We start from the raw sequence: 57,671 nt of genomic DNA, 5'->3' as shown, positions 1-57,671 counted from the left end.
TAAAATTTTACCAAACTGCATAAAAAAAGAAAACCACGGTGTGGTTTTCAACACTTACTAATATGTTCTCTCTTCATACCTATTTCTTATAAACCATCCATTATCTATCTTACTTTAATCTCTATACACGGTTGATGCGCTGTATTATATACACTCATATGCGTATAACTGTCTTTTGAATCCACTTGAATGTATAACCATTCATCTTTTATGATCATCTGTTTATATTTAATGTCTAACTTGCGATAAGCTTTTAATTCATGATCATGCGATGCCCCTACCTCTAATGCTTTCATTACCACAAAATCTCCAGGCATCACATCCTCTTGCCAATGAATAGGATTATAATCAGAGACTGTTTTTAAATACGTTTCAACATCATCCCACTTTATTTCTAACGGTAAAGCTTGGGCTGGTAAAGAAAATGTTTCTTGAACGTTAAGTGTTTCAGATGATGAGGACTGTTGATGAAATGTCTCTTTCATAGTAACAAACGTTGTTTCAATCTCTATCCATATATCAGCGCTATCCGTTGCGGTAACTGTCAGTAAATAACGTGATTGCTCAAAGTGTTTAAGGGCTCGTTGATCTATTAATTTAAGTTCAGCTGTATAAGTCTTTCCTTCTATTAAAGAATGATAACGATGGATACGTTTCTGTCTTAAGATAAAAGAATGTTCAGCTGATGCTTGAAAGGGTTCAAAACGATGCCAGATATCTGTTAAATAAAACGCATCTAAAGGAATAGAAGCGTATTGCGACGATAATTTCCAAGTAAATGTCTGTTTCATTTAGTGCTCTACCTTCTCAAATAAAGTTGAAATACCTAATCCGCCACCAATGCCCATTGTAGCTAATGTATGATTTCCAGGGAAATACGTAAGAATAGAAATCAGTCGTGCGACTAAATTTGCACCGCTTGCGCCATATGGATGTCCTTCAGCGAGTGCACCACCAAATGGATTCACTTGCCTTTCTTCTATACCAAGCAAGTCCATAGAAGCGAGTACTTGAGAGCTGAAAGCTTCATTAAATGCGACCCAATCTATATCTGAAATAGATAATTGATGTCTCATTAATAGTTGTTCAGTCGCAGGGACAGGTCCAATACCTAATAATTTGGGATTGACTCCTGAGACCTGTGCATCTATAAATTTCAATTGACCTTTTAACCCGAGTGCTTCTGCTTTTTCACGTGACATAACTAACGCTAACGCAGCACCGTCACTTTTAGGACAAGCATTGCCGACAGTGACTGAGCCTGCATCGAACAGCGGTTTCAATCGTGCCAAACGTTGTGCAGATATCTTTTGTTTCGGTGCTTCATCTTGTGTAACTTGTTCACCACGAATCGTTAAAGGTACGATTTCACGTTGGATTTGTGATAAATGTTCAAAGTATTTTTGATGACTACGTGCCGCAAAAGCATCTTGACGTTCACGAGCAACTTGATAAACTTGCGCTACATTCTCAGCTGCTTCTAACATGCTTGGATCTCCCATAGATTCTGGGGTAAAAGGCGCACGTTCATATATTTCTGGCGGGTGTTTCTCATACAGCGATTGCGGTTTTTGAATTTTCCAAGGTGCTCGACTTGTTGATTCCACTCCTCCTGCAAGATAAATATCTCCTGCACCAGCTTGAATCATGCGACATGCCAGGTTGATTGCTTCTAAGCCTGAGCCGCATTGGCGATCTATCGTCATACCTGGAATATCATAAGAGAGTCCGGCATGAAGTAATGATTTACGCGCGAGATTACCGCCGTTACCTACTGTATTACCAATGATGACATCTTGTATATTTGAAGCGATAGACGGATGCAGCTGTATCAATTCATCGATAAGCGGCTTGAGTAAAGCTTCAGGTTCTAAATGTTTAAAGATACCGCCATACTTGCCTATTGGTGTTCGTTTCGCTTCAATTACGACTGCTTCTTTCATTTTTCTTTCCTCCCATAGCGTTCATCCATCTCTTTACGTGCAATTTTTCCACTATTCGTCCATAACATTTCTGGCACTTCAATAAAGCGCATCGGTACTTTATAGCGTTCTAAATGTTGACGTAAATCACGTTTTATCTCTCGAATGGTTACAGGTTGTTCTGTTCGGTAATACGCAATCAACACTTCTCCTAACTCATAATGCCTTTCACCTGTCACCATAACGTGTTGGATCGGTGTCGTTTCTAAAATTACACGTTCCACTTCTTCAGGATAGACATTCATACCGCCCACAATTACTTTATTATTGACCCGTCCTTCTAATATCAGTTCTTGATCTTCTGTCATTTTTGCGTAATCACCTGTCGCAATAGTGTCTTGATTAGAGATGCTTTCTCCGTCTACATAGCCTGAAAAGACCATATCACTTTGTACATGAAGCTGTCCGATTTGAGTAGGGTCAGACAATTTCTGTCCAGTGTCATCAGTTAAAATAACTTTAACGCCTTTGAAAAGTTTCCCGACATTCTTTGGCGCATAGTCTGTCACGTGATGATATGAAATAAAACTCGCTTCACTTGTACCGAAGAATTCAATAACTTGTGATTTCGGCATCCTTTCTTTAAAGCGTTTAATCGTATGCGGTTCTAATTTCGCACCTGACGTTAGAAATGTCACAGAGATATCTCTTAACTTTTTGGTGTTTAATTGTAAAATTTGTTCTAAAACCGAAGGTACAATAAAGACGACAGCCTTTGGATGCTCGATAAGCTGATGAAATAATTGCGCAGGATGATAATCCATCTGCATATAACACGGACAATGAGAATGGTACGCATACATCATGGCATAAAGGGTCAGTGAATGCGCAATTGGACCTGGCGCAATTACGCATGAAGGCGGTGCGTTTAAGATATCGTCATTCGCATCATAACTGACTAACCAAGAGTACCTATTACGATAATATGCTTTTGGCATGCCTGTCGTACCAGAAGTAAAACCGATGTGCAATAAATCATCAGGCGGTGATGTCACCTTTTGTGAGGAAGGTGTTTCTGCTTCATTTAATTGTTCAAGACGTAGTGAATTAACACCTTCAATCTTCTTATCAGCAATCACATGTGTAATCTGATAATGATTTAAAATTTGATGTAGTTGTTCAGATGTCCACTTCGCATCTAACACTACCGGTAAATAACTGCTAGATTGTACAGCGAGATAAACACGCAAGAATTGTGCCGGATCTTGAATTAATATACCAATACTTTTTGTTTGGTTTGCCCATTGTGCAATGTAGCCACGATCTATGTTCAACACATCATTTAATTGTGCTTTTGTTAATCGGCTTGCTTCGGTTTGAATGACGATATCAGACATACAGACCACCTTTCCTTTAATAAAATTTATTTCAAAGCAGTTTAATTTTATCATAGTGCTATTGAGAAAGAATGAGTTAGCTTTATAATCTATCCACCACACAATCCAATTCATTATTCTTTTGTATGCAAAATTATTGTATACTAATTATGAACGAGGATTTTACAGTGTTTAGATTTGGACGGACGACCTTCGTAACCTCACATAAACTCGAATCTTTCCTCACTATCTACGAATTTTCATCTTGAGAACAAGGGGGCATGTTTATGGAACAAGCTCACAGAATTTTAAGTATTTATACGCGTTTGCTTCAACAAAAGGTTGTAAATAAGTATGAGCTGTCTAACGAATGGGGTGTCTCTTCAAGGACAATACAAAGAGATATCGATAATATTCGGAATTTTCTTTACGATACAGACGAATGGCATGGTTATCGTAAAGAGATTACCTACAATCATAAGATAGAATCTTATGAAATGGACAGTTCCAGTTCAAACCATGAAGTCTCACTTTACTTTTTGCTGACGTTGTTAGAAACCGTTTCACCTGATATTGATCAACATCTTTATAATTATTTAGAATTACTGATTGCGACTTTCCATACGCAACATGAAAGTGAATTACGTGCACATTTGTCTAAGTTGAAAGTTGGCAAACGTTTCGATGAACTCAATCATATTGTGACTGCTTCACGTGCAATCAATAAATCTCAAAAGCTATATACTGATAATCACCAAGAGATTACCCCTATCGGCATTCAATATTATAACTTTACATTCAACCTAATTTATAAGATGCATGATCAAATTCTTTCTACTGACTTAAAACAAAAAGTTGTCACTTTCAGTCCAAACCACTTCCATGCACAATCCGTCTATAACTCTATAGAATGGGTCACATTTGAACTCGTGCCAGAACTCTATGAATTGATTCGACATCGTTACCAACACAAAATCATTAAATTAGTTAATAAAAAGTATTATGTCATTCGTATTAAAATGTGTGTTGAAGATGCGATTAACTTCTGTTTCACTGCACGAAATCAAGCACGGCTTGTCGGACCTGAAAGTACATATCAAATTGTGATGAAAGAATTGTTGAAACTTCAAGAAACATACTTATTTACTCGACTAAGCGCAAATGAATATTAACATGAAAGCTGTATGTTCAATTTGGACATGCAGCTTTTTTGTCGAAACTTATAATGAGTTTCTTCCTATATTAATAGCCACTTTCTGTTTATTCTATCACGCTTTCACTCTTTCTTAATCATTTTAACTTTCTGTTTAAACATATAGTCATCAGATGACATAATGTGTCATACAATGTGGATAAGTCGTGTGCTTTATTTATGAAAAGCGCATTCATTTTTCTGATAAATGAAAATTTATGTCTACACCTATTATGTAAAATAAATGTATAAGCAATATATATTTTTTTCATCTTAGTAAGTCTATCAAAGTATATGCATATTTATTATTAGGAGGATTAGAAAATGAAAAAGAAACAACTATTTTCTTTACGTAAGCTATCTGTGGGGATTGCTTCAGTATCACTTGGGACATTAGTATTTTTAGGCGGAGGACAAACAGTAAGCGCTGAAACACAAGATTTAAATCAAAAAACTCAAGAAGCTTACAACACGATTAATAACTTACCGAGTTTAACAGATGCTGAGAAAGATGCGTACAATCAACAAATTTTAGAACAAAGCGGACAAAACAACTCAAACTTTGATGCGATTTTAGCTGAAGCTCAACAAGATAATACACAAGCAGCTGAGGATATTAACTATGCTTCTCAAGATGCTTACAATATTATCAACAACTTACCTAGCTTAACTGATGCACAAAAAGATGCGTATAACCAACAAATTCTTGAATCAGCTGGTGCTAACAACACTGACTTCGACAAAATTTTAGACGAAGCACAAGCTACCAATGATCAAGCAGCTCAAGATATCAATCAAGCTTCTTTAGATGCTTACAACACGATTAACAACTTGCCTAGCTTAACTGATGCGCAAAAAGACGCATATAACCAACAAATTCTTGAATCAGCTGGTGCTAACAACACAAACTTCGACGCTATCTTAGCAGAAGCTCAAAAAGTAAATGATCAAGCAGCTCAAGATATCAATCAAGCTTCTCAAGAGGCTTATAACACAATCAATAACTTACCTAACTTAACAGATGCTCAAAAAGATGCATACAATCAACGCATCTTAGAAGTTGCAGGTACAAATAGCACTGACTTCGATGCGATTTTATCAGAAGCTAAAGCTGCTGATGCTCAAGCTGCTAAAGAAACACCTGAAGCACTAGAAGCATTAAACAAAGCAACTCAAGATGCATATAACACAATTAACAACTTACCTAATTTAACAGATGCACAAAAAGATGACTTCAACCACCAAATCTTAGTTGAAAGTGGTCAAAACAGCACAGAAAAATTTGAAGCTATTTTAGCTGAAGCAAAAGCTTTAGATGCTAAACAAGCACCAGTTGAAGAAGACAAAGCTGATGATAAAGAAAAACAAGAAGATTCAAAATCAGAAGATAAAGCTACTGAAGAAGAAGCAAAACCTGAAGACAACAAGTCTGAAGAGAAAGCTGATCAAAAAGAACAACCTAAAGAAGATGCTAAAACTGAAGGTAAAGTAAAAGAAGAAAAAATACCTGAAAACAAAACAGATGAAAAAGCTGTAGAGAAAGATATTAAAAAAGCTGCGGATGAAAAAACTTCAGTAAAAGAGAGAACTAAAGCAGCTCATGATGCAGTGAACAAATTAGAAAATCTAACTCAAAAACAAAAAGACGCTTATATCGCACAAATCGATAAATCAGCTAAAGAAGATAAAGGTGCACAATTCGAAGCAATCTTAACAGAAGCTAAAGCAGAAGACGCTAAAGTTGCGAAAGAAAATGCGAAACCTAAAGCTGATGCAAAAGAATTACCAGCAACTGGTGAATCAGACGAAGTACTATTTGGTTTATTATCTAGCTCTTTATTTGCAAGCGCAGGTACTTTATTCTTATTAAACGCACGTCGTAAAGAAAGTAAGTAATATTTTTCTTCTATCTAACATTATAAAAACTCCCCTATCTCAAACAACCTGGTAGAAATATCTATCGGGTTGTTTTTTCTGATTCTAAGGAGAAACTTAAAAAGTAAGTTAAGATAGTTCTTCTAAAACTTTAATTTATACACATTAAACCATTAAATAATTTTCAAAACTCTATAAAAGACATATTATGTCATACCAAATGTAAAAGGCACGTATAAATTTACAGAAAATTTTCACACTTATTTTTTAAGTGAAGCATCATGTCTATATACGTAGTGTAAAATATATGCATATCTATAAATAATCTATCATATCGCCATCATTATTATGGTTACATCTAGGAGGAGATTACATCATGAAGAAAAAACAAAAATTTTCTTTACGTAAATTAACAGTAGGTATCGCATCTGTATCTTTAGGTTCAGTTGTACTATTAACTGGTACACAAAGTGCTCAAGCTGAAACTAATACAAACGACCCAGCAGTACAAAAACAAACTGAATTAGCTAGAAAAGCTGCCATTGAATCAGCTCAAAAAGATCATGCGCAACAAATTGCTAATGCTAAAACTGAAATTTATAAATTAGAAAATCTTTCTAATTTTACAAAAGCTAGATACAGCGCAAAAATTACTAAAGCAGCTACTGATGAAATTGCAGGATTAGTTCAAAATGCTAAAGCTGAAGATGCTAAAATTGCTACTGCTAAAAATGCAGGTAAAGAACAAGCTAAAGCTGACGCTGCTGCTAAAGATAAAGCTGTTAAAGCTTTAAACCAAAAAACTGCTGATGCTTATCAAGCAATCAATTCTTTGAAAAACATCACTGACAAACAACAATTAAGCTTCTTACATCAAGTTGAAGTAGACAGCGGTACTAACAACGGCGAACGTATCGATGCTATCGTTGCTGACGCTAAACAATTAGATGCTCAATTCGCTTACGATAAAGAACAAAAAGCTAAAGCTGAACAAAAAGCTGCAAGAGAATTAAATACTTTAACTCAAGTTGCTTATAACACAGTAAATGGCTTACACTACTTAACTGATCAACAAAAAGACGCATTTAACAAACAAATCTTACATGACAGTGGTAACAACAACGGTCAAAACATTAACAATATCGTTGCTAATGCAAAAGCTTTAGACGAACAAAATGGTAACGCTAAACATGCTCGTGAAGCAGGTGCTAGCACTGTTGAACAAAAAGACAAAGCAGTTAGAGAATTAAACACTTTAACTTCTGTTGCTTATAACACAGTTAACAATTTACCAAACTTAACAGATGCTCAAAAAGATGATTTTAACCATCAAATCTTAGTAGATAGCGGAAACAACAACGGTCAAAAAATTAATGACATTGTTGCTGCTGCTAAACAAAAAGATGCTGAAAGTGCTCAAGCTAAACACGTTCGTGAAGCAGCTGCCAACACTAACCTTCCAGCAGACGTAGCTAAAAAAGTTAAAGCAGCTCACAATACTGTTGAAGCTTTGAAAAACTTAAAACCAGAACAAAAAGCTGCTGCACATCGCAAACTTAACGAAGTAGCACGTACAGATGCTAAAGCTATTGATACTGTTGTAGCTCAAGCTAAAGAATTAAATGCTAACCAAGCACCAGGTAATAATGAAAGAGCTAAACAAAAAATTGAAACAGCTCAAAAAGCTCATGCTCAAAGAATTGCTAATGCTCAAGCTGAAGTTAATAGATTGAAAAATGTTTCTAAAAATACTAAAGCTGAATACAACGAAAAAATTTCACGAGCAGCTACTGATGAGATTCCAGCATTAGTTAAAGAAGTTAAAGCTCTAGATGCTGCTAAACAACCTGCTATTGCTAAAAAAGAAATTGCCGCTGCTCAAAAAGCACATGCTGAACAAATTAAAGAATCTCAAGCTTTAGTTAACAAATTAGAAAACCTTTCTAAAGAAGCTAAAGATGAATACAACAGCAGAATTGCTAAAGCAGCTACTAATGAAGTAGAAGCAATCGTTAATGAAGCTCAAGCTGAAGATACTCATGCTGCTACTGCTAAAAAAGAAATTACAGCAGCTAAAAATGCTCACGAAGCAGAAATCGCTCAAGCACAAGCTGTTGCTAAACAAAAAATTGAAACAGCTCAAAAAGCTCACGCTCAACTACTTGCTGATGCTCAAGCTTTAGTTAACAATTTAGAAAACCTTTCTAAAGAAGCTAAAGATGAATACAACAGCAGAATTGCTAAAGCAGCTACTGATGAAGTAGAAGCAATCGTTAATGAAGCTCAAGCTGAAGATGCTCATGCTGCTGCTGCTAAAAAAGAAATTACTACAGCTCAAAAAGCTCATGCTAAACAAATTGCTGATGCTCAAGCTTTAGTTAATAAACTTGATAAACTTTCAAAAGATGCAAAAGCTAGCTACAATCAACAAATTGCACAAGCAGCTACTGATGAAGTTGCAGCAATAGTTCAAAAAGCTCAAGCTGAAAATGCTAAACAAGCACCAGTTAATAAAGAAGTTAAACCTGCTCAAAAAGCTACAACTACTCCAGGTCAAGCTAACAAAGCTGGTCAAACTACAACTGGTCAAAACAATGGTAAAGTTGTAACTGGTCAAAAAGCTGCTCAAAAAGCTGCTCAAAAAGCTGGTCAAACTACAGCTACTACTAACAAAGCAGCTGCTCAACAAAAAGCTAAAGACGCTAAAAAACAATTACCTGCAACTGGTGAACAAGATCAAGTATTATTCGGATTATTATCTGGTTCATTATTCGCAAGTGCTGGTACATTATTCTTATTAAATGCACGTCGTCGTAAAGAAAACGAATAATTTAATCGTTATTCTTTCTAAAAATTAACACCTATACTGAAACCCGGTAGGGAAATGGTCAATGGCCGTTATCCTTACCGGGTTTCTTTGATTTTGACTTATTTCTCTCTAATGTCTGCACAATATTCTCCTTTGTTTATCTTTATGAATTAAAGTGTGTATCTGCTTGACGTTCTAAAGGTAATCCCGCTTCAAACCGCTCAATATACTGTTTGAAACTCTCTACATCCTCTGCTTTTGGTTCAAGCACTAATGCTTCGACATCACCAAATGCATGATGATCTAAGTAATCTGATAGTTTTTGACCTTGGTGGTCCACATGATAACGGGCAAGCACCGCAATACCCCATGCGCCGCCTTCACTCGCTGTCTGCATCACACTGACCGGACTTTCAAGTGCTGCAGCTAAGAAGCTTTGTGCTACGCCTTCTGTTTTAAAAATACCGCCGTGACCAATCATACTGTCGATTTCCAACGCTTCATTACGTTTCAATAAATCGATACCGATTTTCAACGTACTAAAAGCACTGAAAATATGTGTTTTCATCACATTCGCCAAATTAAACTGGCTTTCTACACTGCGAATGAACATTGGATAACCTTTTGGCACATCTGTAATAAATTCACCCGAAACATAGCCATAAGATAATAAATGACCGAGTTCTTTATCCCCTTCAAGCGCCTTTTCGAACATCCGTGTAAATAAGTCTTCCTTTGTATACGCAGCTCCCATCGTATCCAGCACTTCTGCGAATAAATCCATCCAAGCATTGATATCAGACGTGCAGTTATTCGCATGAATCATCGCGACTTCATCACCTGCAGGCGTCGTCACTAAATCAACTTCTGGATACAATTTCTCTAGTGGATGATCTAAGACAATCATAGAGAAGATACTTGTCCCTGCAGAAATATTTCCTGTTCTTGGCGCGACACTTTTCGTTGCGACCATACCTGTTGCCGCATCACCTTCAGGTACACACATCGGGCATCCAGCTTGTAACTCTTGATTTGGATCAATCAACTTCGCACCTGTTTCTGTTAAGTAGCCTGCATCTTCTCCAGCTACCAACACTTTCGGTAAAACATCATACACATCTTGCGTATAACCTTCTTTGTGATAAAGGTCATTAAATTGATTTAATAAATCTTCCCTGAAGCGATGCGTCTTCGGGTCTATTGGAAACATACCTGAAGCATCTCCAACGCCTAAAACGCGTTCACCTGTTAAATACCAATGTACATAACCAGATAATGTCGTCATATATCGGACGTTTTGCGTATGCGGTGCATCATGAATCGCCGCATCATATAACTGCGCAATACTCCACCTTTCAGGAATATTCACCCCAAAATGTTCTGTCAGCTTACGTGCTGCATCATGTGCGTTATTATTACGCCAAGTACGAAATGGTACTAATAAATCGTCTTTATCATCAAACGCTAAATAGCCGTGCATCATACCACTGATACCTAAAGACTTTAACTGTTTAATAGCTACACCATACTTGTCTTTTACTTCATCTGTCATCGATTGATAACTGATTTGAAGACCGTTCCAGACGTCATTAAGTGAATACGTCCAAAATCCATCTTTAAATGTGTTCTCCCATTCAAATGACCCTGTTGCGATTGTTTCACATTGTGCATTAACTGCGACTGTTTTGATTCGTGTAGACCCAAGTTCTATACCTACACTGATATCTCCAGCTTCAATCTGTTCCTTAATCCTTTCCACAGTTTCCACCTTCTCCTAATATTCATTCACTTTCTCTATTTATGTAACAGTTGTATATACAACCGTGTAACCGTTATCATAAATCGTAATCCACAATGAAAGCGTTGTCAATAAATATCTTAAACGTTTAAGGTTTATTCTTACACTTTAACAAGTGATTTACTAAATATTGGTAGTGTTTGGTGATTCATGTATTTTCGAGCGCAGTAAATAGTATCATGTTTATGAATATTGAAATAAGTAGACAAAAACTAAAAAAGAGACCTGTCCTTTTTGAACAGATCTCAATGTATGAATCACTCACACTTTTCTATAACGTTTTAAGCCTACAATATTCAGTATCGTAAATATTACAATAAAGAGGACTAAAATACCGATATCAAACCAGAATGTATTAATACTTTGTGCTTTAATCATAACTTTAGTCAACGCATCCCCTGCATACCGTAATGGGAACAAATAACCGATACTTGCGATAAAGCGATTCACATTATCCAACGGAATAATACCAGAGAATAATACTTGCGGTACGACTACAATCGGAATAAATTGCAGCATTTGAAACTCTGAATTCGCAAACGTGGAAACGAATAATCCCATAGTAAGTGTCGCAAAGGCAATCAGTATATTGATTAATAGTACCCACAAGATATTGCCTGCGACATCAACTTTCAATAAGTAAATTGAAAACAGTACAATAATCAACGTTTGTATCACCGCAAAGATACCGTATCCAACTAGGTAACCGAACACAATTTCACTACGCTTGATTGAAGTCGCAAGTATACGTTCTAAAGTACCTGTCGTTCTTTCTCTTAGTAACGCAATACCTGAAATTAAGAATACAAATAAAAAGACAAAGAAGCCCATTAAAATCGGAAACATTTTATCAAAATAACTGCTGTCAGCATCTCCATATAAATAATGCGCATCAAGTGAGGTTAATTCTGATGTTTGATTTGTTTTCATAGTTTTCATTTCACCCGCAAGTGCTTGCATTTTATCTTTTTGAAGGGTACCAGCTAGCATTTGTTTTACCGCTGTCGTTTTACTTGGGTTCTCATTCGTATAAGTGACCACTAATTGTTTATCATCTTTTTGAACATAGGCATCTAAATCATGTTGTTCGATTAAGGTTTTGACAGAGTCAGAGTTATGATAAGTTTCTGTCTGCACTTTATCTTTTGGCAGTGCTTTAACAAAAGATTTAGGGACATCTTCAGAGAAACCGATATTTAAGTGTTCTTCATTATCGCTATTAAACAAGAAGAACATAATTGTCAAAATGATTAAAGGGACGATAAACATTAAAGCGAGCGTACGTTTATCACGAACTAGATCAATCATGACACGTTTTAAGACTGCTTTAAATCTCATGACCCTTCGCCTCCTCTGCTTTTAAGAATACCTCTTCAATACTTGAAGCATTAAACTGTTGTTTTAATTCATTTGGTGAGCCTAACGCAAAGATATGACCGTCTACTAATAAGCCAACTTGATCACAACGTTCTGCTTCATCCATGACATGTGTTGTCATCAAAATAGTTTGTCCTTGTTCAGCTAGTTGACGCAGTTCATGCCAGATTTTTTGACGTAGACTCGGATCAATACCCACAGTCGGTTCATCTAAAATAAGCAAGTCTGGTCTCCCTAATAAAGTAATTGCTAGGGATAAACGCCGTTTCATACCGCCTGAAAATGTATGTACAATTTGCGATTGTTTATCTTCTAAATCGACCAGTTTCATATAGCGTTTAATATCCTCGTTTAATTGCTTGCCGGATAATCCTTTTAAATTGCCAAAGAATACTAAGTTCTCTTTCGCACTTAAATTCTCATACAAAGCGAGTGTTTGTCCCATATAACCGACATGGCTCAATACTTTACGATTTGGCATTGAATGATTATAAATAGATGCTTCTCCTCCATCTAACTGTTCCATACCTAGCCAACATTTAATGGCTGTTGTTTTGCCTGAACCACTCGGTCCGATTAATCCCATAATTTGACCTTGTTGAAGCGTCAACGAAATATCTTCCAGCACCGTTTGCTTATTAAACGCTTTAGATGCATGTGTTAACTGTGCGACAGCTTGCATAACTTCTCCCCCATTTCCTATCTCTGCATTGCATATCCATATTACTTTCATTATAAGCCATTCTGGTCTACGAACAACGTATCACCTTTTTAAAACACCTTAATTACACATTTTAAATATGACAATTTTATCAACTTTGAACAATAGCCTGATATGTAAGTCTAGCAATTAACCTTATGGGTAAATATAATAATGAGACTATTTATATATAAATACAACTTATATTAGAGGAGGCTATTTCTTTATGAAATATGTAATTGTCGGAACTTCTCACGCAGGTTATGCGGCAATCGAAACGCTATTAATTTCAGATCCAGAAGCAGAAATTGAAGTGTTTGAAAGTGCAGATAAACCTTCATTCTTATCCTGTGGTATTCAAAGTTATCTAGAAGATGTTGCGCCTAGCTTAGATTCACTACACTATGCAAGCGAGGAATCACTAGAAGATCGTGGTGTTAAAGTTCATGTGAATACTACAGTAACTGACTTAGATACTGAAAATAAAACTGTAACAGTTCAAGATAAAGACAATAATGAATCTAAAGTTGATTATGATAAATTATTCCTAAGTCCAGGCGGCGTACCAAATGCACCGCCAATTGATGGCATCAATGACTATAATAATGTGTTATTCATGCGTGGTGCTGACTGGGCAGGCAAAATCAAAGAACGCATGAAATCTGCGAAAAAAGCAATCGTTGTCGGCGGCGGTTATATCGGTATTGAAGCTGCAGAAGCTTTCGTTAAAGCTGGTATTGATACAACAGTGATGGATGACGGAGATCGTTTAATTAAGACGTACCTAGACAAAGAATTTACTGATATTCTCGAAGAGAATGCGAAAGAACACGGTTTAAAATTCAGAGGTAACGAAAATGTGAAAGCATTAAAAGTAGATGATAATAATAACGTAACTGGCGTTGTGACAAACAACGGAGAATTTGAAGCCGATACAGTTATCTTTACTGTAGGTGTTAAACCTGCGACAGAATGGTTAGATGGTAAAGTGAAATTAGGTACTAAAGGTATTATTGAAATTAACGACCACCTTGAAACATCTGAAAAAGATATCTACGCAAGCGGTGACGCAACAATGATTCCTTATGCACCTATTGAAGAAGAACGCTATATTGCCCTTGCGACAAACTCTCGTCGTCAAGGTTATGTCGCAGCACGCAACATGGCTGGCCATGATATGAAAATGCCTAGAGTTTCTGGTACATCTGGCTTATCATTATTCGATTATAAATTTGGTCAAACAGGTGTACACGAATCAGAAAAAGATAATTATGACGGTAATTTAGGTGCAACGTATATCGAAGTACCTGTACGTCCTAAATTCAGACAAGATGACACAACTGTGCATCTGAAAATTATCTATGATGAAGATTCTCACCGTATCTTAGGTGGTCAAATTATGAGTAAAGAAGACTTAGTAGAATCTATCAATACAATTTCAGTCGCAATCAATGCCGGCTGGAAATTGGAAGATTTAGCGTTAGTTGACTTCTTCTTCCAACCTAACTTCGATCGTCCATGGAACTATCTAAACGTCTTGGCACAACGTGCATTAGGCGATGATGTCTTCCCTAAAGACAATCAATTATTCTAACAACTCATTAAATTAATAATCATGTAGAGTGCGGGGCAGTGTCAAAACGGCACTGTCCCGCTTCTCATGTATTTGCTTAACATACCAACTGCCTTTAGAATGAAAGTAAGCTCAAAAACATAGATAAGTGAGGAGGTTCGTCTAATATGTCTCCAGTTTTAATGTGGGTATTATCATTAATTTTCTTCGTGACGGTTATTTTAATTCAAGGTTCTTTAATGAAACGTATTAAAAGCGACTGGAATTTAATCGTGCCTGTAATTTCTGTACTCGTGATGACAGGTTTATTCATCGCAAACTATATCGTCGTTCCAGTCTACATTCTTTATGTACTTGTGACTGCGTTTCACGTTTATAGATACACACACGGTACTGTCAAAAACTTTAAAGGTTTCAAAGACTGACTTACACACATACCTAATTGATTTTAGGTATGTTTTTTATTGTCTTAACAAGCTCAACTAATATGATAAACTATAACCATAATCAATAATATATTATAAAGAAGGTGCAACGTTGGCTACTTTTCTAAGTACTATCAGTATCGTCATTCTTTATGTTGCCGCATTATTTACGCAGCACTACATACTGCGTCATACCAATAAGAAATATAAGTTTGTAGTACCGATTGTATATTCAGTCATTTTGTTGGTGTTGTTCTTAACACATATTATTAACTTACCAACTTTTATTATTTTCTTTATATTAGGCGCAGTTCAACTCTTCGGCCTTGAACAACAACTTAAACGACATGAGGAAAATAAACAGAAACATTCTGAAGCAGACAAAAAGAAAGAGGTGTCATAAAACATGTCTCCATTTTTAATGCATTGGGTTGTACCGCTTGTTACACTGATTATTGCGATTCTTCTTCAAAAAGTAATTGCGTCAAAAGCAAGTGGCAAAGCTAAGTTTATCATTCCTGTTTTATTCTTCATTATAATTATCGGGTATAACTTGCAAGGTATTATCTTATTAGCTCATACAGTTATTTTTATTGTAGTCGGTGAATTCTTCATCGTACTTCAAGGTTTCAAATCTGATAAAGCACATGATGAAACTGACTAATATTATAAAAGTGGCACGTTTAACGAAAGATTTTGCTTTCTTAAACGTGCCACTTTATTTTATACATTCATTTGTTTGATACGTTGTGCCTGTTTTTCTTTTTCTTTTAATTCACTTTCTTCTCGTTCTTGTAAATTCGTTTTGTATGATACAGGTTCTTGAGGTTTTGGTATCGCATGATGCAAGGGTTCTATATTAGGATATTTCTCTCGTTGATCAGATGTTGATTCGAATTCCTCTGTTTTCTTCTTTTCTGCTGACTGTTCTTTTAAATTTGAATCTTGTTGAAGATATTTCGGACGATTCTTCACTTCATAATAAATACGTCCAATATATTCACCAATAACTCCTAATGAAATCAACTGAATACTACCTAAGAATAAAATCGCAAAAATTGTAGTGAAATAACCTGGTGCGTCAATACCGTTAAAGATAATCATTAAGAAATTGATTAACAAGTATAATAAACTAATACCAAAGATCCCCATACCAAAGTACATAATTGTACGTAACGGCTTGTTGTTAAACGAAATTACACCGTCTACACCGTAATCTAATAATTTAAAGAATGACCACTTAGAGTCTCCAGCTATGCGTTCTTGATTTTCGTATTCAATCGTTTCTGTCTTATAACCTACCCAAGAAAATAATCCTTTAGAGAATCTTTGTGTCTCTCCTAAATCAGCAAGTGTACGTACGACACGTTGACTTAATAAACGGAAATCACCTACACCATCTTCAATTGGTACATCAACAAAACGATTGACCAACTTATAATAACAATGCGTCATAAATTTACGTGTAGCTTTTTCTCCTTCACGATTACGTTTTGCAATAACTTGGTCTGTACCATTTTCTAAATACTTCTCAATCATTTGTGGAATTAATTCAGGTGGATGTTGTAGATCACCATCTAAAATAATCACTGCATCAACATCTCTACTTTGATCCAGTCCAGCATACATTGCAGCTTCTTTACCAAAGTTTCTACTGAATTCAATGTATTTTACGTGTGAGTCATATTGGCTGTAATCTTTAACCTTTTCAATTGTGCTGTCCTTACTCCCGTCGTCAATAAAAAGCAAATCAAATTCATAGTTTTGCTTTTTCGAATCTTCTTCTAGAACTTTCTTCAGTTCTTTGTATGTGTAGTTGATAACATCTTCTTCATTAAAGCATGGGATTAACATTCTTACTTTAACCATTCTATTTCTCCGTTCTATTGTAAAATGTTTCCACTTCTTCTATTTATATTAAGGGTTATTTATCTATATACCCAAATTTGTATTTTAAATTTAGAAACAGTATGTTTTTAATATACTACTTAGAATTTGTTTCACATTATAATAGATGACTTTGACTTTTTCTAATAAAACCTAGCATCTTTACAAAATCTATATATTCTTAATGAAGGTTGTACAATGACTTCAAAGTATACGAGGACTCTATCCTTCTAACAAAATAAAAAGCACCAACCATCTTCAATAGATAAGATGGTCGGTGCTTAAATTCAAATTAATACATTTTTTGACCAAATGAAACTTAGTATAGTCCTTTAGTTTGGTTGCTTGTATCAATATAGATGTTTTTAACTTGTTGATAGTTTTGGATAGCTGCTTTGTAAGTTTCACGGCCAATACCAGATTTTTTGTAGCCGCCGAATGGAGCGCCTTCTGGTACTTGGTTATAAGTGTTAACCCAGATACGGCCTGTTCTAACTTCACGTGCAACTTTCAATGCACGGTTGATGTTTTCAGAGAAAACGCCGCCTGCTAAACCGTATTCAGAATCATTTGCGATTTGAATTGCTTCGTCTTCATCTTTAACTTTAATAACTGTTAAGACAGGACCAAAGATTTCTTCTTGTGCAAGTTTGTTTTTATTATTTTCTACGGCAATAATTGTTGGTTCGAAGAAATAACCTTTAGATAATTCTCCATCTGTTAAGCGGTTACCGCCAACTAAGATTTCTGCACCTGATTCTTTAGCATAATCTACATAATTTTGGATTTTTTCTAATTGTGCTTCACCTGTTTGTGAACCCATTTGAATATTTTCATCTAGAGGGTCACCTACTTTAATACGGCTGAATGCATCTTTTAAGCGATCCATTAATTTATCATAGATATCTTCTTGTACAAGCAAGCGTGAACCAGCACTGCAGACTTCACCTTGGTTGAATAAGATACCAAGTTGGATTCCTTCAACCGCAACATCTAAGTTTGCATCATCTAAGATGATGTTAGCTGATTTACCACCAAGTTCTAGTGTTGCAGGAACTAAGCGTTTCGCTGCAGCATCAGCAACTTGATAACCTACTTCTGTTGAACCAGTGAATGATAATTTATCTACACCTTCGTGATTGAAGATTGCATTACCTGATTCAGAACCTTTACCTGTTAAGATGTTTACTACACCATTAGGTAATACTTCTTGGAAGATTTTAGCTAATTCAATTAAGCTGACTGGTGTAGATGATGATGGTTGGATGACTACTGTGTTACCAGCCGCAAGTGCTGGTGCTAATTTCCAAGCCGATAATAACATTGGGAAGTTCCATGCTACTACGGCACCTACAACACCAATTGGTTCATGACGTACAATACTCATAACATCTTCACTCATGTCATTAACTGTACCTTCATCTGTGTCAATTACACTTGCGAAGTATTCATAATGACGTGCTGATAATGGAATATCGATTGTGGATGTTTCACGAATCGGTTTACCATTATTTAATGTTTCGATAACTGCGAAACGATCTTTTTGTTCTAATAATTTGTCACCAATTTCGCGTAATAATTTCACGCGCTCTGCTTTAGGTGTTTTACTCCAGCTGTCGAATGCTGCTTGTGCTGCTTGAACAGCTTTATCTACATCTTTTTCGCTTGCTTTAGCTACTTTAGTGATAACCTCACCTGTTGCTGGGTTTGAAACGTCAATTGTTTCTCCTGATTCGCTTGGTACAAACTCACCATTAATAAATAAATCATAACTGTCTTGGATATAGTCTCTTACATTTACACTCATGATTAAAAGCCTCCTTTAAAGCTAATTTATTTATTGCTCAAGGTTTATGAAAAGCTTGGAAACCTTGTTAAAACCTATTGTGAAGCGTTTTCAGTTGTATATTAATTATCACATAATTAAATAAGTTAGTCATACAATGTGCTTATGAATCCATTCAAATGAAAAAAGCCCTGCATCATGCAGAACTTTTTTAAAGTCTTAATTATGCTTTTACATGTGTCATTTCTAATTGGTGTACTAAATGTTTCAACATTGTATTGTTTGGTGTTGGAATACCAAATTCTTGACCATATTCTTCAACTTGACCGTTTAGGTAATCAACTTCTGTTAAACGACCGCTATATAAGTCTTGGTGCATTGAAGGATGATGTAAACCTTGTGTGTCAACAGGATAAGATCCTTCGATTTTATGCACGATTGTGTCAAAATCTACTTCAACGCCTTTAGCAGCTGCTACTTCTACGATTTCACGTATGATTGGTGTAATCATTTCGCGTGAATTTTCGTATGCTGCAAAATCAACGATACGTTTATCTAAAATTGTACAAAGTGGATTAACTACACTATTAAGTGCTGCTTTTAACCAAACTGTTTGCATAATTTGATTACTGATTGTTGGATTTAAACCTGCGTCTTCAAAGACTTGATTAATTTCTCTTGTTCTTTCACTTTCTTTACCATCAACACGTTGGAAGTCTACAGTACCTACACCTTCAAGTAATAGTTTACCCGGTCCTCTTAAACCAGCTGTCCACATTGTAACAGCAAGATAGATTTGTTCCTCAGGTACGACTTGTTTAAAACGTTCGTCATGACCCAAACCGTTCATCATTGTCAATACTGCTGTGTCTTTAGTAATAGCCCCTTTATCTTTCAGCTTTTGCAACATTTCTACAGATTGCATTGCTTTTGTAAGAATGATGACTAAATCATATTGATCATTCACTTCTTCAGGTGTAATCATTGTCGCATCTACTTGATAAGTCTCAGTTTCTGTTTGAATTTCAAAACCATGTTTTTGTACAGCCTCAACGTGAGGTAACCAACTATCAATAAATGTAACGTCGTAACCTGCTTTTTGAATTTGTGTGCCTACACGGCCGCCCATAGCGCCAGCACCAGCAACTGCAATTTTCATATTCATCGTACTCCTTATGTTTGTATTGCGGTAAGTTATTACCGTATCTAAAGTTGTATCTGTTTATATTATAACGCTTAATTCTGTTATTTTTGAATATTGAGATAACTTATATTGAAAAATTAGCCGGCAATTTTGCCGGCTAATTGTAATGATTGAGATTATTTAGCTTCTTTTCTCTTTGTATAATAATAGATTGGAATACCTAATAAAGTAATGATAATACCAATTGATGCGAGTAATGTTTGAGTGAACAATGTATTAATTAATACGAACACACCTGACACAATCGCAATTAATGGTACGATTGGATAAAGCGGTACTTTATAAGGACGTTCCATTTCTGGTTCTCTACGTCTAAGAATCATTACTGCTACGAAAGCCATTGTGTAGAATGTCCAGATAACAAAGATCAACATATTTGTAATTGTATCGAATGCACCTAAAGACATCATAACGAAAGCAATAACGATTTGAACTAAACCACTTGCCCATGGTGCTTGTCCTGGTGTCAATTTCAAGAAGAAGTTCTTGAATGGTAAACCGCCACGTTCAGCCATCGCATATGGTACACGCATACCTGTCATCATATAACCATTTAAAGCACCATATACAGATACCATGATACCAATTGTGACAATTTTACCTCCGCCATTACCGAAGATTTTAACAGAAGCTTCACTTGCTGCGTTCAAGTTACCACTGATTTCTGAAATTGGTAATGTCATTAAGAATACTGCGTTGATTAAAAGGTAAACAACCATTACAGCCCCTAAACCGATAGTGATTGCACCTGGTAAGTCACGTTTTGGATTCTTCAACTCACCAGCAATTGTACCAACGTGCATCCAACCATCATAAGCGAACATAGTCGCAAGTAAACCTGCACCTAAGGCTGTAAAGAAGCCTTGCTGCTCACCTGATTGAATTGGGAATAGTGAGAATTCTACATTACTAGGTGCAAAGAAGCCGACGGCTACAATTAAGATAATTGGAATCAGTTTAATTACTAATGTAATAGACTGAAGCATACCTCCTGCTTTAGATCCTAAGCAGTTGATAAAGTATACAGTTAGGGCAGTTATTAATGCAATCAACAAAATCCAATGTGCTTTAATATGGAATAAGTTAGTAAATTGCGTCGCAAAGACAATTGCTAAAGCAGCAACGTTTGCTGGGAAATAAATAAATGCTTGCGCCCATCCTGATAAGTAACCCCAGAAGTTACCGTAAGTATATTCAATATATTTAACAAGTCCGCCTGTCTCTGGAATTGCGGCGGCAAGTTCGGCTGCAGTCAATCCTGCACAGATTGTTACTAAACCACCTAACAGCCATACCAACATTGCCATACTTGTAGAGCCCGTTACTTCTGCGACACTGGAAACTTTAAAGAATACGCCAGCGCCGATTACCGTTCCCATAACTATGGAAATGGCTGAGAAGAAACCTAAATTACGTTTAAGCTCATTTTGATTACTCATTTCTATCTATCCTCCATTTACTCATACGTGATAAGCAAGTAGAGAGACGCTATACATTATTAAAACAGTATCATTCAATATTATTACAAAAATAAAAGACCATACCGCACAACACATACATGGATTTTAAAAATCTTTGTATTTGTCGTACTGTTCAGCCGCTTCTTTAACCCTTCCTTATTGAATGCGCTTACATACTGAAAAAAATAACTTTTTATTTGTCTCTGTTACTTTTATCCCTTTTGATAATGTTAATCATAGCTTCCTGTTACAGTTTAACGCACGCTCGCATAATGGGCAATAACATTTTCTTTTAATATATACACAATTTATGAACAAAATTTGAAAAGGTGTTTTGAATGTATTAAAGAAAACTGTTATTTATTTGAGGTAGTTAAACCAAACTTACAATATCTGAATAACCCCAACCAATCATACTTATTTCTATTACCTGCTTCTCCCTCTTTTAAATCATTTTTTTACTTTTATTTCTCAAAAAAAGCATTTGCAACTTAGTGCAAATGCTTAAAATGATATTATTTAGTTTCCGCAACAGACTTAGGTTCTTCTGGTTTAATACTATAATTGTTCAACACCATTGGATAAAGTGTGTTTCTGCCAACGACTATTCTTACGTATGGGAAGAAAGATAGTATGATAGCTAAGCCTACACAAAAACCTAGTGTGAATATAGTAGTTAATGTAAAGAATGCGAAAGGATACTTCACAAATGAAGCTAGTCCTCTAGAAATATGTTGGATAATAATTTGATGTGATAAATAGATAAAGAACGAGATTTCACTAATCATATATAAAGCTGTTAAGTGGTATCGGCTTAATTGTTTTGCGACATAAATAGCTAAAACAAAGAATGCTGCTGTGAAGATGAATAGGTCAAAACGATTTGATTCTCTCCATGTAACGTTCAACACAAAGAAATCGAATGCTATAACTAGTCCACTTAGTAAAAGTGCCCCAAGTACATATAGTACTTTTTGTTGCACATACTGCATCACTGCATCAAAGTTCTTACCAATATAGAAACCGATAACAAAGTAAAACAACCAATTTAAAATAATTGTACGGTTAAATAATGGATAATACGTATTCCAAAACTCTAAATAAGTTGTACTATAGTACATTAAAAAAGCATGTCCAAAACTAATAACTAATGACACAACGATAGGTATAAGTGGTTTCATGCGATCTAGCACTTTATAAAACAACATATGTAATACAAAGAATTGGAAAATAACCAGTACAAACCATCCAAAGAATTTACCTTCTAACAAAATATTAATCAATAAGTGACTCATTGAGAAATTTTTACTTGGATCAAAATATATCTCGACAATCACAAATAATGCAAAGCAAATGTATGGTATTAAAATAAACTTCACGCGTTTAGTTAAAAAGTTATTAGGTATATGTTTAGAATACCTCATACCTAATAACATTTCAGATAACATAATAAAGCACGGTGTCGCACTAAATAATAAGACTTGAATGTAACTTGCGCTTCGTTTTTGGAACTCTGTGATATGCGGATCATTCACAAAACCTGTCATTGCATGAACAATAACGATAATGACACAAAAAATAGCACGCGCATATGTCAGCTCTACTTTCTTTTTCATTTTGCGTACTCCCTTAATATTTATCCCTAGTATTAAAACGCTTTCAATGAATACATAAAAAATTCTTTTAAATATCAGCAAGCGATATTTAAAAGAGATATGTTTTCACAAATACGTTCATCATCATTAATTATATGTAACTTACATCATTTACGCAATAGAGTTAAGAACACTATTTAGTTCTATCGAAAGTTATTTTCAAAAATAAATAGACTTACGCATGGCGCGCAAGCCTATCTTTAACCGTTTTATTAATCTAATAATGAATAAAACTCATTTAGTGCAGTTTCATTATGGTTTTGTCCTTTAAATGTTTCAAAGACAGGAATCTGACCATTCATGAAACTCTTAATGTTTTCACCGACTTTTTCTGGTTCATTTTCTGTAAGAATTCCGAAGTCACCATAACGTAAAACATATCTGTTAGCCGGGATGTTTGAGGCAAGTACATTAACACCAACTGTTAACGCTTCAAGCAACACCATAGACTGCCCTTCATAATGAGAAGTTAACGCAAAGACATCACATTGCTTCATAATGTTAAATGGATTTCGTTTTTGACCCACCAAGAAAACATTGTCCTCTAATTGCAGTTTGCGAATCAATTGTTCTAAGTTAGAGCGTAACGGCCCCTCACCTAAAATGTACAATTTCGCAGTTGGATTTTCTTTAACTGCATCTTTGAAGCCTTCAATTAAAATATCAAAGCCTTTTTCTGGAGAAAGCCTACCCATCGCCATAACTTTGAAATCTTGATCATTAAACGGAACACTCACGATTTCTCCATTATTTAAGTATGCTAATACTTTTTGTCCGCGATGCATAAAGAAATCTGTATCTTCGTCTTTTAATTTATTAATACGTGTTAAATTAATTGTATTCATAGCTGATGTAAATTTATCTTTTGTTTTAGACGTTGCTAAGTTTTCTTTATTTATTCTACATGTTTCTTCTGAAACGCTGACTAAATAGTCAAAACGATTATATAAACTGATGACACCTTTTAAGTTTTGGTAATGCGGACGTATACCATTTACGTTACGATTCATATCACTCTTAATGTCACTATGAAGGTACATTAGTTTACGTTTAGATTCTGTTCCTAATAGAATTTTTGACCAGAACATAGAATAACCACTGAAGTCTACTACAACGTCAAATTTTGAAATTCCGAAAATCTTTCTAAATTCGCGTTCAAATACTTCTGTTGGATAAACTGATTCTTCCAATACAGATTTAACACCTCTATTTTTAACAAAGATATCTCTGTATTTCTCTAAAGTAGTACCTAATAAAGGTCCTTTTCTTAAGATAATACGTACATTTTTATTAACTTCTTTCAAATTATCTAAGATTTCACGATTCTTTGTATCTCCCAAGAAAATCGTTACATCATATTTATCGTAATCAATATTTTCTAATAAATTAATTGCAGATGTAGTAATACCATTATTTTTCATTCCGCCTGGATACATCAATATTTTCTTCTTAGCGTTTTCTTGATTACTAACTACTGGTTGGAACATTTTGATAACAAGACGTTCAGTTACTTGTCCATCTTCATAAGGAACATATAAATCTTTAAAACGCTCATATTTAGTTTGATATACATCTTGGTTTGTTTCCGCTTCATTAACAGCTGATACAAGCTCATCTATGTCATAGACCGACGGTCCAGGAAGTAGATCTGTATTAATATAAAGTCCGCGGTCACTATTGTAATCCTCATAATCAGGCGCATAAAAAACAATAGGTTGATCTGTTACAAGATAATCAAAGAAAATACTAGAGTAATCAGTCACTAACAAATCTACAGCTGCTAACAATTCATTCGTATCAAATGAATCAGGAACAAGATATGGCTTTAGTTCTTTATAATTTAATGCTGTTTTATAAACAAAAGGATGTACTTTAACAATAACCTGATAGTCTGTTTTCTTTTCAAGTTCTAAGACCATTTCATGAATGTCAGCCACACTATCTTCGGGGTCATTAACATCAGTCCCACGCCATGTTGGCGCAAATAAAAGTGTTTTACGTTTCTTTAATTTAAGACCATTTTGTTTTAAATGTTTACGTACATCTTTTTTATCACTATTCAATGTTAAATCAATTCTTGGATAACCAATTTCAGCTAAATCACCATTATAAATACCATCTAAACTAAATGCTCTTTTGAACACTTCTGTTGTATGAGGGTTCGGACTGACTAATATATCTGCACTTAAAAAGTTTTTAATGATATTTTGAGAGCCGACTAAGTTATCTTCTACATCTAGGCCCATAGCTTTAATAGGTGTACCATGCCAAGTATTTACATACACTTGTTCTGGTTTCTTTGTAAAATAAGCGGGGAAAGTTGAGTTATTGATAATATACTTAGCAGTCGTAAGTACACTTAAATAATCGTCACTTTCTTTTACAATGAATCGCACATTTTTAAATGATTTATATTGTTTAGCATATGCTTTACGTTTTTTCTCAGAATCTACAACCCAGATATGTTCTAATTTTTTATATTTCTTATCTCTTAATAGATATTTAAAAACTGCATAAGGGCTGTCTGTCATACTCTTACCATCTCGTGCTTGATAAACTATTTGTCTATCGTTAACTTTGTTCTTTTTATAAAAGTTCGCATATTTAGTTGTTTTTAAGACATACTTGCTCTTAAACTTCGATTTGACAGGTTGCTCAATAAACTTATATTTTCTTTTCGCTTGATTCAGTATAAATCCGCTTACTTTATTCAATGTAGACACTCCTATTTATCTTTTTTATCAACATTAAAACAAAAGCTTTATTCTTTACCGTATAACTCTTTCTTGATTTGTGTCGTAGAAATACCTTCCGTACGTTTTAAATAAATGACTTCACACTGTTCTTTCAAGAAATCAAATTCACCTTCCCAATCGTGCCCCATCACGAATGTATCTACTTCATATCGATCAACGTCTTTTTGTTTTTGGCCCCAATCATTTTCAGGGATTACTAAATCTACATAACGAATTGATTCTAACATCATCTTTCTTTGTTCATAGCTATAGTAAGATTTTTTATTCTTAATTTTATTAAACTCATCACTAGACAATGCCACAATAAGATAATCTCCCATTTCTCTTGCACGTCTTAATAATTCAATATGTCCATAATGTAATAAATCATAAGTTCCATAAGTAATTACTCTCTTCATACTGTCCACTCTTTCATTCGTTTTTCTTTATTTATGATGAAACACATACTCTACTATGTATTTTGCAAACAATTATGCATTTATTTCGAAAATACGTTCATACATACATTTACTCATTAGTATAAACTTAATATATTTAATAGAGTTTAATGAATCTTTACAAAAGTATAACACTTGCATTGAATTTTTACATTTACTACGATAAAAAAGTGCCTTTTGAGTACTAAAAAACTTCTCAAAAGGCACTAAAACAACTATTTAATTTCTTCATAAATTCTTTTTCTATTATTTTTGTCAGTATAAGCAAAAAAACGCTTTATCCGTTCATAGTATTTGCTATCCAATTTAAATTGATTTTGACGAATTGACTCAACAACTTTTATCAAGTCCTGTTCATTGCGTGCTACTGGACCAAAACCATCCGACTCATATTTAAAGTAGCCCGGACTATAAATCGCATATTTATATATATCATCTAAATCAAACTGATAATATACAACAGGTTTATTTAAATAGGCAACATCAAATGCAACAGAAGAGACATCAGTAATGAGTAAAGCACTGCTACTGATCACTTCTTTATAATTCGTATAATCAGTAATTTTAATATGCTTTAATCCTTTATAATATTGAATAAATCTTTCACTCATTCTAGGGTGCAAGTGAAACTGAATCTCTACATTGCTTTTTTGAACCCACTCTTTAATTTTATTGTCACTTAAAAAGCTATACGTTCTTTTATAAAATTCACTTTCCAAAAATTGTTCATCTGTTCCAAGCAGTAGCTGTGGTCTCCATGTTGGCATAAATGTGATAATGCATTTTTTAATATCTTTATTTTTTAGCAAATCAAATCTTGCCAACCCTGTAATTTTTACTTCTTTATTTAAGAACCCATATTTATCTATGATATCAACCGCTTCTCTTTGAGCACTAGTTATAAAATAATCGATTGGTTTATTATATTTATGAAGCAACTTACTAACATTATTCTGCGTAACTCCATGCTGTAAAAACACAAAATCAAAATCAATTAGCTCCCGAACATATCTACCATTTACTACTCCAAATGGATTAAATAAATAAGGTTCAGTGTGAGAAGTAATCATTTTTTCCGCTTGAAAAGTCAACAAGTGATGCTTTTTACTATTAAATGGAACGACTGACCTTCCATAGCTTTTTTTCAAACGTTTATAATCTGCATTGTTTTTTTCAATTAAATAATAAGGTGTTATTTCTTTTTTTTGTTTGTAAATGAAATCAAAAAAAGCTTCTGCATTATCTTCTGCTTGATTCAGGCGATCAGTAAATAGCCAAATCCGTTTTTTATTTTTTGATTTAGCTTTCAGACCTATTATTTTATAAATACCAGATTTTCGAGTTTTGTTTTTCAGTAGTAAACCAATTATATTTTTTATAGTCAGCACTTTTTTTATCTTAGTTATTACAAATTTTTTATTTTCAAATAATCTAATAGTATGGTTTCCAAAATGCTTAAATGGTACTTTTGTGTTACTAAAATTAGTTTTTAAAGTTTTTCCTACGTTTTCAATTTCAACAATCTCTTTATCATTAACTAGATAAGCTAAAGTAAATTCAAGACTAAACTTTTTAACCGGCAATTCAAATCTGTAAAAAGAGGTATGGCTAACTTTCTCTCCTAAAAAATAATGCTCAGAGAGGACAGTAGCCTTGTCTGCTTTAATAATTTTATGAGATCCAATTTGAATAATTGGTTCAACTTTGATTTCATCAGTAACCATTGGTAGCGAAAATGAAAGTTTTAAAATGCCTTTCTTTAAATACATTGACTCATTTTTCAAATACATATTCTCAATAGATTTCAGAAATATATTATTGAAGTAAATATTGTGTCTATTATCCTCAACTCGAATTTCTAATTTACCGTTCTTATATCTGTTATGTAAAATAGCATTCTGATAAATGACATTCATTACTTTGAGACTTGGAGTAAATAATACATCATCTTCTATCACTTTTAATAAGTTTAAAATTTTATCAGTATATTGCTTCAGTTGTTCTTCAGTTAACTTATTTAGAGTTACATCTGAGTATTTGAACCTATACTGTAAGTCATATAATAAAACAGCTTGAATATATTTAGGAACGTACCCTAAACTATTTCGACTATCATCTATTAAATATTGATGATAGTTCTCTAACGTAGGTACATAAAATGTATCTTTATAATGAGCAGTATCAATAGCTGATGATTCATCTGCTCTTTTTCTATAAAAATAACATCCGTTAATATAGCTTAATTTCCCTAATTTATATTTTTTCTTCAAAACATCGTATACAAACTTAGCATCTTCAGCGTACTTTAAATTAGAATCAAATTTGATTTTACCAATCGCTGATTTTCTAAAAAAAGATGAAGAAGCATGCATTTGAATGTTATCGTAATCTTTAAGCAAATCGACTAGAACATCCTTTTCTTTTTCAAATTTATAATTCAAAGGATGTTCACCAACGACACTATCAAAGAATCTTAATCTGGAACTAACAATATCAGTTTCTGTATGTTCTTCTAAAAAGTTATATGCTGACTCAAAAGTTTCTAGTCCCCATTTATCATCAGAGTCTATAAAGTTAATATACTTACCTTCGGCGCTTTCAAGCCCTGTATTTCTCGCTATTGAAACACCTTCATTTTTTTTATTAATATATTTTATGTTTTCAGGATACAAATCTGCATTTCTTTGTAAGATATCATGCGTGCCGTCTGTAGATCCATCATTCACTAAAATAATTTGAATATCTTTAAAATCCATACTTTGGTTATAAATACTATCCAATGTTTCTTGAATATATTCTTCTGTATTATATACAGGAATAACAACGCTTACTTTAAATGGGTAATGCTTGTTTTCCTTGTTGTAAACCTTACGTTTCATCTTCTTTTTAAAATTTAAAAATTTCAAGATAAACTCCTCCATTTTGTTGATTCATGATTGTTTTAAACTTGGTTTTTTAAAATTCTTTTTATTTTGGTGATGATCCTAAATATTAAAGATACACTTTTAGCATTGTAGATGTTATTGTTGGATTTAATTTTCAACAGAAAACCTGACAAAATAAAAAATATCGGTAACTTTATTGAATACTTATTGAACGTAATGTCATTTTTCATTTTTCTTCCCAATAAATACTTTTCTTTAGTACATACAATATCTGCTGTCACTTTCTTTATAAAAACCTTACTTTCTCCAGGTATCCCAACAGCTTCATTAGAAAAAGTGAATTGTAATGTTCCGTTTTTAAAATTGTAACCCTGAATCAGTACTTTAATTTGTTTGTGAAGTAAAGATAAATCCATTTTCATGTCTTTCAATTGGTACATGTAAATTTTACAGTAAAGCGGGCATTCTAATTGGTCTATTGTTTTAGTACTTATATTTATAAATAGTTGTTTTGATAGATGCATAAATGTCTCTGTAATAAATGACTTATGCTCGATTATGTACTTCTGATTATACTCTGCAAGATATCCTAAATAGTGTCTTGCGATTAAGTATTGAATATAAGGAAGAACCTCACCGTATAATTTCTTTGATAGGTCAATTAATGGAAAATATGCATTTTTCAAATGTGCTGTATATCTGCTTTCTTCGCCCCATGCAGCATGGCTTAATGAATTTGTATTATTGCGATCATAATAATAATAAGCACCATTAACCAGTCCATACTTCAGATTTTCTAGTAATATCGTATTGATTAATAAAGCGTCCTCCCAAAAGGTCAGGCTTTCTTGGAAGCTATGGTGTAATGAGTTAAACACTTCACTTCGAAACACAGTTCCTCCCATATGGTACTGAATAGATGTTGAATGTTGTCTGATATCTACATAACCTGATGTATTTTGAAATTTGAAATTCAAAGATTGTGGGGATAATTGATTATTTTTATTTAGTATAATCGGAGCTACTGATAACTTTAATTCTGGATATTGCTCAAAAATTTCCAGGTGTGCTTCAATATAATTTTCGCTAATAGTATCAGAGTCATCTATAAATGCAGTAAATAAAGAAGCTTTATCCAATGCATTTAAGCCGGCATTACGTGCCGCACTGACACCTTTATTTTCTTGGTTTATAACTTTTATTCTTTGATCATCATATCTTTCTAAAATTCTTTTAGTGTTGTCTGTACTTCCATCATTTATCACAATGATTTCTATCTCTTGAGATGTCCTATTGTTTAAGATACTCTCAATCGTCTTACTGATTGTTTTTTCTGCATTATAAGCAGGCAGTATAAAGCTAAACATTTGTTCACCAACGCTTTCGATTCTATGTTGTATTTCTTTGTGGTTTGCATTTGCCTTATAATCAATATACTACATAACGTTTTTAAACAAAAGTAAATGTTTCTCAACCTTTATTTTAAATTTTAATACTTCACAACACATATTATGAGTGTATTTATTGCTAATCTATATTTGTGCAATAAACAAATAACGACGCACTTGCTTACACAAATGCGCCGTTATTTTTATCTATATTCACTTTCAACTGATTCTACAACTTGTTCATAACTCATACCAGTAGAGATGTTGACACTTGCTAGAAAGCTGCCTTCTACAATAGGTGCTTCTACTTTCTCTACTCTATATTGTCCATCGTACATTTCAATAGCCATATCTAAGTTCATTTCTGCTGAACCTAAATCATAGAAACAAATCGCATCGTCTTTTAAACCTTCAATTGCTTGTTGTATAGGTTCAAAGGATGTTCCAATAGTACCGTCACTGCCGCCGACTGGAATCACTTGCACGCCTTCAGCCATTTGGCTAATAAGTTTTTTGATGCCGTTTGCGATTTCTTCACTATGACTGACTACAATAATCGCTGTCATTGATTTACTCATCTCCTATCAATGCGTTTAAGATATAAACACTACTTTGTGCACCTGGATCTGTGTGACCTCTTGACTCTTCTTTGAAGTAAGCTGCACGTCCTTTTGTCGCAACTAAATCTTCTGTATTATCTGCGAGTGTTTGAAGGTATGCGATATCAACAGTCTCTCCATTTTCTACCGCTTCTCTCGCTCTTTCAATCACGTCGTACATTGTTTTTTCATCTAGTTCAACTTTACCGCGTTGGTGTACCGCTTGTGAAAATGCCTCTAACAACTTAGGTAAGTTGTCTTCTGTAATCTCATCTTCCGCAACTTGTGCCATTTTGACAAAACTGAAACCGTATAATGGACCTGAAGCACCACCAACTTTAGACATTAAAGTCATTCCTGTTGTTTTCAAAACATCTTGGACTGTGTCCGCATTTTCTAATGCTTGTGGTAAGGCATTAAAGCCTCTGACCATGTTGACACCATGGTCACCATCACCAATGGCACGATCAAGTTCTGTTAATGTATCTTCACGTTCTTGAAAAATTTCTTGTAAATGAATTAAACGTTGTTTTAATGTTTCTGCATTCATAGTTCATTTCCTCCTTGTGCGTTATCCGAAATAACGGCTTGTTGTCGGTGCGTTTAATGCATTCAAACGGTCCTCAGTACTTTCTAATAATGTTAATGAGAAACCTTGCATATCTAACGATGTCATATAATCACCGACAAACCAGTCTTTGACTGAAACATTTTCTGCTTCAAGTGCTGCTTGGATATACTTCACTGCGATATTTAATTCTGAAAGCGGTGTGCCGCCCATGCCGTTTACCATCACTATGACTTCTTTCGCTTGGACTTCTTCGTTCAAAGATTGAACTAATTCAGTCGCAATATCTTGAATAGGTTTAACCGCTTCTCTCTTCAATCCACGTTCCCCATGAATACCGATACCGATTTCCATATCTCCAGATTCTAAATCAAAGCCATACTTACCAGTGGATGGTACAAATGGCGGTGTGAGTGCCATGCCTATTGTACGCATATCAGCTAATAATGCTTCAGTTTGTTCTACAATCGTTTCTAGCGATTCACCTTGTTCAGCAAGGTAACCTGCAAACTTATGCACAAAAACTGTGCCTGCTACACCACGGCGCATCTCTTTATCTTCTACCGCAATATCATCTCTGACAATCACTTTACCGACTTTGATACCTTCCATTTCAGCCATTTCTTGCGCCATTTCAAAGTTCATAACATCTCCGGCATAATTTTTGATAATCAATAAGACGCCGTCACCATTATCAACAGCTTTAATCGCTTCTAAAATTTTATCCGGTGTCGGTGATGTGAAGATTTCACCGCATACTGCCGCATCTAACATTCCCTGTGCAACATAGCCTGCATGTGCAGGTTCATGTCCGCTTCCTCCGCCAGAAACTAACGCAACACCTTGTTGCTTTTTCTCTTTTCTAACAACAACCGTCTCAGAAATGACAGTTTGCTCGGGATTTGAAAGTGCTAAACCCTCTAACATATCTGAAAGTATTGTAGTTTTATCTTGAATTAATTTTTTCATATGTGCACAACCCCTTTTTGTGTTCAATCATCAATTCATATTTTAGATACACCTCTATTATATAGTCTGACTAATGATTATTCATGTGATAAGAGGTTAGATTCTACAATCATTCAATTAAAAAATATGTTATATTACAATTAAGAAAAGCAATATAAATCACATACAAAGAAGGTGTGTCTACTATGAATCTTTCTTTTGCTAAGCGTGTTGCCGATATTATCACGATTGTCAGCTTTATTGCTTTATTAGTTTTATTGTCCATTAACTTCTATTTTAATATGCAAACAAATGGTTTTTCAGCAGGGTTCAAAATCGAAAGCACTAATAACATTATTTTTGTATCACTGTTATTTGCTACTTGTTTAATCAGCGATATCATCAGTACCGTTTTAAAACGAAAACTTAAATACAAACATTAACAAAAAGCCCTCCTACTCGGTTTGAATAGGAGGGCTTTCCAACGCTGATATCTGTTTACATCGATACAAGACTATTTGATTTTCTTAACATAAATCGATTTTAAACCGATTTGACCGACACCTGGAATTTTACAATCGATGTCATGACCGTCTTCAGGATCTACTAGACGGATACCTTTAACTTTCGTACCTTGCTTAATCACAGATGAAGCACCTTTGATTTTCAAGTCCTTAATCACTGTCACAGTGTCACCATCTTGTAATTCTTGACCATTGGCATCGCGTACTTTTAACGCTTCCTCAGCTTCTTCTACTGAATCTTGCGTCCATTCATGTCCGCACATTGGACAGACAAATAACGCACCATCTAAATACGTATATTCCGAACCACAGCTCGGACAATTAGGTAATGTTTGTTCCATGTTCTCCTCCATGCTCTGTAATGACCCTCTAAATCTACCATATTTCCATAGAAAAAGATATATCAGCGATTAGAATTTAATTTTTTCGAATTGTTTTCTATATTCATGTCTAAGAAATATCTTTATATTTAAAACCAACAATGCCTGAAATAAATAGTATCGTTGCTATCACAAGCATAACTATAGTCGCAGACCAATCCATATCTGCAATCGGCAGACGTGGTACATGCCCAAAAGGCGTCACTTTTTTCAACCATTGCTTTATATTTAATAATTGTCCTAGATATACGACTAAGAAAGAGTAAGCTAAATAGAGATAGACAATTAAACTCCCTTTCTTAAACCAACCGATAATACAGACAGCCAATCCCGCAAAGACTAATATTGCTGGAATAAAAACTAACCCTGCAGTGTAGATTTTATTAAAAGCAATAGGTTTATCCATACTTGAGACAGCACCCATATACATTCCTAACGTAGCTGAACTGATCATCAAGACACTGTTGATCAATCCAATCCAAATAAAGCTCATTAAATAACGCATACGATGTATGGGCAAAGCCAGTATACTTTCTGTATGGCTTAATCTGATTTCCTTTTGGATTTTAAAGATTGCCATTAAAACAGGTATGGTTGAAATCATGCCCATAATTGCCATCAATATCGGCACAAATTGTTCAGCATAGTTATTTCCTTTGCCAGTCAACATTCTTTGTAACAGCGGATTTTCTTTAAAGAAATTTTCTAATTCTCCAAATACCGAACCATACGACAAACCTAACATCAACATACCTATAGCCCAAACGATTATTCCCGTACGCTGTAAATGAAGTTGTAGTCCTAAAGGTGATTTTAATAAAGATGATGCACGCGAATGCCCTTTAAACGTTGGCAATAACCCAGACTCCATATCACGGTGTCTATTCAATATCACCGCAATAATTAATAATATGAGAGACATTCCAAATAACGCAGCAACCGGCCACCAATGGTTATGACTATAAATATCGGCGCGTGTGATCCAACCAAGCGGAACAATGTAAGAAAGCCAAGAAGCCGACACATCGCCTATGGCACGGATTAAATACATTATCAATAACAAACTAATACTGATGCCTGTTGTCTGACTTTGTGTCGTGGTTAATTGCGCGACAAGTAATGTCAACATACTTATCATAAAACCTGATACCGCAATAAGCATGCCGTATAGCCATGCGCCTTCAACAGTAAAATAATCAATACCTGTAAACATCAAACCTATACTGATAGATATACCTAAAATGACATTAATGATTCCTTGTTGAATTATCGTACTCAAAATCAATGTCGCACGTCCTATCGGTAAAGCAGATAACATCGCTAAACGCCCCGCTTCTTCATCCCCTCTTGAATCTTTCGAAACAAATAAGATATTCATAATACTGACGAGAATCACAGTAAACATCAACATCTCATAGTTGAACATCGTCGCTATAGTCATTTGGTCTAAAGAGAATTTACCAAGCATCGCTTGCATCGCAGGATTTTTAAACATTTCAAACAGTGGTACTAATGCTTGTTTATCAGGATACAAATTCGCAAATGATTGCGGAATCATTAAGGTTAATGCGATTAATCCTACTAACCAAAAGATGATAGACCATTTATTCCGCTTCAAATAAAACAACATTATCTTAGAAAGTGTCAGTCGCTTTTGTGTCATCTTACTCACCTTCTTTTAGCTGCTCGCCATAGTGTCGTATGAATAAATCTTCTAAAGTCATCGGTTGGCTTTCTAACTTTTTAATGTTGAAGCGACTTAAATATTGAATCACTGTACTGGTTTGATCAGTATCCACTTGAAATTGATACGTTTCATCTTGTTTGGTTACATCATGTACACTTGGTTGCGCTTCTAAATGTGTTAGTATCTCTTGTGTCATGACGGTAAAGCGCATACGTGTTAAATGACGCATTTCATCTAATGTGCCTGTTTCTATTAATTCACCTTTACGTATAATTCCTACACGGTCACATAGTTGTTCTACTTCAGAAAGAATATGGCTTGATAATAGTACTGTTTTTCCACGCTTACGGCACGCTTTTACATGATGTTGGAAGACGCGCTCCATTAATGGGTCTAAACCAGACGTTGGTTCATCAAAAATATACAAATCTACTTCCATACTTAGTGCGGCAATCAAAGCAACTTTTTGTCGATTCCCTTTAGAATACGTACTGCATTTCTTGTGAATATCCAACTCAAAATCTCGAATTAACATTTGTTTACGTTCATGGTTCACTGACTTTTGTAAACTTAATAAGAACTCAATAACTTCTTCTCCAGTTAAATTCGACCACAAATTCACATCACCTGGGACATACGCAATGCGTTCATGTATGGCTACTGCTTCTTTAAACGCATCCTTACCAAATAACGTAACACTGCCGGAACTTGGTTTTAATTGGCCTAACATCGTCTTAATTGTCGTTGATTTACCTGAACCGTTCGGACCAATAAAGCCGAAGATTTCTCCTTCTTCAACCCTCATATTTAATTTAGAGAGTGCTTCGAATTTACCAAAGCGTTTTGTGAGATTATTAATTTCTAGAACTGATGTCATATAGATCACCTTCTTATTTCTATTATTCATCTATACTTTAAGAACTTGACTCCATTATACACTTGTTTCACTCAAGAAAAGGTTCATAAATAAATAAGGACATTCCAAAAAGAATGCCCTCATGATTATTTGAATGCTCGTGTATCTATATTTTCTTCTTCCAATATTTTCTCAATTTTCTTTTGTTCACGTTTGTTAGGTTTATCGTTTCCTTTTTCAATCGCACCGACTTCTTTTACAGAAACACGTCCATTTTTTGAAGAAGCAATTGCGGTATCTATTTTTTCATCGATATCTCTGAGGTATTGGTTAGAGTTTGTAATGTAGCGATTAATTTTATGCGCATGTCCGTCATAACCTTTCGGTAAACGATTTTCATTAATATACTGCGCAAAGTTATTATCATTCGTACTTGCTAGCTCACTGGCTTTTTCAATATGTTTTGCATCGCGTTTAGAAAGCCCTTCTTTTGAATGCAGCTTTTGTTGATAGTGTTCATAAATACGTGTGATATCATGATCAGCATTCAAATACGTTTGGATATCTTGTTTTAATTCTGCTTTAGTCAATTTTTGATTCTTTTTCTTCTTGTCAAATATAGACGGATTTAAATCCACTTGTTGTCCTTCTGATTTCGCAGATCCAGTATCTTTCTTGTGTTCTTGTTGTGGCGGTGCTTTTTGCGTCGGTTCTTGTTTGGCCTCTTGTTTGACTTCTTTCACTTCTGAAGAAGCACATCCTGATAATATCAATGTCATAGACGCAAAAAGCAATCCCGTTATTAATTTTTTCACTGTTACCTTCTCCTTTGATTCTGCGCCTTATTTTATCTTTTTAATAATTCACTCGCTCAGTCATTTTTTACCCTAAATCTCATAATGTATGATGTTATCTTCTAAAATCATATATAAAACGCTTTCATTGAAATTTGATTTAGAAAATTTAAAAATTAGTCACGCAACTCATTAAAGTTAGTGTATAATACTTCCATACACATATTCTATTCCGTACAACATAAAAAGAAAATAGATGATATGCAGTTCGCAGTTTCACTCTGCACGCCATCCGTTCTCTATATAAAAACTACAAAGAGGTGTAACATCATGGAAAACAATGATTTAAAACGCAGTATGACCAATCGTCACATTCAGCTGATCGCCATCGGGGGCGCTATCGGCACGGGGCTTTTCTTGGGGGCAGGGAAAAGTATTGCGTTAGCTGGGCCATCCATTCTTTTGGCCTACATCATTATCGGGTTCTTCTTGTTCATTATGATGCGTGCATTAGGTGAACTTCTTTTATCAAACAGTCAATACAATTCATTTATTGATATTGCGGAAGATTATTTAGGCCATATGGCTGGTTTCTTTACAGGTTGGACATACTGGTTTTGTTGGGTAGCTACAGGTATTGCGGACATCACAGCTGTAACCAAATATATTAATTTCTGGTGGCCGTCTTTCCCACCTTACTTAACAGCGATTATCACAGTTATCTTACTACTCGCACTAAACTTAATGACCGTTAAAGCTTATGGGGAAATCGAATTCTGGTTTGCGATCATTAAAGTTATTGCGATTTTATTCTTAATTGTCATTGGTCTTTATTTAATCTTTACTGGATTCTCATCACCTAACCACATTCAAAGTGGTTTCAGCAACCTTTACTCTCACGGCGGATTCTTCCCTAATGGGGTTATGGGCTTTTTACTTGCTTTCCAAATGGCAGTATTTAGTTTCGTAGGGATTGAATTAGTCGGTGTTACTGCACGTGAAACAAAAGATCCAGAAAAGAACTTACCGAAAGCCATCAACAGCGTCGGTATTCGTATCATCATCTTTTATGTTTTAAGCTTAATGGTTATTATGAGTATCACTCCATGGGATAAATTAGATCCTAAAGAAAGTCCATTCGTTAACTTATTCGTATTAGCCGGTATTCCAGCTGCTGCGGGTATCGTAAACTTTGTGGTATTAACTTCAGCATCTAGTGCCGCAAACAGCGGATTATTCAGTAACAGTCGTATGGTTTATGGTTTAGCTGTTTCAGACAGCGCACCTAAAGCTTTAGGTAAAGCCAATCGTCACGGGGTCCCATACAATGCATTGATTTTCTCAGGGGTTGTCTTATTCTTAGCAGCATTATTGAACTATGTTATTCCAGATACTGTATTCACAGTCGTAACTACAGTCGCAACAATTTTCTTTATCTTTATTTGGACAATCATTTTAGTTTGTTATATCAAATATCGTAAAGCACATCCTGAATTACATGCTGCTTCAAAATTTAAAAACTTCTTTGGTGTAGTTGGTTCATATAGTACCCTTGTCTTCTTCGTTATTGTCATCGCGATTTTATTCTTAGCTGAAGATACAAGAGTAGCCTTATACTTCTCACCATTCTGGTTAATCTTATTATTTATCGCATATAAAGTCGGCGGCTTTAAAAACCGTGGCTTAAATCGCATTAAACATTAATACACAACACATCAAACAGGTGGAGATTTGAAGTCTTCACCTGTTTTTTGTGTAAATGAAACAAATTAAAAAGCCGGATCAGTTGAGCTGATCCGACTTCCTTTATATAAAATAACTTCGACTCACAATAATTAGTTCAAGCGTGTTGGTGTATCGCCTGTTTTGATGACATTAAGTGCAGCGTTTAATCCGCCTTCAACTAAGTTACGTACCGCTTCATCAGAGAAGAATGCGATATGTGGTGTTAATTGAATTCTGTCATTTTCGATTAATTTTTTGAATGTTTCATCTTCAAGTTCTTTACCAGTAAAGTCAAATGTGAAGTAAGGCATTTCGAACTCGTAAGTGTCGACAGCTGCGCCTGTTAATTTACCTTCATTGACCGCATCGATTAATGCTTCTGTATCTACAACTGCACCACGTGCTGCGTTAACTAAGATTGCGCCATCTTTGAATTTCGCAAACATTTCTTTATTGAAAATGTGGTGGTTGTCTGCAGAACCTGGCATGTGTAAAGAAACGATGTCCGCATCTTTAACTGCTTCTTCAATCGTATCTTTATATTCTAAGAAATCTAATGAATCATTTGGATATAAATCATAACCTACAATTTTAGCACCGAAGCCTGCGAAAAGGTTACCAGTTAATGCGCCGATACGTCCTGTACCGATAATTGCGACTGTCATGTCTTTTACTGGTCTTGCCATAATTGTCGCATCCCAAGTAAAGTCATAGTCTTGAACACGTTTTTCAATACGTGGGAATCTACGTACAAGATTTAATGCAGCAGCTACTGAGTATTCCGCAATTGTTTCAGGAGAATAGCTAGGCACGTTTGAGATAATAATACCGTGTTTTTTCGCTAATTCTAAATCATACATGTCAAAACCTGCAGTACGTTGTGCGACTTGTTTGATGCCCATTGCTTCTAATTTAGGGTAAGCTTCTTTTTCAAGTTTGCCGAATTGCATTGTTGTAACGCCGTCAAACCCTTCAAGCTGATCCAAAGTATCATAGCTTAAGAAGTCATTTGAGAATGAAACTTCAACATCATTCTCTTTAGCCCAGTTCAAAGCTACATCTTTTTCATAATCACGTGTACCAAAAAATTTAATTTTTGTCATAATTACTCCCTCAATTCTAAAAGTTGTATAGTAGAGTAATTCATATCCTATCTAATATATTATGTGAATACATTCACAAAGTCAATAGGTTATAAATTAATCTGAATAATCTGTCAAACTGATTATACTCCATTTGCGTACGTTTGCATATATGATTGTTCAATACTTTTAAAATTTTAAATAACATTGTACAAAGTGGTGTCTATATACCATGATTCTGGAACAATTATTGGATTATAAACATCTAGACACTTTCTATTTTGGAACTCTACGACAAAACAGTATTGAGGTTGGCTAAACTAAAAATACGCACGCCATAGTTTAGAAATTCACTATAGCGTGCGTATTAGATTAGTCATCTTTCTTTTTATAACGAATTGTCGGCTGATGCTCACCTTTTGTGAACGCTTCTGTTGCTTTTCGTCTGCGTTCAGCCCGTAACTTTCTGTTTTTCTTAGCTTCTCTTTTATTATAAGCAATATTCAAAGAAGCCCCTTTTTGGGTGTTGTCTTTCATATACATATACGAACCAACGTTATAAGCCGTACGTACAATCATTTGCCCAGCGACTGGTGACGTCATGTATAAGAATAAGATCGTTAATAGCGTTCTGACACTGAAATAATCACGTGTAAACCAGAAATATATAAATACACCAATTAATGAAAACAACACAGATAAGGTCGAACTTTTCGTTGCGGCGTGTGCACGCAAGAAGATATCATCAAACTTTAAAATACCGATGGCACTAATGAGAGCGACAATAGATCCCAACAAGATAAGGACAGCTGCGAATAAACTAACGATTTCGTTTATTATCAAAGATTCGTCCTCCTTCTACGAAGCGTGAGATACCAATGGTACTCAAGAATGCGAGGATAGCGATAATTAAGCTCGCATCTAAGAAAGTTAAGGTGTTTAAGACGATACTGAGTAAGCCTACAATAGAGATAATCATCGCACCAATACTATCAAATGCGACCACCCTATTAGGTGTTGTCGGTCCTTTAATCACACGTATCAAAGCGATAATCACCGCAATACCGTAAATGACTAAAGCACTCCGTATCATCCAATCTATGACCATTTCAATCATTTGAGCACCTCCCATATCAAACGTTCATATTTCTTAATCTGCTTGGTTAAAACTGCTTTGTCTTTTTCAGAAACATCGATCGCATGAATAAAGAAACGACTGCCATCAGGTGATACCCTGAGTACGAGCGAGCCTGGTGTCAACATAATTAACAAGGTCAGTAAAGTAATCGCCCAGTCTCTTTTCAATGACGTTTCATAAATTAATAAACCTGGGTTCATGTCATGTGATTTAAATAAGATATAGTTGATGGTTGATAAACTCGATATCAACAGCTGCATATTATAAATCAAAATGAATTTAGAAATAATCCAGACTTTCTTTAAGTAGAAGACACGTTTAAAGAAGAATCGATGGATTAAATATACAATCGCAATACCAATCAGATATCCCGCAATAAATGTAGACAAGTGGAATTTATCTTCGTCTTGAAAGAGCGTCCATAATACAGCAATTAAAATATTCAGGGTTAGTTGGGCTAACATTATTCCACCTCCACATTTGGGATAACTGATTTGATATAGTCACTAGGATTTATATTAAATTCAGCCGCATGATGTGCGACATCTAAAATCCATTCGGCACAAAGCCCCATCAGGATAGTCGCAACTGTTAATAAAATCATCGCGATCAACTTATGCGGCAAGATTGGTTGTCGTTGGACTACAGGCATCTCTTCTCTACCGAAATACATATAGAAAAAGACTTTCAATAAACTATACATCGCAATCAAGCTGGTGATAATCATCAGTGCGACACCGACCACATACCCTTCAGCGAGTGCACCTTGTATAATCAGTAATTTCCCAGGAAATCCACTGAATGGCGGTACGCCGCCAATAGATAATGTGACAATAAATAAAATAATACCTAATGACGGATGCGTATGAATCAAACCGCCCATTTGTTTATAACTTCGGCAACCTGTTAAGACAACAAAGACACCCATGACTAAGAATAATAAGGTCTTAATAATCATGTCATGACCGGCATAGAAAATCGCACCTGTCACACCTGCTTGATTCAAGGTACTGATACCCATGACTGAGAAGCCGATAGACAAGATAACTTGATAAGCAGCTATTTTCTTCACATCTTCATAACCCAGTACACCGATAGCACCAATAATCATCGTAATGATTGCCATATAATACATGAGTTGATGTGTAATATCAGGCTGTTGATCAAATAACAACACCATGACACGAATTAACGCATACACACCAACCTTTGTCATCAATCCCGCAAATAACGCAGCTAATTCAGTATTTAATGCGGCATAGGCTTTAGGCAGCCACATAAACATGACTAAAGCTGCTTTACCGCCGAACACGAAGATCATAATAATCGCAATCATTGTCATCATCGGCGGTTGGTCACTTTCACTTATCCGCATCGCTAAATGACCGAAGTTCAATGTGCCGAGTGTGCCATATAAATAAGCGACACCGATAAGGAAGAACCAAGAACTGACAACGTTCATTACGACATAAATGACACTCGCACGTAATTGCTCTAGTGTTTGACCAAGTGTTAATAAGACGAACGACGCAATCAACATAATTTCAAACATCACGTACAAGTTGAAAATATCAGCAGTTAAGAAACTGCCGTTGACACCTGTCAGCATAAATAAAATAAAGGATGGTAAGAAATAACGGTTCGCAAGATGTTCACGCTTACCAAAACCGAAATAAATAACACAAGTAACCACTAAGTTGGCAATTGTGACAAAGAAAATACTTAAAGTATCGCCGACAAATTGAATGCCGAATGGCGGCTGCCAATCACCAAAATTGATTACTAGCGGTTGATGTTGATAAACATACGCTAATAAATAAGCTGAAACTGCTGTGTTGATGATTTGAATCGTAATCGCGATACGTCTCGTAACCATTAAACGTTCTTTAAAGAAGAATAAAATTAATCCTGTGACTAAAGGCAACAACAGTGGGATTAACATCATATTATTCATCGACATCATCATCCTCACCGCGTAACGCTTCAATTCGGTTTACCCGTGTCACTTTATAAGTACGATAGACTAAGACAAGTAAGAATGCGGAAACCGCAAATCCAATGACAATTGCGGTTAAAATCAACGCTTGTGGTAAGGGATCTACATAATTACTGCCTTCATCGTTAATAATCGGTACTTTTGTACCATCAAAGCCGCTCATCGCTAAAATGACTAAGTTTGCGACGTGTGTATAAATGGCAGTACCTAAAACAATCCGAATTAAGTTTTTCGATAAAATCATATACGTGCCTGCAAAAGTTAAAATACCAATAATTATAATAAGTATGACGTTCAACTTTTATCACCACTTATCGCAAGCATAATTGTCGTAACTGAACCGACGACTGTTAATAAAATACCGAATTCAAACAATGTCACACTTGAAAGATGCACTTTCTCTAAGTAAGGCAATGTGACGTAAACATCCTCATGTGACAATAAAGGGTGTCCAAAAAACATTGGCACGATTGCGGTAGCAATGGATAATAAAGAACCTGTAATCGTAACTGCTCTGAAATCCAGCGGCAGTGAACGAATGACCTTTTCCACATCAAAGGCTAGAAACATCAGGATAAACGCTGAACTGAAAACTAAACCGCCGATAAAGCCGCCACCTGGATTATCATGACCCGCTAAGAAAATATAAGAACCGAAGGTCAAAATAATGAAAACTGCTACTTTAGAAATCGTTTCTAATACAATGTCATTTTCGTGCATCTGAATCACCCTTTCTGATTTTGAATTTAATTAAGGAATAGATACCGAGACCCACTATCATAATGACAATGCCTTCTAACATGGTATCTAGTGCTCTGAAGTCTCCGAGAATTGCGTTGACAATATTTTTAGAACCTGCCAATTTATCACTATGTTCATAGAAACTTGAAATCTTATTAAACGCTTGTTCTTGTTGTGCAATAATCACAAATGTCACGACAAAGAGCGACATTAATAAAGCAATAGATAGCTTGACCGCTTCTTTCCCGACATGTACTTTATCTCGTCGTACGTTCGGTAAATGATAAAAGACTAATAAGAATAAGATAGTCGTAATCGTTTCAATCACTAACTGTGTCATCGCCAAGTCTGGCGCTCTCATTAAGACAAAGACAATCGCAATCGTATAACCGATAACACCGTTAATAATAATCATCGCCATACGTTCACGTAAGAACACTAATGCAACAGATAAGAAAGCAATATTGGCAGTGACTAAAATTTCAAACCACGTAATCGGCTTCACTTTGAAACCTTCAACAGGTATCCAACCGACGCGAATAAAACCATAAGCCAACATACCGAAGAATAAGAAATAAATCACATGTAAGTATTGATTTAATCGGTTATTCATCATCAACTGCATCCCGCTTCTACTAAAACGCTCACTTCCGCTTAACATACCGCGATAGATACTGTTGATGGATAGAAACTCTGGTAACTTGTTGTAAACATTCATCCAACGTGAACGCCATAAGAGTAAAATACCCACGACATAAATCGTTAAGGTAATCCATAACTCAGGGCTTAAACCGTGCCATGCGGCAATGTGCGGAATAAATGGTGCCACTTTATCTGAATGTCCGATATCACGTAAGGCAGGACCGATTAAATATCGCCCTAAGACGTTCGGGATAATAAAGAATAATGGCATACCGAGTGTAATCACTGCCGGCGCAATATACAGTCCTACTGGCTCATGTTCAGGTACTTGCGGTAAGCCCTCTTTGTGTAACGGGCCAAAGAAAGTATCTTTGACTAAACGTAAGCTGTAAATGAACGTAAAGAGACTGGCAACCACACCAACAATCAACATCACAGAAACAAAGACTTGGTCATACATCGTAAGTTTTTTCGCGCTGACCAATGTCGCAAAGAACATTTCCTTTGATAAGAAACCATTAAATAACGGGAGACCTGCCATCGCCATTGCGCTGATGGTCATCATCACAGTTGTGACTGGCAAGAGTTTACGTAAACCGCCTAAACGCGATAAATCACGTGTGCCTGTTTCATGATCTACAATACCAACACCCATAAAGAGCACACTCTTAAAGAGCGCATGGTTGATTAAATGAAACAGTCCCGCAAATAAACTCGCAACATAAAAGGCTTGGAACCCTTGTGCTTGGTGACTATATGCTAAAAATCCAAAGCCGACCATCGACATAATCATGCCGAGTTGACTAATTGTGGAATAAGCAAGCAACCCTTTTAAGTCACGTTGTCCAACTGCCACAAAAGAGCCGACCATTAAAGTGATAATACCAATTGTGATAACAATATAAGCTACCCATGGCTCATAACCTAATATCGGTGTAAAACGAAATAGTAAGTATAATCCGGCTTTAACCATTGTCGCAGAGTGCAGATAAGCACTGACAGGTGTCGGTGCTTCCATCGCATCTGGCAACCAGATATGAAATGGAAATTGTGCCGATTTCGTAAAGGCACCTAATAAAATAAAGACAACCGCAAGTGGGAACCAAGGAGATTCATACATCGTTTGGCGAACGGGAATCTGCACTAATTCAGAAATAGTATTTGTACCGGTAATGTTAAATAAAATAACAAACCCAACCATCATAAACATGCCGCCAAAGACAGTGATTAAGAATGATTTCATTGCGCCTGCCTGACTTGTTGGTCGGTTATACCAATAAGCAATTAATAAGAAAGACGCAATACTCGTTAACTCCCAAAATACGTACAGCAGTATGGTATTATTTGCTAGCACAACGCCTAACATCGCAAACATGAACATTAATAAATACACGTAGAACCTTGGCAAATCATCATGTGCTTTTGATAGGTATGCATTCGCATATAATACAACACCTGTACCAATTAAAGTGATTAACAAGGCAAAGATTAAAGACAAGCCATCTAATCTGAACGCAAAATTTACATCGATTGACGGCATCCACAGCAATGAAACCATAACCAGTTGATTGGCGGCGATGCGTGGAATCATGGTTATAAAATAAATTGCGCTAATAACGGGCGCACTTAACGCTATCCATCCAGCTTGTCTGCTTATAGTTGTTCTGTACCGACCTGTGTTATGCGTAATTTCTTGTTGTGCTTGTTCTGATGCTGACGCTGGTCGTGCAGAACGATTCGGCAGGTTTGTCATGAGTACGAACAACATCACAACAATAATAAAGACAAACAGCCAAATAAGGCTCATAAGAAGTGAGACTCCTTTCTATAGTTGAGTTAAAGTCATATCTAAAAAATAAAAATTAAAGATCTAATTGAATCGTAATCGTGCGGTTTTGTTGCGGAACATCTATAAATTTGAGGGTCTCAGATAAAGTCTGATGACCGAGGTATTTTTGTATCACTGTAAGCGGTGTACCCGATTGGTACGCATGATAAGCAAAAGTTTTACGTAAAGATTGAAGACCGACTTGAGAGAGTCCATTTTGAACAGCAGCATCATGAATAATACGATACGCTTGTTGGCGAGAGAGCGGACGCTTTGTTTTCATAGAACGAAATAGATAATCGTCATGACCAATTCCTTTATCTTTCATAAATTCATCCAATTCCTCACATAATGATTGAGGCAACGGCACATTAATTTCAGATATCCCAGGTTGTCGCCAAACATTAATCACAGCCTGACAATGCTCATCTTGTGTTAAAACATCTAGTCCTTTTAAATGAATTAACGTACTAATTCTTAAACCTGTATGTATCGCTAAACGAAACAACAAATAATCACGCTGGTTATGTTCACGTAACGTTTCATACATCGCTTCAATGTCCGATTTATCTTTAATCGGTAACACACATTCCATGAAAAGCCCACTCCTTTCTAATTAACAAAATATTGCCACATTAAATTAATGATACTTAATCATTATAATTCATATTTAAGTAACATTAAAGTAACGAAGTCTCATTTTTTCAAAAAATTTAAAATCGTTTATTTGTTAAAAAGCATAAAAAAGAAGCGAGCCAAAGCTCACTTCTTCTTATTAGTCTAATCGAATAATAGGTTGTTGTTCATTATTACCTATCATGATTTTACTTTCTACCGCTTGTATTTGTGACTTAGGAATATTTAATTTTTTCAAATCTGCAACCTTATATTCTTTCATGAACCCATTTTCAATCTCTTGATTATAATCTGCATAATATGTTTGCGTTCCCCATACTATAACTTTTTCATGCGAAATACCAACTAAAACAGAATATGGTCCAGAACGCGGGTCAAATATATAATAAACCATATCTGTTGGCGCATGAATTAATTTCATTTCACTTTCTGGCTGAATCAAATGGACTTCATTTACTTTGAAATGATGTATTTTACCATCATCTGTTCTACCTGAATATTTACCTTCTAACACTTCTTGCCCTGTGATATATTTTTGATCAAAATTCGGGTTCAATATCATCAATGCTACATTGTGTTTAATCTCTTGTTCTGTTAAAGGTCCTTTTTGTGTTTGCGGTTCTTCTTTTTGATTCTCTGTACTTTCTTTTGAAGTATTGGTTTGATTATTATTTTTTGTTTCTGATGTTACTTTGTCTTGTTTAGCGTTTGTTTCTTTTGTCTCGGTTTTCTGTTCTGATGACTTAGAAGTTTGTTTATCTTCTTGTGATTGTGTTCCACATGCGGCTAATAAAAGTAGACTCAAGGTCATTGTGAGTATCATTCTAAGTTGTTTCATCTTTTACGCCTCAATTCTCAGGGACAAACTGTAATGTGTGCGGTGTTGCTTGATAGATATGTCGTGTTAGCGCAATGATTTCATTTGAATCGAGTTTCAACTGTTCAAGTTCTTTCACTTTAAAGACTTGTGTCTCTTCTTCTTGAATGAATTGATTATAATCTAATTTTACTTTTTGAGATACTGCATCTTCAGAACTGATTGTTGATTTACCAATAACGATTTCATTATCAGATACACCGATTACTGTTTTCTTGTCAGGATCTTTTGTATGTGTTACAAAATAATACTGCATGCCTTCAGGACCATTTTCAACTTGCGGTACTTCTAGAGATTGGAAAAGTACATAGTTTGGAATGCGCACTTGTTGACCGTCATCTGTTTTATACGTTTTTTGTTTTAAATCTTTAGCATTAACGTAAGTTTTGTTTAATTTAGGGTCTAACAACATCATCGCGATATGTTTTCTATCCATATCTGCTTCAGGACCAGGTGCAAGAGCCTCAGGCCCTTTAACTTTACCGCTATCTCTTTCTAAATTTGGTTCTTCATTTTTCTTTGATGAATCTGAGGATTGAGCATCTTTTTCAGTTGTTGCTTTATCAGCTTCTTGTTGCGTTTGTTTAGCTTGTACATTCTTATTTGTATCAGTGTCAGCATGCGCTTTATCTTTTTTCTCCGCTTCATGCACTTCTATTTTTATATCTTGTTTAGTGTGGTACGTCGTATGTGTTTGTTTTTTCTCTTTAGGTGATTGGTCTTGTGATTGAGTGTCGGTTGTTTCTTCTTGTTTTTGGTCTGCTTGTTTTTCGTTGTTTTCTCTATGGCCACAACTTGCTAAAAGTAGAGTTGAACAAAGCAGTCCAAGCAATAAATGATGTCGTTTCATGATGTATACCTCCCGATACTTTATTCTTTATATATATTATACATTAGAAGCTACTTTTCCACTATGTAATCCTTATCAAATTCGTCTTTTTAATAAGTTTTGTTTCTTGTCATTGCGGGAACTTATTAATTATGTAATTATAAATGATTTCAAAATTAATTTTGTTCATAACTTTATAGAGAGAAAGGAGGCAATTTATGAGTGAGATTAAAGTAGGAATCATTGCTGCTCCAGGGTTTCCTATGGATTTATCAGAGACACTAGCTGAACAAATGCCTACTTCACTAAATAGTAAATTGAAAGAAGATATCAAATGGACTTTCGAATGTGTTTCTGACCCATTAATTGGTTCTGCTGAAGACGTCAACAAAAGTTTAGACGCAGCTCAATCTCTTAAAACCCATCATAAATGGGACTATGCGATTGTTGTGACAGACTTACCCATTGTCGAACAACGTAAAGTAATAGTAGGTAATTTAGATGAACCTATGGCTACTGGATTAATCTCAATTCCGGCTTTAGGTTTATTTGGTGTGAAACGTAAATTGAAACAATGTCTGCTTTATTTTGCGGAAATTATATATTTACATCAATCGAATGAGGATTATCAAACAAAAAAATTAAATCTTTTATTATTTACACGTGTAAAGCCCATTAGAAATATATTCGATGATAAACAAGAAAATGATATGGAAACGCAAGATGATCAAGAAGCCGGAGATGATACCTCCCACTCCAAAACAACAACCAAGTTTATTTTAAACCCACTTATTATAAGTTGGATTTTATTATTAGCTGGAATGACCAGAGCCAATCAACCGCTTAAAGAAATTCCAAACTTCAAAAAGATTATTTCTATTTCCTTTGCGACAGCTACATACTTAACCATTTTCTCTACCCCATGGCAATTAAGTATTGAATATACTAACTTAAGATTTATCTTTATGACGACACTAGCCATTGGCGGAATGACCCTTTGGATTATGTATGCACACTCGTTATGGGAACATGAAACTTCGTTAACAACTAAAACTTATCGAACAGTTTACAATGTAACAACGGTCTTAACTCTATTGATTATTATTGTATTCAGCTATCTCATCTTATTCTTACTGCTTACAATCAGTGTCGCTTTATTCGTGCCGAATGATTTATATAACATGCAGACGATTAATGAAGGCCAGCGTACACTCGGACAGTTCTTGTACCTTGTATGGTTTGTGACATCACTTGGTTTCTTAGCAGGTGCTTTAGGCGCATCTGTCGAAAACGAAAAGAAAATTCGTGCTATGACTTACTCTTATCGTCAACGTGCACGCTATGAAGAAGCAAAAGAATGGGAAGCTTCTAATTACTATTCATCAGAATCACACCAAAAAGATAATAATGATAACAATCAAAACAATTAAAGAAAGGAGGCTGTAAATATATGGAACAACTTGTCGTAGGCATTATCGCTTCACCTGGTATTGCGAATAAACTTTCGCATAAATTAGTAGACACATTACCCGGTTTATTAAATGACTACATTTCATCTCAATACGAATGGAAAATTGAAGTCATTGTTGATGCGTTAACAGGATCTGCAGAAGATGCAGACCAAGCCTATCAAAAAACCGAAGACTACTTAGATCGTTATAACTGGAACTATATTATCAGTTTAACTGACTTACCATTACTTCATGATAATGAGTCAGTCATCGCTGTTGATATCAACGAAGAAAACGGAGCAAGTATTATTTCAATTCCTGCTTATGGTTGGCGCCCTGTTACCAAACGTCTAGAAAGAACAGTGCTGACGATTATTCATGAAATCAATCTATTTTTCAGTGACAACCCAAATCAAAACAATGAAGATGAAAATCATCAAGCAACCTATCGAGAAATATTTCCTTTCTCAAAACTAAGAAAAATCCGTACTTACACTGATGATACACATACAATGCATATCCGTTATATTGTCGCATCTAAAACATCTGGTTACTTCCGTTTACTCAGTGGAATGACCTTTGCGAATAACCCATTAAGATTAATGCAAAGTATGAATAGTGTAATCGCAATCGCATTTACAACCGGCGCATCCGGTTTAATCTTCTCCACCATGTGGTCTTTAAGTAATACCTTTACCACATGGAGATTAACAGTCATGTCCCTCTTTGCGATTTTCGGTATGATTTTATGGATTATCTTAGCGCATAACTTATGGGAAAGTGAACGCTTCAGTATTAATAAACGTATTACGCGGTTGTATAATTTAACAACTCTGACCACACTGACAACGTCAGTCATTATTTATTATGTAACACTCTTTACAATATATTTGATTGCGGCTTCTGTATTATTACCAGCACCTTTCTTAGGAAAGACTTTAGAACTCGGACATCCTGCCACATTTACTCTTTATCTGTCTATCGCATGGTTCGCAGCTTCTCTTTCAACAATTGCTGGTGCCATTGGTGCAGGTATGCGTAACGAAGAACTGGTACGAGAAAGTACGTATGGTTCTAGACAACAAATGAGAAAAGCCCTAATCAAAGAACGTTCTGATAATAACTAACTATTGAAATCAAGATGCAATGACATCTTGGTTTCTTTTTTTATTTACTTATACCCCATACGGTAGCCTGACGGTTGTCTGCGTTCAGACATCCGAACCTCTTAAAACCGCTTAAAATCAATACTTCTATACAAAACGCTTTAACCTCCAATTAAGTATCAAATGAAATAAGCAGTATGTCTTGTAAGCGAATTATTTTTTGTAATTTTCTCACGCATGACAAAAAATTCACAAATTATTACCAAAATACAAATTATAATGATTTGATATTTATGATACGCTATATTTAAGAATTCCTAAAAATTTTGTTAAAACTTGTTAAATAGTATCACTCGAAAACTTTACAATTTTAGCGAGGGAGCCGAGTTAAATGGAAATCAAACAGTATGTATTGCGTATCAAAAGCAAAATCCTATTACAGCCGACTGACTTGGTATTTCACAAAGGTGAAATCAATCACATTATTGGCAGAAATGAGGTTGGCAAGTCTCAATTAGCTAAAGATTTCGTACTTAATCACAGCGGTCATATGCGCCCAGAGATTACAGAAAACACAACTTTGATTAGTAATGCATCATGTATTCCAAGAGATATCACTAAAGATTTTCTCATTCAATTACTCAAGAGTTATTTTATTTGTACCGTCAAAATCGATTACTTGGGTGACTTGTTAGGGATTGAAACTATTCCTGATCACATCCCTATTCGAAAATTAAACAAAGGACAACAAGAAAAGCTGAAGCTATTAAGTTTTCTATCAGAAGACAAACCTATCATCATTTTAGATGAGATCACAAAAGACTTAGATGAAACAACAGTTCACGACTTCTATACTTTCTTTAATAACTATATTTCGGATAATCCTGAAAAAGTAATTATCAATATTACACATAGCGCAAAAGATTTAACATACCTACCTGGTAAGTACTTTTTATTTAAAGACCTGACGATTGAAGAATATGATTCTAAAGAAGCAGTTGTCGATGAATACATTTGTTTCTAAAAACTTGAGGTGTACAAAATGAGGTTAGAGTTAAGAAAAACAGCGTTTAACAAAATAACACTGATTCTTGGTTCGCTTTTTTTATTACTATTCGTTTTAGGTTATGGCTTAACCACCTTTATGAATGATGGTCAAAGCTTGTCATATGGTGAATATTTCTTCAACACATATACGATTGCGGTAGAAACTGGATTCATACTCTTTTCATTCATCATCGCTTATTACTTCAATAAAGAGTATGCAGATCAAAACATCTTATTTTATAAGTTATTAGGAAATACAGACTTCACCTTCTTTTACAAAAAGATGTTTGTCATTTTCTTAGAATGCTTTGTATTTGTATGTATTGGCATCACTGCCATTTCTTTGATGTTTGGTAATTTCTCGCATTATTTCTTTTTAATCATCATGTTTTCTTTATTAATCTTGCAGTATATCTTAATCATTGGAACAATCAGTATTTTAATTTCCAAAATTTTAATCAGTGTTATTGTCAGTCTAATCTATTGGGTTATTTCTATTGTCTTAGTAATGCTTAATCCAACCATCTTCGGCATCCTTGCGCCTTTTGAAGCAAGCAATGTCATGTATCCTAACGTTGATGCTACATTGAATGGAGATACCTTAGCACTGACTTCTTACGATATTACATTACTGATTGTTTATTTCCTTTTACTCTTTGCGATCAACTTCGTCGTACTTTTCTTTGCGCGAAAACGTTGGTTGCAATTAGGGCTATAACTTGAAAACATAAACAAGAGGCAGAGTTAAATCCGCCTCTTTTTTCTACATACTCCCTAATAGAAAGGTGTGTACATTAAATATGAATGACTCAATGTTCTGGAAACCCTTCATGATACCTGTGTATTTAATGGTTGCCTTTTTAGGTTTTCTATTATTTAAATTTTATATCCAAGCAAACATGGCTTCTATTATTTTAATTGTCGGTCCATTAATTTATGTGGCAATTGCTTCTATCATTTATAACACTAATCGTAAAAGACAAAATAAATAGCGTTGTATATTTTTAAATAACTGTTGTGCTATCATTCTGCAAAATTGATTCACAACAGTTATTTATATATTTAACTATTTTCGTTTTCTACTTCTGTCAACATAAAGCGCAGCAATTTATCAACTTGAGGATCTTTGATGAAATAATACGCCATTTTCCCTTCTTTTCGGAAATCTATAACTTCTTTTTTATAGAGTATGCGTAAATGATGAGAAGTAGAGGCAATACTCATTTGAAGCAATTTCGCAATGTCGCAAACAAACAGTTTCTCTTCTTCAAGCAACGCAAATAAAATCGTTAATTTCTTTTTATCACCTATTGCGTTTAAAGTATTCATTGCCTTAATAGTGTGTGTTTCATTTAAGAAGTTAGAAGCATTTTTTACTTTATCTTCATGCACATACATGATGTCACATTGTTCATTAGACACCTATCCCCCATCCTTTCTATGAAACAAAGCTTAACAATGTTTGTATAGTTTTGTTTTCAATCAAAATGTATAAACCTAAGCCAATATAGATAATTGCCATAATCCATCGATTATATTTCTCCACAGTTTCACCAATACCCGGAACTTTTGCTAATTTTTGTGCAGAGAATACCAATAAGAAAATCATGATTACAAATACAATTAATGTCACAATAACTTGCGCTAAAGTCAAACCGACAAAGTACGGTACAAATAAACCGATATTATCTGCTCCACAGCTTGCTAGGGTAACAAGCGCAACAATACCAACTAATTTGGACAGTCCTTTTTTATCCAACTCTCTCTTGGCACGTGCTTCCCCTTCACAATCATCAAATAATGCCACTTTGATTCCTAAATATAGAGGGATGATACCTAATAAACCTAACATCCATTTCTCAGGTACATAGTGTAAGACAAACGCAAAAAACAAACTGATGACAATTAAGGCACCTGATCCTAAAAACTGTCCAATATAAATATCACGATACTCACGTTTGGTTTGTGCACGTGCGAAATAAATCAACAAAATCACTAATAAATCTAAAGCAGTCGCTGTATAAAGTATGACTGCAGTCAAAGCGGTCTGTATCACTTTGTCACCTCATTCAAAAATAAATTTGAATGTATTATAACACTCTAAGAGTTAAAATCACAGGTCATAATAAAAAGACCTTCATATAACGAAGGTCTTGAACTCTATCATTATGAACGCAGTATCTTCTTAACAGCTTTCGCAAATTGTTTAGGTTGTTGTGCATAACCGTAATGTCCACCTGTAACTTGAAACAGATTTGCATTTAAGCTATGCGCAAAATATTTAGCCGCTTCATACCCTAGCGATTCTTTCGATTGTTCACCTTGTAAGAACTTGATTGAAACATCTTTGGCCTTCAAAGTTTCTATATCAATTTGATAATTGATATATTGCCGCAGTTCATATTGAAGCCAAATGTTTGTTGATTCACTACTGCGTATTTGTGAAGTACTCGGTGAACAAACCGCGCAAGGAGCAATCGTATTCTCTACTAATACCTGCATATCTGAGTGCGAAGGATTAATCAAACGTTCATACTGACGCATTGCAGCCGGCACTCCTTCAATCATTGCAGTACGTGCGATTTGTTCAGTTTGCGGCACATAATCTTCTCTGTTTGGAAGTACAGAAGTATTTAAAGGCTCATGAACAAGTAATGTCTTAACCAATTCTGGATACATACACGCAAATTCTAATGCAGGCACAGCACCTGTGTCTGTCGCAAAAAGATAAACAGGATGATTACTAAGCGTTTGTATTAATGTTTTAATATCTTCAACATCCATGGTTAAACAATACGTATCTTTGGTGTTTGCGATAGAACTTGGTAAAGCCGTTAACAATTCACTTGCTCCATAACCTCGTCTATCAGGTAAGACAACAGTAAAATGATCTTCTAGCTTATGTGCTAAATCCAAATAACTATCATTGATTCCGCTAGCGCCAGGAATACATAACAAAATCGGTCCATGTCCCATCATGTCATAACGAATGATTGCATTATTTGTTTCTAAAGCATACATTTCTCTCATTCCTTTAACTCCATCATTACTATCATCATACCTCAATCTCCATCAACATATAAATCAACTGCATCTCTTGTCTGACTTAAATGTGCGATATGATTTGTATAGTCTTTCGCAAGATATGTGTAGAATAAAGTGTCTACAGTGATAAGCTTTGCGATTAACGAACTTGTTGCGGCTAATCGTAAACTACGATCTGAACTTGCGTCATGGAACAAACACTCATCCGCTTCATTGGCGAGTTCTGAATCTTTTCGACTGGTCATACCGATAACCGGAACATGATAATGGCGCGCGACTTGCGCTAACTTTAATGTTTCTCGGTTTTGGCCTGAATTTGAGATACCTATCATTAAAGTACCTTCATTGTTACTTCCAGCTAGCGTTGTAGCGATAATGTGTGCATCCGAACTATGAACAACATTCATGCCAGCTCTTGTAAATTTTTGAAAGATATCTTCTGCCACAATATGACTTGCGCCTACTCCAAACACAACTAACTTCTTACATTGTCTTAATTTTTCAGCAATCGTTTCTAACGTTTGATCATCTAATAAAGTTTCTGTTGTTTTCAGAGTATACGCTGCTCGATTGAACAGTTTACTTTTAATTTCATTAGCAGGTTCATCTTGCTCCATTTCTTGATACACACTAGCCTGATGATTAGGTAAATAACTCGAAATGGCTAACTTCAAATCCACTAGCCCTTTGAATCCTAATTTACGCACACAGCGGATAACAGTAGCTGAACTTGTTTGCGTTTCTTTACCTAACGCTTGTGCACTCATTTCTAATACCGCTTCCGGTGCTTCAATCAAATATCGTGCCACTTGTTGTTCGTTTTTAGTCAGTTGTTCCATCTGTTCTTCAATATAAATTAATAGTTGTTCATTTCCCATATGTTTTACACCTCTTCTTCAACATCTTGAGGTGCAGTCATTTCTTTTGTTGTTCCGAAGAAGTATGTTGCGATAAATCCTCCCGCATATGCAGCTAATATTCCTGCAATGTAGCCTAAATACATATTGTCATAAATTAAAGGAATCAATGATAAACCACTCGGTCCAATCGCAACAGCACCAATGTGTCCGATACCACCGATAACAGCACCGCCGATACCTCCACCAATACATGCTGTAATGAATGGACGGCCTAATGGTAAAGTCACACCATAAATTAAAGGTTCTCCAATACCTAATATTCCTGCAGGTAATGCACCTTTTAATAAGCGAATAATCTTTTTGTTCTTACGGCATCTTACCCAAAGTGCTAATGCCGCACCAACTTGACCTGCACCAGCCATCGCAAGAATCGGTAATAAGAAAGTTGCATGATCTTGGTTGATCATTTCTATATGAATCGGTGTTAAAACTTGATGCAAACCAAACATAACTAATGGCAAGAATGTCGCACCAAGGATAAAGCCGCTAAATGCGCCGCCGATATCTAGCACCCAGTTAATAATACCTAATAGACCTTCTGAGATTACACCCGCTATCGGCATAATTAAGAATATCGTCGCAAGTCCCATAATTAATAAGGTAATCGTAGGTGTTACAATAATATCCACCGCATTCGGAATAATTTTATGCAGACGTTTTTCAACAATTGATAGTAACCAAACCGCAAAGATGACACCAATAACCCCACCTTGTCCAGGCGCTAATGCTTCACCGTTAAAGATATTATGCAATGGTTGTTCAGGTGTCATGCCTGTCAACATGGTAGTACCACCAATCACACCGCCGAGTCCTGGAGTTGCGCCAAATTCTCTAGCCGCATTAATCCCTACATAGATGACTAAGTATGCTAGCAAACCACTTTTGATAATATCAAAGGCTAAAGTCAACTGCTTCCACATCGCACCTTCAATATAACCAGCAGACAATAGGTTCGTCAGCACTGCCGCTATACCGCCGATTAATCCTGCACCAACAAATGCCGGAATTAAAGGTACAAAAATATTCGCGATGACTCTCAGTACTTTTTTCCATTTAGACTTTTTCTGTTTTTCCTTCATCTGACTTTTAAAGAGTTGTGCTTCTGATTCTACATGTTCTTTATCTGTTTGTTGCGAAGGTTCATGATGAACGATTTTTTCACCTAATGGTGTGCCAATCATTTCGCTCATTTCATGTGCGACCTTATTGACAGTACCTGGGCCTACAATAACTTGTAGTGTTTCGTCTTCTACTACTCCCATGACACCGTCTATTGCTTTGAGTCCTTCTAGATTCACTTTAGAGTAATCAATAATATCCATACGTACACGTGTCATACAATGAATCACACGTTCTAAATTTGCTTTGTCGCCAACATTATTTAATATTTCCTGGGCAATCTTTTTTTCTTTTGACATTGTTGTTCAGCTCCTCATGTTTTTCTGATAAAACCATTCGCTTTTTCTAAACGTTCAACAGCTTCTTCATACGTAATATCATGTAATCCCATAACAATTGCCGCTTTCACATGACCGTTACTGTCATGAAATAACTTTTTACTCTCAGATTCTGAAGTATTAGCCACTTCTGAAATGATATTTAACGCACGTCTTCTCAATTTTTCATTTGTCGGTTGAACATCTACCATTAAGTTTTCATAAACTTTACCGATACCGACCATTGCGCCAGTTGATATCATATTCAACACTAACTTTTGTGCTGTTCCAGACTTCAAGCGTGTAGAACC

Annotated in this window: 53 protein-coding genes (1 of these 53 cut by a window edge); 14 read left to right on the top strand and 39 right to left on the bottom strand. The window is 35.2% G+C overall.

The genetic code is table 11. From position 1 onward, the window contains the following. Window positions 1-104: 104 nt before the first annotated feature. Genes MUA87_RS01780 through MUA87_RS01770 form a run of 3 tightly spaced genes read right to left on the bottom strand, consistent with a single transcriptional unit; the run spans window position 105 to window position 3,319 of the window. Entirely contained in the window at window positions 105-791 is a 687-nt protein-coding gene (locus MUA87_RS01780) for a hypothetical protein (protein ID WP_262551214.1), read from the bottom strand. Beyond that, window positions 792-1,943, bottom strand: a complete 1,152-nt coding sequence (locus MUA87_RS01775) for a thiolase family protein (RefSeq protein ID WP_262551213.1) — start codon at window positions 1,941-1,943, stop codon at window positions 792-794. Next, complete coding sequence (locus MUA87_RS01770) at window positions 1,940-3,319, bottom strand: AMP-binding protein (protein ID WP_262551212.1); 1,380 nt, start codon at window positions 3,317-3,319, stop codon at window positions 1,940-1,942. The genes MUA87_RS01775 and MUA87_RS01770 overlap by 4 nt, the downstream gene beginning before the upstream one ends. 266 nt (window positions 3,320-3,585) lie before the next feature. On the opposite strand from MUA87_RS01770, the gene MUA87_RS01765 reads away from it, so the two are divergent. The 3 genes from MUA87_RS01765 to MUA87_RS01755 all read left to right on the top strand — a co-directional run bounded on the left by MUA87_RS01765 (window position 3,586) and on the right by MUA87_RS01755 (window position 9,195). Further along, a complete protein-coding gene (locus MUA87_RS01765) occupies window positions 3,586-4,470 on the top strand; it encodes a helix-turn-helix transcriptional regulator (protein WP_262551211.1) in 885 nt (294 codons plus the stop codon). Window positions 4,471-4,814: 344 nt separating this feature from the next. Further along, the gene (locus MUA87_RS01760; protein WP_262551210.1) at window positions 4,815-6,386 is read left to right on the top strand and encodes a YSIRK-type signal peptide-containing protein; all 1,572 of its coding nucleotides are present in this window, start codon (window positions 4,815-4,817) and stop codon (window positions 6,384-6,386) included. Window positions 6,387-6,741: 355 nt separating this feature from the next. Continuing rightward, window positions 6,742-9,195: a YSIRK-type signal peptide-containing protein gene (locus tag MUA87_RS01755; RefSeq protein ID WP_262551208.1), complete on the top strand. Its 2,454-nt coding sequence runs from the start codon at window positions 6,742-6,744 to the stop codon at window positions 9,193-9,195. Window positions 9,196-9,337: 142 nt separating this feature from the next. Here the strand turns inward: MUA87_RS01755 and MUA87_RS01750 are convergent, their stop codons facing one another. The 3 genes from MUA87_RS01750 to MUA87_RS01740 form a co-directional block, all read right to left on the bottom strand. Further along, complete coding sequence (locus tag MUA87_RS01750; protein WP_262551206.1) at window positions 9,338-10,933, bottom strand: xylulokinase; 1,596 nt, start codon at window positions 10,931-10,933, stop codon at window positions 9,338-9,340. A gap of 300 nt (window positions 10,934-11,233) precedes the next feature. Beyond that, the gene (locus MUA87_RS01745; protein WP_262551205.1) at window positions 11,234-12,310 is read right to left on the bottom strand and encodes an ABC transporter permease; all 1,077 of its coding nucleotides are present in this window, start codon (window positions 12,308-12,310) and stop codon (window positions 11,234-11,236) included. After that, window positions 12,300-13,031 carry an ABC transporter ATP-binding protein gene (locus MUA87_RS01740; RefSeq protein ID WP_023015552.1) on the bottom strand — a complete coding sequence of 244 codons (732 nt, stop codon included), beginning with the start codon at window positions 13,029-13,031 and terminating at the stop codon, window positions 12,300-12,302. Before MUA87_RS01740 ends, MUA87_RS01745 begins: the two co-directional genes overlap by 11 nt. A 244-nt stretch (window positions 13,032-13,275) precedes the next feature. Between MUA87_RS01740 and MUA87_RS01735 the strand changes: the two genes are divergently transcribed. The 4 genes from MUA87_RS01735 (at window position 13,276) to MUA87_RS01720 (ending at window position 15,711) form a co-directional block, all read left to right on the top strand. After that, complete coding sequence (locus MUA87_RS01735; protein ID WP_262551204.1) at window positions 13,276-14,643, top strand: FAD-dependent oxidoreductase; 1,368 nt, start codon at window positions 13,276-13,278, stop codon at window positions 14,641-14,643. A 146-nt stretch (window positions 14,644-14,789) separates the two neighbouring features. Beyond that, entirely contained in the window at window positions 14,790-15,047 is a 258-nt protein-coding gene (locus tag MUA87_RS01730) for a hypothetical protein (RefSeq protein ID WP_002479937.1), read from the top strand. 112 nt (window positions 15,048-15,159) lie between these two features. Beyond that, window positions 15,160-15,450, top strand: a complete 291-nt coding sequence (locus tag MUA87_RS01725; protein WP_023015554.1) for a hypothetical protein — start codon at window positions 15,160-15,162, stop codon at window positions 15,448-15,450. 3 nt (window positions 15,451-15,453) lie between these two features. After that, a complete protein-coding gene (locus tag MUA87_RS01720) occupies window positions 15,454-15,711 on the top strand; it encodes a hypothetical protein (protein ID WP_107539758.1) in 258 nt (85 codons plus the stop codon). 59 nt (window positions 15,712-15,770) lie between these two features. Here MUA87_RS01720 and MUA87_RS01715 read toward each other — a convergent pair whose 3' ends face one another. From MUA87_RS01715 to dhaK, 12 genes are all read right to left on the bottom strand, one after another. Then, window positions 15,771-16,916, bottom strand: coding sequence for a glycosyltransferase family 2 protein (locus MUA87_RS01715; protein WP_262551203.1), 1,146 nt, complete (start codon window positions 16,914-16,916; stop codon window positions 15,771-15,773). A 337-nt stretch (window positions 16,917-17,253) separates the two neighbouring features. Next, the gene (locus MUA87_RS01710) at window positions 17,254-18,741 is read right to left on the bottom strand and encodes an aldehyde dehydrogenase family protein (protein WP_002479941.1); all 1,488 of its coding nucleotides are present in this window, start codon (window positions 18,739-18,741) and stop codon (window positions 17,254-17,256) included. A 202-nt stretch (window positions 18,742-18,943) separates the two neighbouring features. Beyond that, window positions 18,944-19,879: a ketopantoate reductase family protein gene (locus MUA87_RS01705; protein ID WP_262551202.1), complete on the bottom strand. Its 936-nt coding sequence runs from the start codon at window positions 19,877-19,879 to the stop codon at window positions 18,944-18,946. 161 nt (window positions 19,880-20,040) lie between these two features. After that, the gene (locus MUA87_RS01700; RefSeq protein WP_023015557.1) at window positions 20,041-21,363 is read right to left on the bottom strand and encodes an APC family permease; all 1,323 of its coding nucleotides are present in this window, start codon (window positions 21,361-21,363) and stop codon (window positions 20,041-20,043) included. Between the two features lie 536 nt (window positions 21,364-21,899). Beyond that, window positions 21,900-22,931 (bottom strand): acyltransferase family protein, encoded by a 1,032-nt coding sequence (locus tag MUA87_RS01695; RefSeq protein WP_380645274.1) that lies wholly within the window; start codon window positions 22,929-22,931, stop codon window positions 21,900-21,902. 320 nt (window positions 22,932-23,251) lie between these two features. Continuing rightward, entirely contained in the window at window positions 23,252-25,753 is a 2,502-nt protein-coding gene (locus tag MUA87_RS01690; RefSeq protein ID WP_262551201.1) for a glycosyltransferase, read from the bottom strand. Between the two features lie 47 nt (window positions 25,754-25,800). Further along, window positions 25,801-26,193, bottom strand: coding sequence for a glycerol-3-phosphate cytidylyltransferase (tagD, locus tag MUA87_RS01685; protein WP_002479946.1), 393 nt, complete (start codon window positions 26,191-26,193; stop codon window positions 25,801-25,803). 254 nt (window positions 26,194-26,447) lie between these two features. Continuing rightward, complete coding sequence (locus tag MUA87_RS01680; protein WP_262551200.1) at window positions 26,448-29,138, bottom strand: bifunctional glycosyltransferase/CDP-glycerol:glycerophosphate glycerophosphotransferase; 2,691 nt, start codon at window positions 29,136-29,138, stop codon at window positions 26,448-26,450. 35 nt (window positions 29,139-29,173) lie between these two features. Next, the gene (locus MUA87_RS01675) at window positions 29,174-30,484 is read right to left on the bottom strand and encodes a glycosyltransferase family 2 protein (RefSeq protein WP_262551199.1); all 1,311 of its coding nucleotides are present in this window, start codon (window positions 30,482-30,484) and stop codon (window positions 29,174-29,176) included. Window positions 30,485-30,708: 224 nt separating this feature from the next. Further along, entirely contained in the window at window positions 30,709-31,071 is a 363-nt protein-coding gene (gene dhaM / locus MUA87_RS01670; protein WP_002479950.1) for a dihydroxyacetone kinase phosphoryl donor subunit DhaM, read from the bottom strand. A gap of 4 nt (window positions 31,072-31,075) precedes the next feature. Then, window positions 31,076-31,654 carry a dihydroxyacetone kinase subunit DhaL gene (gene dhaL, locus MUA87_RS01665; RefSeq protein WP_060804421.1) on the bottom strand — a complete coding sequence of 193 codons (579 nt, stop codon included), beginning with the start codon at window positions 31,652-31,654 and terminating at the stop codon, window positions 31,076-31,078. A gap of 21 nt (window positions 31,655-31,675) precedes the next feature. After that, complete coding sequence (dhaK, locus tag MUA87_RS01660; RefSeq protein ID WP_262551198.1) at window positions 31,676-32,641, bottom strand: dihydroxyacetone kinase subunit DhaK; 966 nt, start codon at window positions 32,639-32,641, stop codon at window positions 31,676-31,678. A gap of 185 nt (window positions 32,642-32,826) precedes the next feature. Between dhaK and MUA87_RS01655 the strand changes: the two genes are divergently transcribed. Beyond that, window positions 32,827-33,063, top strand: a complete 237-nt coding sequence (locus MUA87_RS01655) for a hypothetical protein (RefSeq protein ID WP_262551197.1) — start codon at window positions 32,827-32,829, stop codon at window positions 33,061-33,063. Window positions 33,064-33,134: 71 nt separating this feature from the next. On the opposite strand, the gene MUA87_RS01650 is transcribed toward MUA87_RS01655, so the two are convergent. From MUA87_RS01650 to MUA87_RS01635, 4 genes are all read right to left on the bottom strand, one after another. After that, window positions 33,135-33,485, bottom strand: coding sequence for a zinc ribbon domain-containing protein YjdM (locus tag MUA87_RS01650; protein ID WP_002479954.1), 351 nt, complete (start codon window positions 33,483-33,485; stop codon window positions 33,135-33,137). Between the two features lie 109 nt (window positions 33,486-33,594). Next, window positions 33,595-35,187, bottom strand: a complete 1,593-nt coding sequence (locus MUA87_RS01645; protein WP_262551196.1) for an ABC transporter permease — start codon at window positions 35,185-35,187, stop codon at window positions 33,595-33,597. A gap of 1 nt (window position 35,188) precedes the next feature. Further along, window positions 35,189-36,088, bottom strand: a complete 900-nt coding sequence (locus tag MUA87_RS01640) for an ABC transporter ATP-binding protein (protein ID WP_262551195.1) — start codon at window positions 36,086-36,088, stop codon at window positions 35,189-35,191. Window positions 36,089-36,213: 125 nt separating this feature from the next. Then, complete coding sequence (locus tag MUA87_RS01635) at window positions 36,214-36,882, bottom strand: NDxxF motif lipoprotein (RefSeq protein WP_002479957.1); 669 nt, start codon at window positions 36,880-36,882, stop codon at window positions 36,214-36,216. 309 nt (window positions 36,883-37,191) lie between these two features. On the opposite strand from MUA87_RS01635, the gene MUA87_RS01630 reads away from it, so the two are divergent. Beyond that, window positions 37,192-38,565, top strand: a complete 1,374-nt coding sequence (locus MUA87_RS01630; RefSeq protein WP_002479958.1) for an amino acid permease — start codon at window positions 37,192-37,194, stop codon at window positions 38,563-38,565. Window positions 38,566-38,696: 131 nt separating this feature from the next. Here MUA87_RS01630 and MUA87_RS01625 read toward each other — a convergent pair whose 3' ends face one another. The 11 genes from MUA87_RS01625 to MUA87_RS01575 all read right to left on the bottom strand — a co-directional run bounded on the left by MUA87_RS01625 (window position 38,697) and on the right by MUA87_RS01575 (window position 48,376). Continuing rightward, window positions 38,697-39,689, bottom strand: coding sequence for a D-lactate dehydrogenase (locus MUA87_RS01625; RefSeq protein WP_002479959.1), 993 nt, complete (start codon window positions 39,687-39,689; stop codon window positions 38,697-38,699). Between the two features lie 351 nt (window positions 39,690-40,040). Beyond that, on the bottom strand, window positions 40,041-40,511 hold the full coding sequence (locus tag MUA87_RS01620) for a Na+/H+ antiporter subunit G (RefSeq protein WP_002479960.1): 471 nt from the start codon (window positions 40,509-40,511) through the stop codon (window positions 40,041-40,043). Continuing rightward, a complete protein-coding gene (locus MUA87_RS01615; RefSeq protein WP_023015570.1) occupies window positions 40,489-40,785 on the bottom strand; it encodes a Na(+)/H(+) antiporter subunit F1 in 297 nt (98 codons plus the stop codon). The genes MUA87_RS01620 and MUA87_RS01615 overlap by 23 nt, the downstream gene beginning before the upstream one ends. Further along, window positions 40,782-41,270: a Na+/H+ antiporter subunit E gene (locus tag MUA87_RS01610; RefSeq protein WP_002479962.1), complete on the bottom strand. Its 489-nt coding sequence runs from the start codon at window positions 41,268-41,270 to the stop codon at window positions 40,782-40,784. The genes MUA87_RS01615 and MUA87_RS01610 overlap by 4 nt, the downstream gene beginning before the upstream one ends. After that, entirely contained in the window at window positions 41,270-42,766 is a 1,497-nt protein-coding gene (locus MUA87_RS01605; protein ID WP_394356886.1) for a Na+/H+ antiporter subunit D, read from the bottom strand. The genes MUA87_RS01610 and MUA87_RS01605 overlap by 1 nt, the downstream gene beginning before the upstream one ends. Beyond that, window positions 42,753-43,100, bottom strand: a complete 348-nt coding sequence (locus MUA87_RS01600; protein WP_023015572.1) for a Na(+)/H(+) antiporter subunit C — start codon at window positions 43,098-43,100, stop codon at window positions 42,753-42,755. Before MUA87_RS01600 ends, MUA87_RS01605 begins: the two co-directional genes overlap by 14 nt. After that, on the bottom strand, window positions 43,097-43,522 hold the full coding sequence (locus MUA87_RS01595) for a monovalent cation/H+ antiporter subunit B (protein WP_002479965.1): 426 nt from the start codon (window positions 43,520-43,522) through the stop codon (window positions 43,097-43,099). Before MUA87_RS01595 ends, MUA87_RS01600 begins: the two co-directional genes overlap by 4 nt. After that, entirely contained in the window at window positions 43,509-45,992 is a 2,484-nt protein-coding gene (locus tag MUA87_RS01590; protein WP_262551194.1) for a DUF4040 family protein, read from the bottom strand. Before MUA87_RS01590 ends, MUA87_RS01595 begins: the two co-directional genes overlap by 14 nt. A gap of 55 nt (window positions 45,993-46,047) precedes the next feature. After that, entirely contained in the window at window positions 46,048-46,608 is a 561-nt protein-coding gene (locus MUA87_RS01585) for a tyrosine-type recombinase/integrase (RefSeq protein ID WP_002479967.1), read from the bottom strand. Between the two features lie 180 nt (window positions 46,609-46,788). Further along, entirely contained in the window at window positions 46,789-47,487 is a 699-nt protein-coding gene (locus MUA87_RS01580; protein ID WP_262551193.1) for a hypothetical protein, read from the bottom strand. Between the two features lie 10 nt (window positions 47,488-47,497). Continuing rightward, window positions 47,498-48,376, bottom strand: a complete 879-nt coding sequence (locus MUA87_RS01575; protein ID WP_096754395.1) for a hypothetical protein — start codon at window positions 48,374-48,376, stop codon at window positions 47,498-47,500. Window positions 48,377-48,573: 197 nt separating this feature from the next. On the opposite strand from MUA87_RS01575, the gene MUA87_RS01570 reads away from it, so the two are divergent. The 5 genes from MUA87_RS01570 to MUA87_RS01550 all read left to right on the top strand — a co-directional run bounded on the left by MUA87_RS01570 (window position 48,574) and on the right by MUA87_RS01550 (window position 52,951). After that, a complete protein-coding gene (locus tag MUA87_RS01570) occupies window positions 48,574-49,785 on the top strand; it encodes a hypothetical protein (protein ID WP_262551192.1) in 1,212 nt (403 codons plus the stop codon). Between the two features lie 20 nt (window positions 49,786-49,805). Further along, window positions 49,806-50,933 (top strand): hypothetical protein, encoded by a 1,128-nt coding sequence (locus MUA87_RS01565; RefSeq protein WP_060804432.1) that lies wholly within the window; start codon window positions 49,806-49,808, stop codon window positions 50,931-50,933. A gap of 370 nt (window positions 50,934-51,303) precedes the next feature. Then, window positions 51,304-51,936 carry an ATP-binding cassette domain-containing protein gene (locus MUA87_RS01560; protein WP_060804433.1) on the top strand — a complete coding sequence of 211 codons (633 nt, stop codon included), beginning with the start codon at window positions 51,304-51,306 and terminating at the stop codon, window positions 51,934-51,936. A gap of 18 nt (window positions 51,937-51,954) precedes the next feature. After that, entirely contained in the window at window positions 51,955-52,677 is a 723-nt protein-coding gene (locus tag MUA87_RS01555; protein WP_262551191.1) for a peptide ABC transporter permease, read from the top strand. Window positions 52,678-52,759: 82 nt separating this feature from the next. Beyond that, entirely contained in the window at window positions 52,760-52,951 is a 192-nt protein-coding gene (locus tag MUA87_RS01550) for a hypothetical protein (RefSeq protein ID WP_057510076.1), read from the top strand. Between the two features lie 70 nt (window positions 52,952-53,021). Here MUA87_RS01550 and MUA87_RS01545 read toward each other — a convergent pair whose 3' ends face one another. The 6 genes from MUA87_RS01545 to murQ all read right to left on the bottom strand — a co-directional run. Continuing rightward, window positions 53,022-53,357 carry an ArsR/SmtB family transcription factor gene (locus tag MUA87_RS01545; protein WP_394356892.1) on the bottom strand — a complete coding sequence of 112 codons (336 nt, stop codon included), beginning with the start codon at window positions 53,355-53,357 and terminating at the stop codon, window positions 53,022-53,024. Between the two features lie 40 nt (window positions 53,358-53,397). Beyond that, on the bottom strand, window positions 53,398-54,015 hold the full coding sequence (locus MUA87_RS01540; RefSeq protein WP_262551189.1) for a CadD family cadmium resistance transporter: 618 nt from the start codon (window positions 54,013-54,015) through the stop codon (window positions 53,398-53,400). 110 nt (window positions 54,016-54,125) lie between these two features. Next, on the bottom strand, window positions 54,126-54,989 hold the full coding sequence (locus MUA87_RS01535) for an alpha/beta fold hydrolase (protein ID WP_262551188.1): 864 nt from the start codon (window positions 54,987-54,989) through the stop codon (window positions 54,126-54,128). Window positions 54,990-55,021: 32 nt separating this feature from the next. Beyond that, on the bottom strand, window positions 55,022-55,882 hold the full coding sequence (locus MUA87_RS01530; RefSeq protein ID WP_262551187.1) for a MurR/RpiR family transcriptional regulator: 861 nt from the start codon (window positions 55,880-55,882) through the stop codon (window positions 55,022-55,024). A 5-nt stretch (window positions 55,883-55,887) separates the two neighbouring features. After that, window positions 55,888-57,342 carry a PTS transporter subunit EIIC gene (locus MUA87_RS01525; protein ID WP_262551186.1) on the bottom strand — a complete coding sequence of 485 codons (1,455 nt, stop codon included), beginning with the start codon at window positions 57,340-57,342 and terminating at the stop codon, window positions 55,888-55,890. A 14-nt stretch (window positions 57,343-57,356) separates the two neighbouring features. After that, window positions 57,357-57,671, bottom strand: the end of a protein-coding gene (gene murQ, locus MUA87_RS01520) for an N-acetylmuramic acid 6-phosphate etherase (RefSeq protein WP_262551184.1). 570 nt of this gene lie beyond the right edge of the window; only the last 315 of its 885 coding nucleotides appear in the window; the start codon falls outside the window, past its right edge — the gene reads right to left on this strand; its stop codon occupies window positions 57,357-57,359.

Origin of the sequence: Staphylococcus simulans (genome assembly GCF_025561465.1) — a bacterium.
Classification (GTDB): domain Bacteria; phylum Bacillota; class Bacilli; order Staphylococcales; family Staphylococcaceae; genus Staphylococcus; species Staphylococcus simulans.
This window is presented reverse-complemented; position numbering and strand designations above follow the sequence as displayed.

What these genes read in the sequence shown, in the direction of transcription:
- MUA87_RS01780 (WP_262551214.1), bottom strand. Translation starts at nt 791, where the DNA reads ATGAAACAGACATTTACTTGGAAATTATCGTCGCAATACGCTTCTATT.
- MUA87_RS01775 (WP_262551213.1), bottom strand. Translation starts at nt 1,943, where the DNA reads ATGAAAGAAGCAGTCGTAATTGAAGCGAAACGAACACCAATAGGCAAG.
- MUA87_RS01770 (WP_262551212.1), bottom strand. Translation starts at nt 3,319, where the DNA reads ATGTCTGATATCGTCATTCAAACCGAAGCAAGCCGATTAACAAAAGCA.
- MUA87_RS01765 (WP_262551211.1), top strand. Translation starts at nt 3,586, where the DNA reads ATGGAACAAGCTCACAGAATTTTAAGTATTTATACGCGTTTGCTTCAA.
- MUA87_RS01760 (WP_262551210.1), top strand. Translation starts at nt 4,815, where the DNA reads ATGAAAAAGAAACAACTATTTTCTTTACGTAAGCTATCTGTGGGGATT.
- MUA87_RS01755 (WP_262551208.1), top strand. Translation starts at nt 6,742, where the DNA reads ATGAAGAAAAAACAAAAATTTTCTTTACGTAAATTAACAGTAGGTATC.
- MUA87_RS01745 (WP_262551205.1), bottom strand. Translation starts at nt 12,310, where the DNA reads ATGAGATTTAAAGCAGTCTTAAAACGTGTCATGATTGATCTAGTTCGT.
- MUA87_RS01740 (WP_023015552.1), bottom strand. Translation starts at nt 13,031, where the DNA reads ATGCAAGCTGTCGCACAGTTAACACATGCATCTAAAGCGTTTAATAAG.
- MUA87_RS01735 (WP_262551204.1), top strand. Translation starts at nt 13,276, where the DNA reads ATGAAATATGTAATTGTCGGAACTTCTCACGCAGGTTATGCGGCAATC.
- MUA87_RS01730 (WP_002479937.1), top strand. Translation starts at nt 14,790, where the DNA reads ATGTCTCCAGTTTTAATGTGGGTATTATCATTAATTTTCTTCGTGACG.
- MUA87_RS01720 (WP_107539758.1), top strand. Translation starts at nt 15,454, where the DNA reads ATGTCTCCATTTTTAATGCATTGGGTTGTACCGCTTGTTACACTGATT.
- MUA87_RS01715 (WP_262551203.1), bottom strand. Translation starts at nt 16,916, where the DNA reads ATGGTTAAAGTAAGAATGTTAATCCCATGCTTTAATGAAGAAGATGTT.
- MUA87_RS01710 (WP_002479941.1), bottom strand. Translation starts at nt 18,741, where the DNA reads ATGAGTGTAAATGTAAGAGACTATATCCAAGACAGTTATGATTTATTT.
- MUA87_RS01705 (WP_262551202.1), bottom strand. Translation starts at nt 19,879, where the DNA reads ATGAAAATTGCAGTTGCTGGTGCTGGCGCTATGGGCGGCCGTGTAGGC.
- MUA87_RS01700 (WP_023015557.1), bottom strand. Translation starts at nt 21,363, where the DNA reads ATGAGTAATCAAAATGAGCTTAAACGTAATTTAGGTTTCTTCTCAGCC.
- MUA87_RS01695 (WP_380645274.1), bottom strand. Translation starts at nt 22,931, where the DNA reads ATGACAGGTTTTGTGAATGATCCGCATATCACAGAGTTCCAAAAACGA.
- tagD (WP_002479946.1), bottom strand. Translation starts at nt 26,193, where the DNA reads ATGAAGAGAGTAATTACTTATGGAACTTATGATTTATTACATTATGGA.
- MUA87_RS01675 (WP_262551199.1), bottom strand. Translation starts at nt 30,484, where the DNA reads ATGTTTAGCTTTATACTGCCTGCTTATAATGCAGAAAAAACAATCAGT.
- dhaM (WP_002479950.1), bottom strand. Translation starts at nt 31,071, where the DNA reads ATGACAGCGATTATTGTAGTCAGTCATAGTGAAGAAATCGCAAACGGC.
- dhaL (WP_060804421.1), bottom strand. Translation starts at nt 31,654, where the DNA reads ATGAATGCAGAAACATTAAAACAACGTTTAATTCATTTACAAGAAATT.
- dhaK (WP_262551198.1), bottom strand. Translation starts at nt 32,641, where the DNA reads ATGAAAAAATTAATTCAAGATAAAACTACAATACTTTCAGATATGTTA.
- MUA87_RS01655 (WP_262551197.1), top strand. Translation starts at nt 32,827, where the DNA reads ATGAATCTTTCTTTTGCTAAGCGTGTTGCCGATATTATCACGATTGTC.
- MUA87_RS01650 (WP_002479954.1), bottom strand. Translation starts at nt 33,485, where the DNA reads ATGGAACAAACATTACCTAATTGTCCGAGCTGTGGTTCGGAATATACG.
- MUA87_RS01645 (WP_262551196.1), bottom strand. Translation starts at nt 35,187, where the DNA reads ATGACACAAAAGCGACTGACACTTTCTAAGATAATGTTGTTTTATTTG.
- MUA87_RS01640 (WP_262551195.1), bottom strand. Translation starts at nt 36,088, where the DNA reads ATGACATCAGTTCTAGAAATTAATAATCTCACAAAACGCTTTGGTAAA.
- MUA87_RS01630 (WP_002479958.1), top strand. Translation starts at nt 37,192, where the DNA reads ATGGAAAACAATGATTTAAAACGCAGTATGACCAATCGTCACATTCAG.
- MUA87_RS01625 (WP_002479959.1), bottom strand. Translation starts at nt 39,689, where the DNA reads ATGACAAAAATTAAATTTTTTGGTACACGTGATTATGAAAAAGATGTA.
- MUA87_RS01615 (WP_023015570.1), bottom strand. Translation starts at nt 40,785, where the DNA reads ATGATTGAAATGGTCATAGATTGGATGATACGGAGTGCTTTAGTCATT.
- MUA87_RS01610 (WP_002479962.1), bottom strand. Translation starts at nt 41,270, where the DNA reads ATGTTAGCCCAACTAACCCTGAATATTTTAATTGCTGTATTATGGACG.
- MUA87_RS01605 (WP_394356886.1), bottom strand. Translation starts at nt 42,766, where the DNA reads ATGTCGATGAATAATATGATGTTAATCCCACTGTTGTTGCCTTTAGTC.
- MUA87_RS01595 (WP_002479965.1), bottom strand. Translation starts at nt 43,522, where the DNA reads ATGCACGAAAATGACATTGTATTAGAAACGATTTCTAAAGTAGCAGTT.
- MUA87_RS01590 (WP_262551194.1), bottom strand. Translation starts at nt 45,992, where the DNA reads ATGAGCCTTATTTGGCTGTTTGTCTTTATTATTGTTGTGATGTTGTTC.
- MUA87_RS01585 (WP_002479967.1), bottom strand. Translation starts at nt 46,608, where the DNA reads ATGGAATGTGTGTTACCGATTAAAGATAAATCGGACATTGAAGCGATG.
- MUA87_RS01580 (WP_262551193.1), bottom strand. Translation starts at nt 47,487, where the DNA reads ATGAAACAACTTAGAATGATACTCACAATGACCTTGAGTCTACTTTTA.
- MUA87_RS01575 (WP_096754395.1), bottom strand. Translation starts at nt 48,376, where the DNA reads ATGAAACGACATCATTTATTGCTTGGACTGCTTTGTTCAACTCTACTT.
- MUA87_RS01570 (WP_262551192.1), top strand. Translation starts at nt 48,574, where the DNA reads ATGAGTGAGATTAAAGTAGGAATCATTGCTGCTCCAGGGTTTCCTATG.
- MUA87_RS01565 (WP_060804432.1), top strand. Translation starts at nt 49,806, where the DNA reads ATGGAACAACTTGTCGTAGGCATTATCGCTTCACCTGGTATTGCGAAT.
- MUA87_RS01560 (WP_060804433.1), top strand. Translation starts at nt 51,304, where the DNA reads ATGGAAATCAAACAGTATGTATTGCGTATCAAAAGCAAAATCCTATTA.
- MUA87_RS01555 (WP_262551191.1), top strand. Translation starts at nt 51,955, where the DNA reads ATGAGGTTAGAGTTAAGAAAAACAGCGTTTAACAAAATAACACTGATT.
- MUA87_RS01550 (WP_057510076.1), top strand. Translation starts at nt 52,760, where the DNA reads ATGAATGACTCAATGTTCTGGAAACCCTTCATGATACCTGTGTATTTA.
- MUA87_RS01545 (WP_394356892.1), bottom strand. Translation starts at nt 53,357, where the DNA reads ATGTATGTGCATGAAGATAAAGTAAAAAATGCTTCTAACTTCTTAAAT.
- MUA87_RS01535 (WP_262551188.1), bottom strand. Translation starts at nt 54,989, where the DNA reads ATGAGAGAAATGTATGCTTTAGAAACAAATAATGCAATCATTCGTTAT.
- MUA87_RS01530 (WP_262551187.1), bottom strand. Translation starts at nt 55,882, where the DNA reads ATGGGAAATGAACAACTATTAATTTATATTGAAGAACAGATGGAACAA.
- MUA87_RS01525 (WP_262551186.1), bottom strand. Translation starts at nt 57,342, where the DNA reads ATGTCAAAAGAAAAAAAGATTGCCCAGGAAATATTAAATAATGTTGGC.